Annotated in this window: 55 protein-coding genes and 1 pseudogene (1 of these 56 running past the window's edge); 27 read left to right on the top strand and 29 right to left on the bottom strand. The window is 64.0% G+C overall.

Annotation, left to right across the window (positions count from 1 at the left end; genetic code table 11):
* The 3 genes from phoU to B2790_RS02470 form a co-directional block, all read left to right on the top strand.
* On the top strand, positions 1-225 hold the 3' portion of the coding sequence (gene phoU / locus B2790_RS02480; protein ID WP_013974818.1) for a phosphate signaling complex protein PhoU. Its footprint begins 546 nt before the window's first position; only the last 225 of its 771 coding nucleotides appear in the window; the start codon falls outside the window, past its left edge; the stop codon is at positions 223-225.
* Between the two features lie 164 nt (positions 226-389).
* Positions 390-1286: a response regulator gene (locus B2790_RS02475; RefSeq protein ID WP_286918169.1), complete on the top strand. Its 897-nt coding sequence runs from the start codon at positions 390-392 to the stop codon at positions 1284-1286.
* Between the two features lie 198 nt (positions 1287-1484).
* Entirely contained in the window at positions 1485-2381 is an 897-nt protein-coding gene (locus B2790_RS02470; RefSeq protein WP_013974816.1) for a M23 family metallopeptidase, read from the top strand.
* Between the two features lie 100 nt (positions 2382-2481).
* Here the strand turns inward: B2790_RS02470 and B2790_RS02465 are convergent, their stop codons facing one another.
* The 3 genes from B2790_RS02465 to phoB all read right to left on the bottom strand — a co-directional run bounded on the left by B2790_RS02465 (position 2482) and on the right by phoB (position 6041).
* Complete coding sequence (locus tag B2790_RS02465) at positions 2482-3822, bottom strand: hemolysin family protein (RefSeq protein ID WP_013974815.1); 1341 nt, start codon at positions 3820-3822, stop codon at positions 2482-2484.
* 173 nt (positions 3823-3995) lie between these two features.
* Positions 3996-5303 carry a phosphate regulon sensor histidine kinase PhoR gene (gene phoR / locus B2790_RS02460; protein WP_025341127.1) on the bottom strand — a complete coding sequence of 436 codons (1308 nt, stop codon included), beginning with the start codon at positions 5301-5303 and terminating at the stop codon, positions 3996-3998.
* Between the two features lie 48 nt (positions 5304-5351).
* Positions 5352-6041 (bottom strand): phosphate regulon transcriptional regulator PhoB, encoded by a 690-nt coding sequence (gene phoB, locus B2790_RS02455; protein ID WP_003253341.1) that lies wholly within the window; start codon positions 6039-6041, stop codon positions 5352-5354.
* Between the two features lie 172 nt (positions 6042-6213).
* On the opposite strand from phoB, the gene B2790_RS02450 reads away from it, so the two are divergent.
* Positions 6214-6585, top strand: coding sequence for a hypothetical protein (locus tag B2790_RS02450; protein WP_085615970.1), 372 nt, complete (start codon positions 6214-6216; stop codon positions 6583-6585).
* Positions 6586-6704: 119 nt separating this feature from the next.
* Here B2790_RS02450 and ubiA read toward each other — a convergent pair whose 3' ends face one another.
* Both ubiA and B2790_RS02440 read right to left on the bottom strand, forming a co-directional pair.
* Positions 6705-7595, bottom strand: a complete 891-nt coding sequence (ubiA, locus tag B2790_RS02445) for a 4-hydroxybenzoate octaprenyltransferase (RefSeq protein ID WP_286918168.1) — start codon at positions 7593-7595, stop codon at positions 6705-6707.
* The gene (locus tag B2790_RS02440) at positions 7595-8152 is read right to left on the bottom strand and encodes a chorismate--pyruvate lyase family protein (protein WP_075046768.1); all 558 of its coding nucleotides are present in this window, start codon (positions 8150-8152) and stop codon (positions 7595-7597) included. The genes ubiA and B2790_RS02440 overlap by 1 nt, the downstream gene beginning before the upstream one ends.
* Before the next feature lie 231 nt (positions 8153-8383).
* On the opposite strand from B2790_RS02440, the gene B2790_RS02435 reads away from it, so the two are divergent.
* The 4 genes from B2790_RS02435 to B2790_RS02420 all read left to right on the top strand — a co-directional run bounded on the left by B2790_RS02435 (position 8384) and on the right by B2790_RS02420 (position 10725).
* Positions 8384-8551: a rubredoxin gene (locus B2790_RS02435; protein WP_003253349.1), complete on the top strand. Its 168-nt coding sequence runs from the start codon at positions 8384-8386 to the stop codon at positions 8549-8551.
* A gap of 16 nt (positions 8552-8567) precedes the next feature.
* On the top strand, positions 8568-9716 hold the full coding sequence (locus B2790_RS02430; RefSeq protein ID WP_085588827.1) for an NAD(P)/FAD-dependent oxidoreductase: 1149 nt from the start codon (positions 8568-8570) through the stop codon (positions 9714-9716).
* Positions 9717-9902: 186 nt separating this feature from the next.
* Positions 9903-10202: an HU family DNA-binding protein gene (locus B2790_RS02425; protein ID WP_013974808.1), complete on the top strand. Its 300-nt coding sequence runs from the start codon at positions 9903-9905 to the stop codon at positions 10200-10202.
* A 148-nt stretch (positions 10203-10350) separates the two neighbouring features.
* Complete coding sequence (locus B2790_RS02420; RefSeq protein ID WP_025341122.1) at positions 10351-10725, top strand: SCP2 sterol-binding domain-containing protein; 375 nt, start codon at positions 10351-10353, stop codon at positions 10723-10725.
* Between the two features lie 129 nt (positions 10726-10854).
* Here B2790_RS02420 and B2790_RS02415 read toward each other — a convergent pair whose 3' ends face one another.
* From B2790_RS02415 to exbB, 6 genes are all read right to left on the bottom strand, one after another.
* Positions 10855-12258, bottom strand: a complete 1404-nt coding sequence (locus tag B2790_RS02415; RefSeq protein ID WP_075046765.1) for an aminoacyl-tRNA deacylase and HDOD domain-containing protein — start codon at positions 12256-12258, stop codon at positions 10855-10857.
* A 78-nt stretch (positions 12259-12336) separates the two neighbouring features.
* Positions 12337-14415: an ATP-dependent DNA helicase RecG gene (recG, locus tag B2790_RS02410; protein ID WP_039612341.1), complete on the bottom strand. Its 2079-nt coding sequence runs from the start codon at positions 14413-14415 to the stop codon at positions 12337-12339.
* 3 nt (positions 14416-14418) lie between these two features.
* Positions 14419-15345 carry a hydrogen peroxide-inducible genes activator gene (locus B2790_RS02405; protein WP_013974805.1) on the bottom strand — a complete coding sequence of 309 codons (927 nt, stop codon included), beginning with the start codon at positions 15343-15345 and terminating at the stop codon, positions 14419-14421.
* A 94-nt stretch (positions 15346-15439) separates the two neighbouring features.
* Positions 15440-16171 (bottom strand): energy transducer TonB, encoded by a 732-nt coding sequence (locus B2790_RS02400; RefSeq protein ID WP_016489831.1) that lies wholly within the window; start codon positions 16169-16171, stop codon positions 15440-15442.
* Positions 16168-16596 (bottom strand): TonB system transport protein ExbD, encoded by a 429-nt coding sequence (gene exbD, locus B2790_RS02395; protein ID WP_013974803.1) that lies wholly within the window; start codon positions 16594-16596, stop codon positions 16168-16170. Before exbD ends, B2790_RS02400 begins: the two co-directional genes overlap by 4 nt.
* Before the next feature lie 3 nt (positions 16597-16599).
* Entirely contained in the window at positions 16600-17562 is a 963-nt protein-coding gene (gene exbB / locus B2790_RS02390) for a tonB-system energizer ExbB (RefSeq protein ID WP_286918167.1), read from the bottom strand.
* A gap of 190 nt (positions 17563-17752) precedes the next feature.
* Here exbB and B2790_RS02385 point away from each other — a divergent pair, with 190 nt between their 5' ends.
* A complete protein-coding gene (locus B2790_RS02385; RefSeq protein WP_286918166.1) occupies positions 17753-18610 on the top strand; it encodes an SDR family oxidoreductase in 858 nt (285 codons plus the stop codon).
* Positions 18611-18747: 137 nt separating this feature from the next.
* Here B2790_RS02385 and B2790_RS02380 read toward each other — a convergent pair whose 3' ends face one another.
* The 5 genes from B2790_RS02380 to B2790_RS02360 all read right to left on the bottom strand — a co-directional run bounded on the left by B2790_RS02380 (position 18748) and on the right by B2790_RS02360 (position 23496).
* Complete coding sequence (locus tag B2790_RS02380; RefSeq protein WP_137162665.1) at positions 18748-19479, bottom strand: hypothetical protein; 732 nt, start codon at positions 19477-19479, stop codon at positions 18748-18750.
* A gap of 58 nt (positions 19480-19537) precedes the next feature.
* Positions 19538-19918, bottom strand: a complete 381-nt coding sequence (locus B2790_RS02375; protein ID WP_003253379.1) for a RidA family protein — start codon at positions 19916-19918, stop codon at positions 19538-19540.
* A gap of 23 nt (positions 19919-19941) precedes the next feature.
* On the bottom strand, positions 19942-22050 hold the full coding sequence (gene spoT, locus B2790_RS02370; protein ID WP_013974799.1) for a bifunctional GTP diphosphokinase/guanosine-3',5'-bis pyrophosphate 3'-pyrophosphohydrolase: 2109 nt from the start codon (positions 22048-22050) through the stop codon (positions 19942-19944).
* Positions 22051-22109: 59 nt separating this feature from the next.
* Positions 22110-22373 carry a DNA-directed RNA polymerase subunit omega gene (gene rpoZ / locus B2790_RS02365; RefSeq protein WP_003253383.1) on the bottom strand — a complete coding sequence of 88 codons (264 nt, stop codon included), beginning with the start codon at positions 22371-22373 and terminating at the stop codon, positions 22110-22112.
* A gap of 250 nt (positions 22374-22623) precedes the next feature.
* Positions 22624-23496, bottom strand: a complete 873-nt coding sequence (locus B2790_RS02360; protein ID WP_013974798.1) for a LysR family transcriptional regulator — start codon at positions 23494-23496, stop codon at positions 22624-22626.
* Between the two features lie 207 nt (positions 23497-23703).
* Here B2790_RS02360 and B2790_RS02355 point away from each other — a divergent pair, with 207 nt between their 5' ends.
* The 3 genes from B2790_RS02355 (at position 23704) to B2790_RS02345 (ending at position 27519) form a co-directional block, all read left to right on the top strand.
* On the top strand, positions 23704-25086 hold the full coding sequence (locus tag B2790_RS02355; protein ID WP_015272334.1) for a glutamine synthetase family protein: 1383 nt from the start codon (positions 23704-23706) through the stop codon (positions 25084-25086).
* A 4-nt stretch (positions 25087-25090) separates the two neighbouring features.
* Positions 25091-25864, top strand: a complete 774-nt coding sequence (locus B2790_RS02350) for a gamma-glutamyl-gamma-aminobutyrate hydrolase family protein (protein ID WP_046613698.1) — start codon at positions 25091-25093, stop codon at positions 25862-25864.
* A gap of 113 nt (positions 25865-25977) precedes the next feature.
* Positions 25978-27519: an APC family permease gene (locus B2790_RS02345; RefSeq protein ID WP_013974795.1), complete on the top strand. Its 1542-nt coding sequence runs from the start codon at positions 25978-25980 to the stop codon at positions 27517-27519.
* 133 nt (positions 27520-27652) lie between these two features.
* Here the strand turns inward: B2790_RS02345 and gmk are convergent, their stop codons facing one another.
* Both gmk and B2790_RS02335 read right to left on the bottom strand, forming a co-directional pair.
* Complete coding sequence (gmk, locus tag B2790_RS02340) at positions 27653-28273, bottom strand: guanylate kinase (RefSeq protein WP_286918165.1); 621 nt, start codon at positions 28271-28273, stop codon at positions 27653-27655.
* Between the two features lie 13 nt (positions 28274-28286).
* A complete protein-coding gene (locus tag B2790_RS02335; RefSeq protein ID WP_025341114.1) occupies positions 28287-29150 on the bottom strand; it encodes a YicC/YloC family endoribonuclease in 864 nt (287 codons plus the stop codon).
* Between the two features lie 228 nt (positions 29151-29378).
* Between B2790_RS02335 and rph the strand changes: the two genes are divergently transcribed.
* Both rph and B2790_RS02325 read left to right on the top strand, forming a co-directional pair.
* Entirely contained in the window at positions 29379-30101 is a 723-nt protein-coding gene (rph, locus tag B2790_RS02330; protein WP_013974792.1) for a ribonuclease PH, read from the top strand.
* 23 nt (positions 30102-30124) lie between these two features.
* Complete coding sequence (locus tag B2790_RS02325) at positions 30125-30493, top strand: DUF4870 domain-containing protein (RefSeq protein ID WP_003258195.1); 369 nt, start codon at positions 30125-30127, stop codon at positions 30491-30493.
* Positions 30494-30625: 132 nt separating this feature from the next.
* Here B2790_RS02325 and B2790_RS02320 read toward each other — a convergent pair whose 3' ends face one another.
* Positions 30626-31405, bottom strand: coding sequence for an exodeoxyribonuclease III (locus B2790_RS02320; RefSeq protein ID WP_003253401.1), 780 nt, complete (start codon positions 31403-31405; stop codon positions 30626-30628).
* 80 nt (positions 31406-31485) lie between these two features.
* Here B2790_RS02320 and pyrE point away from each other — a divergent pair, with 80 nt between their 5' ends.
* Positions 31486-32127, top strand: a complete 642-nt coding sequence (gene pyrE / locus B2790_RS02315) for an orotate phosphoribosyltransferase (RefSeq protein ID WP_003253405.1) — start codon at positions 31486-31488, stop codon at positions 32125-32127.
* A 180-nt stretch (positions 32128-32307) separates the two neighbouring features.
* On the opposite strand, the gene argB is transcribed toward pyrE, so the two are convergent.
* The 4 genes and pseudogenes from argB to coaBC form a co-directional block, all read right to left on the bottom strand.
* Positions 32308-33213 (bottom strand): acetylglutamate kinase, encoded by a 906-nt coding sequence (gene argB / locus B2790_RS02310; RefSeq protein WP_003258198.1) that lies wholly within the window; start codon positions 33211-33213, stop codon positions 32308-32310.
* Positions 33214-33243: 30 nt separating this feature from the next.
* Positions 33244-34611 (bottom strand): annotated as a pseudogene (locus tag B2790_RS02305) (phosphomannomutase/phosphoglucomutase); the annotation flags it as partial.
* Positions 34612-34755: 144 nt separating this feature from the next.
* Positions 34756-35211, bottom strand: a complete 456-nt coding sequence (gene dut, locus B2790_RS02300; protein WP_015272329.1) for a dUTP diphosphatase — start codon at positions 35209-35211, stop codon at positions 34756-34758.
* 5 nt (positions 35212-35216) lie between these two features.
* Positions 35217-36428 carry a bifunctional phosphopantothenoylcysteine decarboxylase/phosphopantothenate--cysteine ligase CoaBC gene (coaBC, locus tag B2790_RS02295; protein ID WP_003253409.1) on the bottom strand — a complete coding sequence of 404 codons (1212 nt, stop codon included), beginning with the start codon at positions 36426-36428 and terminating at the stop codon, positions 35217-35219.
* Between the two features lie 128 nt (positions 36429-36556).
* On the opposite strand from coaBC, the gene radC reads away from it, so the two are divergent.
* Positions 36557-37237: a RadC family protein gene (radC, locus tag B2790_RS02290; RefSeq protein ID WP_025341108.1), complete on the top strand. Its 681-nt coding sequence runs from the start codon at positions 36557-36559 to the stop codon at positions 37235-37237.
* A gap of 123 nt (positions 37238-37360) precedes the next feature.
* Here radC and B2790_RS02285 read toward each other — a convergent pair whose 3' ends face one another.
* Positions 37361-38968, bottom strand: coding sequence for an ABC transporter substrate-binding protein (locus tag B2790_RS02285; protein WP_286918164.1), 1608 nt, complete (start codon positions 38966-38968; stop codon positions 37361-37363).
* A 361-nt stretch (positions 38969-39329) separates the two neighbouring features.
* Here B2790_RS02285 and rpmB point away from each other — a divergent pair, with 361 nt between their 5' ends.
* Together rpmB and rpmG are read left to right on the top strand one after the other, a co-directional pair.
* Positions 39330-39566 (top strand): 50S ribosomal protein L28, encoded by a 237-nt coding sequence (gene rpmB, locus B2790_RS02280; protein WP_003258972.1) that lies wholly within the window; start codon positions 39330-39332, stop codon positions 39564-39566.
* 10 nt (positions 39567-39576) lie between these two features.
* The gene (gene rpmG / locus B2790_RS02275; protein WP_003253507.1) at positions 39577-39732 is read left to right on the top strand and encodes a 50S ribosomal protein L33; all 156 of its coding nucleotides are present in this window, start codon (positions 39577-39579) and stop codon (positions 39730-39732) included.
* A gap of 170 nt (positions 39733-39902) precedes the next feature.
* Here rpmG and B2790_RS02270 read toward each other — a convergent pair whose 3' ends face one another.
* Entirely contained in the window at positions 39903-40262 is a 360-nt protein-coding gene (locus tag B2790_RS02270) for a cupin domain-containing protein (protein WP_085615957.1), read from the bottom strand.
* A 196-nt stretch (positions 40263-40458) separates the two neighbouring features.
* On the opposite strand from B2790_RS02270, the gene B2790_RS02265 reads away from it, so the two are divergent.
* Both B2790_RS02265 and B2790_RS02260 read left to right on the top strand, forming a co-directional pair.
* Positions 40459-41952 (top strand): aldehyde dehydrogenase, encoded by a 1494-nt coding sequence (locus B2790_RS02265; protein WP_013974786.1) that lies wholly within the window; start codon positions 40459-40461, stop codon positions 41950-41952.
* 201 nt (positions 41953-42153) lie between these two features.
* Positions 42154-43293: an MFS transporter gene (locus tag B2790_RS02260; RefSeq protein ID WP_286918163.1), complete on the top strand. Its 1140-nt coding sequence runs from the start codon at positions 42154-42156 to the stop codon at positions 43291-43293.
* Between the two features lie 120 nt (positions 43294-43413).
* Here the strand turns inward: B2790_RS02260 and B2790_RS02255 are convergent, their stop codons facing one another.
* Both B2790_RS02255 and B2790_RS02250 read right to left on the bottom strand, forming a co-directional pair.
* Positions 43414-44970 (bottom strand): phospholipase D family protein, encoded by a 1557-nt coding sequence (locus tag B2790_RS02255; protein WP_286918162.1) that lies wholly within the window; start codon positions 44968-44970, stop codon positions 43414-43416.
* A gap of 60 nt (positions 44971-45030) precedes the next feature.
* Complete coding sequence (locus B2790_RS02250; protein WP_286918161.1) at positions 45031-46461, bottom strand: PLP-dependent aminotransferase family protein; 1431 nt, start codon at positions 46459-46461, stop codon at positions 45031-45033.
* Positions 46462-46639: 178 nt separating this feature from the next.
* On the opposite strand from B2790_RS02250, the gene B2790_RS02245 reads away from it, so the two are divergent.
* Positions 46640-46870, top strand: coding sequence for a DUF1127 domain-containing protein (locus B2790_RS02245; protein ID WP_286918160.1), 231 nt, complete (start codon positions 46640-46642; stop codon positions 46868-46870).
* 150 nt (positions 46871-47020) lie between these two features.
* Here B2790_RS02245 and B2790_RS02240 read toward each other — a convergent pair whose 3' ends face one another.
* Positions 47021-48313, bottom strand: coding sequence for an NAD(P)/FAD-dependent oxidoreductase (locus B2790_RS02240; RefSeq protein ID WP_286918159.1), 1293 nt, complete (start codon positions 48311-48313; stop codon positions 47021-47023).
* A 210-nt stretch (positions 48314-48523) separates the two neighbouring features.
* Between B2790_RS02240 and B2790_RS02235 the strand changes: the two genes are divergently transcribed.
* On the top strand, positions 48524-48877 hold the full coding sequence (locus tag B2790_RS02235) for a YkgJ family cysteine cluster protein (RefSeq protein WP_013974780.1): 354 nt from the start codon (positions 48524-48526) through the stop codon (positions 48875-48877).
* Between the two features lie 2 nt (positions 48878-48879).
* Here the strand turns inward: B2790_RS02235 and dadR are convergent, their stop codons facing one another.
* Positions 48880-49368, bottom strand: coding sequence for a transcriptional regulator DadR (gene dadR, locus B2790_RS02230; RefSeq protein ID WP_003258963.1), 489 nt, complete (start codon positions 49366-49368; stop codon positions 48880-48882).
* 156 nt (positions 49369-49524) lie between these two features.
* On the opposite strand from dadR, the gene dadA reads away from it, so the two are divergent.
* The 5 genes from dadA to B2790_RS02205 all read left to right on the top strand — a co-directional run bounded on the left by dadA (position 49525) and on the right by B2790_RS02205 (position 55345).
* The gene (dadA, locus tag B2790_RS02225; RefSeq protein ID WP_013974779.1) at positions 49525-50829 is read left to right on the top strand and encodes a D-amino acid dehydrogenase; all 1305 of its coding nucleotides are present in this window, start codon (positions 49525-49527) and stop codon (positions 50827-50829) included.
* Positions 50830-50977: 148 nt separating this feature from the next.
* Positions 50978-52051, top strand: coding sequence for an alanine racemase (alr, locus tag B2790_RS02220; RefSeq protein ID WP_286918158.1), 1074 nt, complete (start codon positions 50978-50980; stop codon positions 52049-52051).
* A gap of 109 nt (positions 52052-52160) precedes the next feature.
* Positions 52161-52709, top strand: coding sequence for a cupin domain-containing protein (locus tag B2790_RS02215; RefSeq protein ID WP_013974777.1), 549 nt, complete (start codon positions 52161-52163; stop codon positions 52707-52709).
* Between the two features lie 154 nt (positions 52710-52863).
* Positions 52864-53268, top strand: coding sequence for a c-type cytochrome (locus tag B2790_RS02210; protein ID WP_038408395.1), 405 nt, complete (start codon positions 52864-52866; stop codon positions 53266-53268).
* 214 nt (positions 53269-53482) lie between these two features.
* Entirely contained in the window at positions 53483-55345 is a 1863-nt protein-coding gene (locus B2790_RS02205) for an acetyl-CoA hydrolase/transferase C-terminal domain-containing protein (protein WP_286918157.1), read from the top strand.
* Positions 55346-55375 lie beyond the last annotated feature (30 nt).

Below are 55375 nucleotides of genomic sequence, written 5' to 3'. Positions count from 1 at the left end.
GAAGACCCGCGCTCGATCTCGCGGGTACTGAGCGTTATCTGGGTCCTGCGTTCGCTGGAGCGTATCGGCGACCATGCGCGCAACATCTCCGAGCTGGTGATCTACCTGGTGCGCGGCACCGACGTGCGTCACATGGGCCTCAAGCGCATGACGGCAGAAGTGCAGGGCACTGCTGTTTCCGATGGCGAAAACGCTAATGTTCCGGCCGAACCTGACGATAAGTAAGGTTGCTCCCGAGCATCGACGCCCGGCCTTGGCCGGGCGTTTTCGTTTGCGGTCGAGGAGCCGGCAGGCACCCGCGAACGATGTGAAGAAGTCCCGGCGTGACCAGGTTGTAGCAAGTGGCCATTATTCGGCGGTAGGCTAGTCGGGATTCAGAAGGAGTATCGATGAGTAAAGTGAATGTGCTGGTCGTGGATGACGCCCCGTTTATCCGTGACCTGGTCCGCAAGTGCCTGCGTAATGCCTTCCCGGGCATGACCATCGACGACGCCGTCAACGGTCGCAAGGCCATGGCCATGCTGGGCAAGGAAGCGTTCGACCTGGTTCTGTGCGACTGGGAGATGCCGGAAATGTCCGGTCTGGAACTGCTCACCTGGTGCCGCCAGCAGCCTGAGTTGAAGAATCTGCAGTTCATCATGGTGACCAGCCGTGGCGACAAGGAAAACGTCATCCAGGCGATTCAGGCGGGCGTTTCCGATTTTGTCGGCAAGCCGTTCACCAACGAGCAATTGCTGACCAAGGTGAAAAAGGCCCTGACCAAGATCGGCAAGCTCGAGAGCCTGATGGCCAGCGGCCCGGCACGGGTCAACTCGGCGTTCGCCAATGACTCGCTGAATGCGCTGACAGCCGGCAAGCCTGAAGCGGTGAAGGTCACGGCGCCAGCGCCGGCGCCTGCACCCGCCAGGCCTGTGGCCAGTGCCCCCCGGCCCGCCGCTCCAACGCCGACCGGCCGTGGCCAGGGCCAGTTGCGCCTGGCCGGCGGCATGCAGCCATGCGTGATCAAGGCGCTGAGCCTGAAAGAGGCCTTGCTGGTGGTGCGCCGTGGCGAAGCGCTGCCCCAAGTGCTGGAAGGCGCAGTGCTGGACCTGGAGCAGGGCGAGAACGCCGAAGTCGCGCGCTTGAACGGCTACCTGCATGCCGTCGCGGCACTGGAACCCAAACCTGACAGTGACTGGTTGCAACTGACCTTCAAGTTCGTCGACCAGGATGCCCAGAAGCTCGACTACCTGTCGCGGCTGATTGCCCGCGGGACGGCGCAGAAGCATTTCACCCCGGGCGCCTGAGTAATCACTACTGGCCCCATCGCCGGCAAGCCAGCTCCCACAGGTACAGCGTCAACTTCTGGCCTTGTGCATTTCCTGTGGGAGCTGGCTTGCCGGCGATGGGGCCAGTCCTGTTGACGCCATCCGACCAACTGTCATACCCGCCGCAAAACCCCCTGCTAGGCTTCGACAAATCATAACTGTCAAAAAGCCACTATCATGCCCGCCCGCCTGCTGCTGTTCTGTGCATTGCTCATGGCCTCGGCGTCGAGCCTGGGCATGACTATCTACGAGATCACCGATGATGGCCGCGTGACCTCCTATTCCGACCGGCCCGGCCCCGGTGCCAAAACCTTTGTGCGGCGCGTACCCATGGTCGAAGTGCCCGAAGGCCAGGTGCTGCTGAACGCGATAACCTTCAACGGCGGCGTGAGCTTTTCGGCCCGCAACCAGCTGCATGTGCCGGTGGAGGTAGAGCTGCGCCTGGACAACCTGGTGAACGCACAGGGTGGCAATGCCCCGCGTACCGTGCGCCGGGTACTGCCGCCGCGCACCACGCAAATGCTCAGCGTGCTCAGGGGGCGGCCCGGGATGCTGCTGAACTACCGCTCGACCCTGCTGCAGGCCATGGGCGACCCGGGCAAGCGGCCCCAGGGCTTCCGCTATGCATTCCCCTGGATTGGCGGGCCGTTCCGCGTGACCCAGGGCCCCAATGGCCGGGTCAGCCATTTTGGGCCCAAGGGGCGTTATGCCATGGATATCGCCATGCCCGAAGGCACCACCATCATCGCGGCGCGGGAAGGGGTGGTGGTGAAGACGGAGAACAGCCAGAGCGGGCGGGGCCCCAACCCGTCGGGCAATTTCGTCAGGATCCTGCACCCGGACGGTACCATGGGCGTCTACCTGCACCTGATGCGCGGGTCGGTGGTAGTGGCGGAGGGGCAACGAGTGCGGCAGGGGCAGATGCTTGCCAAGTCGGGCAATACCGGCAACAGCACCGGGCCCCACCTGCATTTCGTGGTGCAGCGCAATGTGGGGTTGGCGCTGGAGTCGATACCTTATCGGTTCGACAGGCCGATCGGAGGGTTGCCTGACTTCACTGCGGGTAATCCATGATCCGTGTCGGCTTCTTCGCGGGCTCGCCCGCTCCCACAGGTAATCTGAAAGGCCTGGCCTTTGGTGATCCTGTGGGAGCGGGCGAGCCCGCGAATGGCCCTCAATCCAGCTTGAGCACCTTGGCCAGCACGATCTTCGGCCCTTTCATCTTCTTGATGATGATGCGCAGCCCTTCGACCTCCAGCACTTCCTCTTCTTCAGGCACGCGCTTGAGCGTCTCGTAGACCAGCCCGGCGAGGGTTTCTGCCTCGATATGGTCAAGGTCGACGCCCAGCAGGCGCTCGACCTTGAACAGCGGCGTGTCGCCACGCACCAGCAGCTTGCCCGGCTGGTAGGCGAGGATGCCGCGCTCGGTCTTGCGGTGCTCGTCCTGGATGTCGCCCACCAGCACTTCCAGCACGTCTTCCATGGTCAGGTAGCCAATCACCTTGCCATCGGCTTCCTCCACCAGCACGAAGTGCGCGCCGCCCTTGCGGAACTGCTCCAGCAACTGCGCCAGCGGCATGTGCCGCGACACGCGCTCCAGTGGCCGTGCCAGGTCGTCGAGGTCGATGGTTTCGGGCAGGTGCTCGAGTTCGGCCAGCTCCAGCAGCAGGTCCTTGATGTGCAGCAGGCCGGTGAATTCTTCACGCTCGGCGTCGTACACCGGGTAGCGGCTGAACTTGTGGCGGCGCACCAGGGCCAGGATCTGCTTCAACGGCGCATGGGCGTCGATGCTGACCATGTCCTCGCGCGAGTTGGCCCAGTCGACCACCTCCAGCTCGCCCATTTCTACGGCCGAGGCCAGCACGCGCATGCCTTGGTCGCTCGGGTCCTGGCCACGGCTGGAGTGCAGGATCAGCTTGAGCTCTTCACGGCTGTAGTGGTGCTCGTGGTGTGGGCCGGGCTCGCCCTGGCCGGCAATGCGCAGGATGGTGTTGGCGCTGGCATTGAGCAGGTAGATGGCCGGGTACATCACCCAGTAGAACAGGTACAGCGGCACGGCGGTCCACAGCGACAGCAGCTCGGGCTTGCGGATGGCCCAGGACTTGGGCGCCAGCTCGCCGACCACGATGTGCAGGTACGAGATGACGAAGAAGGCGACGAAGAACGAGATGGCCTTGATCAGCTCGGGCGTGTCCACGCCCAGGTAGGCCAGCAGCGGCTCGAGCAGGTGGGCGAACGCCGGTTCACCGACCCAGCCCAGGCCCAGCGAGGCGAGGGTGATGCCCAGTTGGCAGGCTGACAGGTAGGCGTCGAGCTGGTTGTGTACCTTGCGCAGGATGCTGCCACGCCAGCCATGCAGCTCGGCGATGGACTCGACGCGGGTGGCGCGCAGCTTGACCATGGCGAACTCGGCGGCAACGAAGAAGCCGTTGAGCAGCACCAGGAGCAATGCAAAGATGATCATGCCGAAATCGGCGAATAACGAGGTGAGGCTGATACCAGGGGAAGGGTCCATGATGGAGTTTTTACGGGGTCCGTCTTCGAGATAGAGAGAAAAAAAGTGCCAGCTCTTGCTGGCACAGGGGGTCCAATGTAGCGGCTGGTGCGGCAAAAGCAAAGGGCGGTGGACTTATTGCGGTCCCTGTGGGAGCGGGCGTGCCCGCGAAGGGCTGCGCAGCAGCCCCGATCTCAAGCCTTGCCGTTGGCCAATTGTGCCGGCGCGAAATGACAGGTAAAGGTACTGCCATGCCCCGGCACGCTGCTGATCTCCAGCTTGCCGCGGTGGCGCATCAGCACATGCTTGACGATCGCCAGCCCCAGCCCGGTGCCGCCGGTATTCGACGCACGGCTGGAATCGACCCGGTAGAAGCGCTCGGTCAGGCGTGGCAGGTGCTTGGCATCGATGCCCACCCCCGAGTCCTGCACCGACAGGTGCGCGCCCTGGGCATCGGCCCACCAGCGAATACGGATGCTGCCTTCGTCCTGGGTGTACTTGACCGCATTGAACACCAGGTTGGAAAAGGCACTGCGCAGCTCCGACTCGCTGCCCTTCAGCTGCACGCCAGGCGCGGCTTCCAGGGTGATGCGCTGGTTGCGGGGCCCGGACAGGGCCTGGGCGTCGTTCTTGATCGCGGCAAGCAAGGCATCGACCGCCACTGGCTGGTTGTCCGACGGGTAGTCGGTGGCCTCCAGCTTGGCCAACAGCAGCAGGTCGTTGAGCAGTGTCTGCATGCGCGAGCCTTGCTGGCTCATCTGCTGCAGGGCTCGGCCCCAGCGCGGGTTCACGTCTTCGACGTTGTCCAGCAGGGTTTCCAGGTAGCCGGTGATCACCGTCAGCGGCGTGCGCAGCTCGTGGGACACGTTGGCGACGAAGTCCTTGCGCATCTGCTCCAGCTGATGGATGCGGGTAACATCGCGCACCAGCATCAGGTGCTCGTTGTTGCCGTAGCGGGTGATGTGCAGCTGCACGCGCATGCGGTCGTTGATCGGCGAGGGGATTTCCAGCGGCTCGAGGTAGTTCTCCGCCTCGAAGTATTCCTTGAAGCGCGGGTGGCGCACCAGGTTGGTCACCTGCTGGCCGCCGTCCTGTGGGGTCTTGAAGCCCAGCAGAGTCTCGGCGGCGCGGTTCCACCATTCCAGGTTGCCGTCGCTGTCCAGCATGATCACCGCGTCACGCAGCGCGGCGGTAGACTCCTGCACCCGGTCGATCACCGCCTGCAGGCGGCCGCGCACGCGCTGGTCGCGGCGTTGCAGGTGATAGATGCTGTCGAACACTTCGCCCCAGAGGCCGTAGCCATCGGGCGGTGCTTCGTCGGGTTGGTGGTTGCGCAGCCAGTCATGCAGGCGCAGCAGTTGCTTGAGGGTCCAGCCCAGGTAGAGCGCCAGGCCGATGGCCAGGCTCCAGCCATAGTAGCCGCTGACCAGCCCGCCGATCAGGCAGACGGTAATCAGCAGCAGCAGGTGGCGAATCAGGGTCGCGTGCCAGTTCTGGTTCAATTGACGGTCCTTGTACAACGACGTGCAGCTTGGCGCTTTTCAGCTCGATCAGCTCTTGGTCGAGAAGCGGTAGCCGGTGCCCCGGACGGTTTGTACCAGATTTTCGTAGGCTTCACCCAGCGCCTTGCGCAGGCGGCGGATGTGTACGTCGACGGTGCGCTCTTCGACATAGACGTTACCGCCCCACACCTGGTCCAGCAGCTGGCCACGGGTGTAGGCGCGCTCCTGGTGGGTCATGAAGAACTGCAGCAGGCGGTATTCGGTAGGGCCCATCTCGGCCGGCTTGCCGTCGATGGTCACGCGGTGGCTGATCGGGTCGAGCAGCAGGCCGCCGACTTCGATCGGTGCCTCGCTATCGCTCGGGCCGGTGCGGCGCAGCACGGCTTTGAGGCGAGCGACCAGTTCACGCGGCGAGAACGGCTTGGTGATGTAGTCGTCGGCGCCCACTTCCAGGCCCTGGATCTTGTTGTCCTCTTCACCCTTGGCGGTGAGCATGATGATCGGGATGTCGCCGGTCAGCTCGTCGCGCTTGAGGCGGCGGGCCAGTTCGATGCCGGAGGTGCCCGGCAGCATCCAGTCGAGCAGGATCAGGTCCGGTTTGCGGTCGACGATGATCGCGTGGGCCTGTTGGGAGTTTTCCGCTTCCAGGCAGTCATAGCCGGCCATTTCCAGGGCAACGGCGATCATCTCGCGAATTGGTGCTTCGTCGTCGACGATCAGAATGTTCCTGCCAACCATGCTCAAAACCTCTCCTGGATACGGTGTCTTGGCCCGCATTAGATAACGGAATTATTGCAGCTGTGTGACAGGGTGTTGGCCGTTCTGGCGACATTCCATGACTGAACTAGGCTTGAAAGGGCCGTAGTTGTGGCAACCAGAACTCAATCCCCCCGAAACAATGGTGAATCCAATGACACGACAAACGCTGAGCTGGATGGCCCTTTTCACTGCGCTGGCGCTCCCGGGGGTGGCCTTGGCCGACCATGCGATGGAGAAGGGCGGGATGTTGGTCGATCATGCCGGCATGACCCTGTACACCTTCGACAAGGATGCGGGCGGCAAGTCGATGTGCAATGGCGAATGCGCCACCAACTGGCCGCCGCTGATGGTCAAGGCCAATGACGAACCGGCCAAGGACAAGTGGACAGTGGTGATGCGCGATGATGGCAGCAAGCAGTGGGCCTATGATGGCAAGCCGCTGTACACCTTCATCAAGGACAAGAAGGCCGGCGATATGACCGGTGACGGCATGAAGGACGTCTGGCACGTTGCCAAGCCTTGAGATTGCCGGGGCCGCTTTGCGGCCCATCGCCGGCAAGCCAGCTCCCACAGGTTATGCGCAAGCTGTAAAGGCAGCGCTGCACCTGTGGGGCTGGCTTGCCGGCGATAGGGCCCTCAGCTTCAACGCAGTGCGTAATCCAACACTACCCCGATAAACACCAGCAACCCCGCCCAGTGATTGTGCAGAAACGCCTTGAAGCACGACTCCCGGTCCAGCTTGCGCGTCGACCAGTACTCCCAGGCAAAGCACGCCGCCGCGCCCAGCAGCCCCAGGTGGAACCAGCCACCCAGCTCGAAGCGGCTGCCGGCCAGCAACAGGCAGCCCAGCGACAGCAGCTGCAAGGTCAGGATGATGGTGCGGTCTGCGTCGCCGAACAGGATAGCGGTCGATTTCACGCCTATCTTCAGGTCGTCATCACGGTCGACCATGGCGTAGTAGGTGTCGTAGCCCACCGTCCACAGCAGATTGGCGATATACAGCAGCCAGGCGCTGGCCGGCAGCTCGCCACCCGCTGCGGTGAAGGCCATGGGAATGCCCCAGGAATACGCCGCCCCCAGCACCACCTGCGGGTAATAGGTGTAGCGCTTCATGAACGGGTAGCAGAACGCCAGTGCCACCGCACCGAACGACAGCCAAACCGTGCGGCTGTTGGTACACAGCACCAGCAGGAAGCTCACTCCGACCAGGATGGCGAACAGCGCCAGTGCTTCGCGCGGGCGGACCCGGCCGCTGGCCAGGGGGCGGTCGGCGGTACGTTTGACGTGGCCGTCCACCTTGCGGTCGGCAAAGTCGTTGATGCAGCAACCTGCAGCGCGCATCAGCACCACACCTAGGCCGAAGATCAGCACGTTGGCAAGGGTTGGTGAACCGTTGCCGGCAATCCACACCGCCGACAAGGTCGGCCACAGCAGCAGGTAGATACCAATCGGCCGGTCCATGCGGCTGAGCTGGACGAAGTCCCAGGCCCGTGGGTGCAGACGGTTGAGCGACTTGAGCAGTTGCAGGTACATCAGCGGTTTTCCTCCTTGGCCGCTTGCCACAATGCTGGCAGAAACACCTCTGCCACCAGCAGGTCCAGGCCGCCACGTTCGAAGCGCGAACGGCGGCCCCACAACGCCGCGTGGGCGGCTTCGCCCGGCAGCCAGGCCTGTGGATAACTGCACACCTCGATGGGGTGGCGGATGAATGCCTGGTCACAGAACAGCAACTCGCCCAGCGAACGGCTGCCCAGGGTTTCCAGGTCCAGCCCGCCGCGCTCCAGGGCGCTGCGGCTGGCGACGCTGCGGGCGAAAACCCAGGGTTGGCCATGGCCGCGCAGGTACACCTCACGCACCCAGCCTTCGGCGCCAGCGGCGATGCCCAGTGCCTGGCATTCGTCATCGCGCAGCGGCTGCCAGCCCTCGAACAGCGGGGTGACGGAGAAATGATCGTTGGACAGGCGGGTCAGGCGGCGGGTCAGCGAGCCCTCGTCGAACAGCCAGTCAAGGGTGGGCTGGTCGATGTCGGTCGCCAGCCGTGAATACGGCAGCCACGCGACAGCGGCTGCTTGCGGGGATTCGTACGACACGTCGGTCTGCTTGTTACAACCAGAGAGGCGGCGAGCTTAGCATGATTGCCCCGACTGCTTGCATACTGCCGACAGGGCCGCTACAAAGCCCCACGAATTGCGCGCTGGCCTCGGCGGGGGCGAGTCCATCGATTACAGGTTATACACAACTCCTGTGGGAGCGGGCATGCCCGCGAAGAGGCCATCAGCAGCAACACAACGCTCCAGCCTGAACCGAGGAAACCCACCCCCATGAAAAAGTGGCAATGTATTGTCTGTGGCCTGATCTACGACGAAGCCGAAGGCTGGCCCGACGACGGCATCGCCCCCGGCACCCGCTGGGAAGACGTGCCTGAAGACTGGCTGTGCCCCGACTGCGGCGTGGGCAAGAGCGACTTTGAAATGATCTCCATCGGCTAATCGAGGAAAGCACGACATGACGTCCCCTGTGGTAATCATCGGTACCGGCCTTGCGGGCTACAACCTGGCCCGTGAATTTCGCAAGCTCGATGCGCAGACGCCGCTGCTGCTGATCACCGCCGATGACGGTCGTTCCTACTCCAAGCCCATGCTGTCCACCGGCTTTGCCAAGCAGAAGGACGCCGACGGCCTGTGCATGGCCGAGCCGGGCGCCATGGCCGAGCAACTGAATGCCGAGATTCGCACCCATACCCGCATCAGCGGCATCGACCCGGGCCACAAGCGTTTGTGGATAGGTGAAGAGGCGGTGGAATACCGCGACCTGGTGCTGGCTTGGGGCGCGCAGACGGTGCAGGTGCCGATCGAAGGTGATGGCGGCGATCGAGTGTTCCCGATCAACGACCTGGAAGACTACGCGCGCTTCCGTGCCGCCGCCGTCGGCAAACAGCGCGTGCTGATCCTCGGTGCCGGCCTGATCGGCTGCGAATTCGCCAACGACATGAGCCTGGGCGGCTTCCAGGTCGATGTGGTGGCGCCGTGCGAGCAAGTCATGCCGACCCTGCTGCACCCGGCCGCTGCCACTGCCGTGCAGGCCGGGCTGGAAGGCCTGGGCGTGCGTTTTCACCTCGGCCCGGTACTGACCCGCCTGCAGCAGGTGGCCCAGGGCCTGGAGGCGCACCTGTCCGACGGCAGCGTGATCGCCTGCGACCTGGTGGTTTCGGCCATCGGCCTGCGCCCGCGCACCGACCTGGCCGCCGCCGCTGGCCTGCAGACCAACCGTGGCGTTTGCGTGGACCGCCAGTTGCGCACGTCCCACGCCAACATATTCGCCCTTGGCGACTGTGCCGAAGTCGATGGCATCAACCTGCTCTATGTGATGCCGCTGATGAGCTGCGCCCGAGCCCTGGCGCAAACCCTGGCCGGCAAGCCGACAACGGTCGCCTACGGGCCGATGCCGATCACCGTGAAAACCCCGGCCTGCCCGCTGGTGGTCTCGCCGCCGCCCCAGGGCCACGAAGGCACCTGGCAGGTAGAAGGGCAGGGCAGTGACCTCAAGGTGCTCTGCCTTGATGCAGAGGGCAAGCTGCTGGGCTACGCCCTCACCGGGGCGGCCGTGATGGAAAAGCTGGCCCTGAATCGCCAGCTGCCGGCCGTAATGGCGTAAATAGCTGGCGTTCTGTCGGATTTATCCTGTTGTTGCTTGCACAATGGCCGCCCAGATACTGGCGCGGCCCCTGTGCACGTGCCATCCTCACTTCCGTCTGCCGCAGATTAGAGCCTGCGGTGCCTTGAGCGCTGCTCCCAGGGCAGCACGGCATAACAACAAGAATTCCGTCAAAGAGGCTTCACTATGCGCAAACCAGAACTCGCCGCCGTCATCGCCGAAAAGGCCGATCTGACCAAGGAAAAGGCCAATCAGGTTTTGAACGCGATTCTCGACAGCATCACGGGTGCCCTGGACAAGGACACCGTGACCCTGGTCGGTTTCGGCACCTTCGAAAAACGTCATCGCGGTGCGCGTACCGGCAAGAACCCGCAAACCGGTGAACCGGTCAAGATCAAGGCCAGCAATACCGTGGCTTTCAAGCCAGGCAAGAACCTGCGCGACAGCGTCAACGCCCCCGTCAAGCCGGCCAAGAAAGGCAAGTGATCGCTCCCTGACAACCCCAGTGTCAGCCAAGCGGGCGCCCCAGGGCGCCCGTTGTGCTTTCTGCAGGCAAAATGTTTCGAACTTGCATAAATAGTTCCGGAAAAGGATAGACTGCGCGCCTTAGTCACTTTTAATTCGAGGCGCGTTGATGAAGTTCCGCTTTCTTCTCTGGGCCATGGGGCTGTTGATGGCCAGGGCCAGCCGCAACAACCCGGCATTCCAGCAGCAGCTCAAGGGCAAGGACCTGGTGTTCCAGATGCAGACCCTGGACGGCAAGGTCGCCCGGCACTTCATCGTCAACAATGAACGCGTCAGCAGCAAGGGCGGCGCGCACCCGCAGCCGGCGTTCGCCATTGCCTTCAAGGACGCCGCCTATGGCTTCGCCACCATGCAGGCAGGTAACAAGCAGTTGGCGTTCATGCAGGGGATTCAGGACAAGCACATCCAGATCAAGGGCAACCCGGCGCTGGTGATGTGGTTCCAGGGGTTGATGAAGTACCTGAAGCCGAAGAAGAAGGGCTGAAACCCAACGGGGATGTCGACGCTTTACCTGTGGGAGCGGGCATGCCCGCGAAACAAACGACGCGGTGCATGGCACCGGCTTCGCCGGTGTTCGCGGGCACGCCCGCTCCCACAGGTTACGCGTTAATGCTTAATGCGGTGTGTGGAACTGCGAAGCCAGTTCACGCAGCAGGCTCTCTGCCTCGAGCACCTTGTTCACCACATCCTCGGCCTTGTCCCGGGTAATCCCCAGCCGCTCCAGCAACTCGTCTGGAATCTCCTGCTGCGGCCCCGAGCCAATCCCCCGCGAGCGCAGCAGGCGGGTGGCCAGGCACACCAGGTTGGGGAACGCCGAAAACTCGCCTTCATAGGCCGGGTCGTGCTGGAAGCGCAGCGCGGTGGACAGCTCTTCCGGCATGTCCCACAGCTTCATCAACCAGGCACCGATCTGCTCGCGGCTGATGCCCAGCAGGTGTTGTTCCACGTAGGTGTGGCACAAGTGCGGGTTGACCTCCAGGTGGCGGCAGATCAGCGAGAAGTGCGGCGGGAAAACGTGCGCCAACAGCAGGTAGCCAAAGTTGTGCAGCAGCCCGGCCAGGTAGGTCAGGCCGGCCTCGGGGCGCTCGGCCCGTGGCATGGCGCGGGTCAGGCCTTCGATGATCGCGGCGGTGTAGATCGACTGCTGCCAGTACGGCGTGGCTTGCTGCGGGTGGTCTTTCGGCAGGCTCAGGGTCTTGCCCAGCGCCAGGCCCAGGGCCAGGTTGATCACCAGGTCGAAGCCCAGCACACGCACGATGGCATCTTCTACCGAGCGGATCTTGCCAGGTGAGGCGTAGTAGGGCGATGCCGCCCAGCTCACCACCTGTGCTGCCAGCGCCGGGTCGGTTTCAACCACGCCGGTGATATCGTCGATGCTGGCGTTGGGGTCTACCCGCAGCTTGATGATCTTTTGCGCGGTGTCGGCCAGCGGCGGGATTTCGATGGTTTCTTCCAGACGCTTCTGAATGCGCCGGGCAGTGAAGGCCTGGACGGCGTTGGTGATTTCCCGGGTGTCATCATCGGGGCGGTCGAGGTTGGGGCTGATGGCCTCGACTTCCTGCCCGAAGCTGCTGGCGCTGGCCTTGACCAGCATGCGCTTGAAGTGCGCGCGTTCGATTTCCAGCAGCAGGCCGGCTTCGCCAGACTGGATAAACACTTTATCGGCGTCGAGCAGGCTCTTTTCGTACTGGCACGGCGAGCTGGTCAGCGCCGGGATGCCCGGCAGGGCCTTGAGCTGGTGCTTGTCCAGCATCTGCTTCAGGCGCGGCACCGACACCGCGGTGAGCTTGCGCCCGGTCAGTTCGGCCAGGCGGTTGAGGTCCAGCAGCTGGCTCTGCGGGAACAGCACCATCAGGGCACCGACCTCGTCGTCGAGCAGCACGGCCTGTACCCGCGACGCTGCCGGCAGGTGCGGATGTTCGACCACCTCGCGGTAGGCCACGCCGAGTTTGTCGAGCAGCAGCCGGATGACCGAGGGAGCGTGTGGGGTTGCGGTGTCCAGGGCAACTTCAGTCATGGTCCGTATCCACTGATTCTTTTAAACGCGAAGTATAACCAGCCTGGGGGCAAAACTGGATCCATTATGGGACCAGCGTCACACTTGGCCATATTGCTGGCCATGGCGCAGCCAGCGATCGAGCAGTGGGCTGACGTGCTCCGGCCACCGTGCGATCAGGGCCTGGGCGGCGTCGCGCACGGCCGGCAGCAGGTCGGCGTCGCGCATCAGGTCGGCGACCTTGAACTGCAACAGGCCGGTCTGGCGGGTGCCGAGCATCTCGCCTGGGCCACGCAGTTCCAGGTCTTTCTCGGCGATGATGAAGCCGTCGTTGGTTTCCCGCATGATCCCTAGGCGCTCGCGGCCGATCTGCGACAGTGGCGGGTGGTACAGCAGCACGCAATGGCTGACGGCGCTGCCCCGGCCAACCCGGCCGCGCAGCTGGTGCAACTGGGCCAGGCCCAGGCGCTCGGGGTTCTCGATGATCATCAGGCTGGCGTTGGGCACGTCCACGCCCACCTCGATGACCGTGGTGGCGACCAGCAGCTGCAGGTTGCCGGCCTTGAACTCGGCCATGATCTCAGCCTTTTCCGCCGGCTTCATGCGCCCGTGGATCAGCCCCACCCGCAGCTCGCCCAGGGCGCTGCCCAGCTCCTCGTAGGTGCTTTCGGCGGCTTGGCAGGTCAGCTCTTCGGATTCTTCGATCAGGGTGCACACCCAATAGGCCTGGCGCCCTTCGGCGCAGGCGGCGCGCACCCGCTCGACCACTTCGAAGCGGCGGCTGTCGGCCACCAGCACGGTGTTCACCGGGGTGCGCCCGGGCGGCAGCTCGTCGAGCACCGAGGTGTCCAGGTCGGCGTAGGCGCTCATGGCCAGGGTGCGCGGAATGGGCGTGGCGGTCATGATCAGCTGGTGCGGGCACAATTCCCCGGCCACGCCCTTCTTGCGCAGGGCCAGGCGTTGCTGCACGCCAAAACGGTGTTGTTCATCGATGATCGCCAGGGCCAAGTGCTTGAACTTCACCTCTTCCTGGAACAGCGCGTGGGTACCGACCACCATTGGCGCACCGTTGGCGATCTGCTCCAGGGCGGCTGCCCGAGCCTTGCCCTTGAGCTTGCCGGCCAGCCAGGCCACTTCGATGCCCAGCGGTTCGAGCCAGCGCTTGAAGGTGATGTAGTGCTGTTCGGCGAGGATCTCGGTGGGCGCCATCAAGGCCACCTGGTAGCCGGCCTCCAGGGCCTGCAGCGCGGCCAGGGCGGCGACCACGGTCTTGCCGGCACCCACATCGCCCTGCACCAGGCGCATCATCGGCTCGTGCTGGCTGAGGTCGTAGGCAATTTCATTGGCCACCCGCTGCTGCGCGCCGGTCGGCTGGAAGCCCAGGTTGGCCAGGTACTGCGCCTGCAGGCGCTGGGCCTTGGGCAGCACCGGCGCGCGCAGGCTGCGCAGGCTTTCGCGCAGGCGTTGCTGCGACAGCTGGTGGGTCAGCAGTTCTTCGAAGGCCAGGCGGTGCTGGGCCCAGTGCTGGCCTTCGGCAAGCTCGTCGAGGTCGGCGTCGGCCGGCGGGTTGTGCAGGTAGCGGATGGCATCGTCCAGCGGCGCCAGCTGGTAGTCCCGGGCCAGTTCGTCGGGCAGCCAGTCCGGCAGGCTGCGCGGGCCGAGCAGGCCCAGGCTCTGCTGGCACAGCAGGCGCAGGCGTTGCTGGGTGAGGCCTTCGGTGGACGGATAGATCGGCGTCAGGGTCTGCTCGACCGGTGGCGGCGGCTCGTCGCCGTTCAGTGCGCGGTATTCTGGGTGGTAGATTTCCAGGCCCGAGGCGCCGGGGCGGGCTTCGCCGTAGCAGCGCAGGTGAGTACCACGCTTGAGGCCTTCCTTCTGCGCGTTGCTGAAGTGGTAGAAGCGCAGGCTCAGCACGCCGCTGCCGTCACCCAGGCGCACCACCAGGCTGCGGCGCTTGCCCATGGTCACGTCGGCGCCGCTGACCACGCCCTCGATCACCGCGTCCTGGCCAGGGCGCAGCTGGCCTATCGGCACCACGCGAGTGCGGTCCTGGTAGCGCAGGGGCAGGTGGAACAGCACGTCCTGCAGGTTCTCCAGGCCGACCTTGGCGAGTTTCTCCGCCATGGCCTCGCCAACCCCCTTGAGTACCGTGACCGGGACCTTCGACAGCTCACTCATGACTCAGGCCGGTTGTTCCGCAGGGGCTTTGGCGACCGAGCACAGGCGGATCGAGTCGGCGAGAATCTCGATGGCCTTCGGCCGCGGGAAGCTGGCGCGCCAAGCGATGGCCACGGTGCGGAATGGTGCCGGTGCGGTCAGTGGGCGAACCTCGATGACGCCGGGGGCGTAGTGGTGGCTGTGCACCGCCGACAGCGGCAGGATCGACACGCCAAGGCCGGAGGCCACCATGTGGCGGATGGTTTCCAGCGAGCTGGACTCGACCGTGGTGTGCTTGGAGCCTTCACCGCCCTTGTTCAGCGTTGGGCAGGCTTCCAGCACCTGGTCGCGGAAGCAGTGGCCTTCACCGAGCAGCAACAGGCTCTTGTCGTTGAGCATGGCGGTGTCGATGGTCTTTTTCGCCGTCCACGGGTGGTCGGCCGGCATCAGGGCGCAGAACGGTTCATCGTACAGCGGCAGGGTCAGCACGTCGGCTTCGTTGAACGGCAGGGCGATGATCACCGCATCCAGTTCGCCGTTGCGCAGCTTTTCGCGCAGTACATGGGTGAAGTTCTCTTCGATGTACAGCGGCATTTGTGGCGCCACGCGGTGCAACTGAGGGATCAGGTGCGGGAACAGGTATGGGCCGACGGTGTAGATGGCACCGACCTTGAGCGGGGCGGTCAGCTGGTTCTTGCCGGCCTGGGCCAGCTCGCGAATGCCCTGGGCCTGCTCCAGTACCTTCTGCGCCTGGGCGACGATGCTTTCGCCGACCGGGGTAAGGCGGACCGCGCTCTTGCTGCGCTCGAAGATCAGCACGCCAAGCTCATCCTCGAGCTTCTTCACACCGACCGACAGGGTCGGCTGGCTCACGTGACAGCGTTCGGCGGCATGGCCGAAGTGCTGTTCCTGGGCGAGTGTGACGATGTAGCGTAATTCTGTGAGGGTCATAACGTGCGTCCATGAAGTTGCGAGCCCAGCATAGCGGCTGCAATCGATAGACGCACGTTATCAGACTTGCCGATTTGTGACAGAAACAAAAGTCTCAGCGGCGGTCCAGCGAGTAGACGAACGGTGCCACGACTTCGATCGTGCCATTGTTCAGCAACTCGGGTGGCGGCTTGGGTACCGTGCCGGCCCGACGGATCATTTCCAGGGTCGCCCGGTCCAGGGCGGCACTACCCGAGCCACCGGCCATGGAGTACGACACCACCTTGCCTTCGGCGTCGACCACGAAGCGCAGGCGGTTGATGCCCTGCAGACCGCGACGGCGCGCGTCTTCCGGGTAACGCTTGTACTTGGCCAGGTGACGCAGCAGGTCGCTCTGCCAGGTCGGCAGGGCGTTGCTGTTGGACGCAATGCTCGGCGCCGGTGCCGCGGACTTCTGCGGCGGCGTGTTGCTGGGCGGTGCGTCTACCGTTTGTTCGGTCGGCGGTGCTTCCTTCGGCGGCTCAGGCTTTTTCTCGGGCTTGGGCGGCTGTGGCTTGGCCTTTGGCTTGGGCGGCTTGGGAATGGCGATCTTGGGCTTGGGTGCCTCGGCCAGCTTCGGCAGCGGCGGTTCCTCGACCGGCGCCGGTGGCTGCGGCGCCGCTTTCGGGGGCGGTGGTGGCGCAGGCTCCGGCAATGGCGCCAGCTCGACCATCATGGCTGCCGGTGGCAGTTCGATGGCCTGGGGCACCGACCAGTTGAGCGTCAGCAGCACGGCGACCACGTGCACGCCCAGCACGATCGCCAGGCTGCCACCGTAGCGCGCCATGTTAGAGCGCGTTTTTGTCATTTCTTGGCTGCCGTCTCGAGACCTACCAGACCGACTTTCAGGTAGCCGGCCGCGCGCATGTTGTTCATCACTTCCATCAGGTCACCGTAATCCACGCCTTTGTCAGCCTGGAAGAAGATGGTGGTTTCCTTGTCGCCCTTGGTCTTGGCATCGAGCATCGGGCCAAGCTGGTCGGGGGCAGGGACCTGATCGTCACCGACGTACAGCTTCTGGTCGGCCTTGACGCTGACGAACACCGGTTTCTCGGGCCTCGGCGCCGGCTTGGCGGTCGAGGCCGGCAGGTCGACCTTGATGTCGACCGTGGCCAAGGGGGCTGCGACCATGAAGATGATCAGCAGCACCAGCATCACGTCGATGAACGGCGTAACGTTGATTTCGTGGTTTTCGGCGAGGTCGTCGCCACCTTCGTTGAGATGCAGGCCCATGGCTTACCCCACTTTCACCATGTGCGGGGCGGCGCGTTCGCTGCCCTGGTGGTCCAGGTCACGGCTGACCAGCAGCAGCACCTGGGCGGAGGCGTCGGACACCTGGGCCTTGTAGCCGGCGATGGAGCGGGCGAAGACGTTGTAGATGACCACGGCCGGGATTGCGGCGACCAGGCCCAGGGCGGTGGCCAGCAGGGCCTCGGCGATACCCGGGGCAACCACGGCCAGGTTGGTGGTCTGGGTCTTGGCGATGCCGATGAAGCTGTTCATGATGCCCCATACGGTACCGAACAGGCCGACGAATGGCGCAGTGGAGCCGATGGTGGCGAGTACGCCGGTGCCGCTGCTCATGGTGCGGCCGCTGGCGTGTACCAGGCGCTCCAGGCGGAAGCTGACGCGCTCCTTGATGCCTTCTTTTTCGCGGGCGTTGGCCGACAGGCGCATCTCTTCGAGGGCGTCGTGGACCAGGGTGTGGGCCAGGGTGCCTTCCTTGTTGGAAACGTCGCTGGCTTCCTTGAGGCTGGCGGATTTCTTCAGCAGGGCGATTTCACCACGCAGACGACGCTTGGCGCCCATCAGCTCGAAGCCTTTGGCGATCCAGATGGTCCAGGTGATGATGGAGGCGATGGCCAGGCCGATCATCACCGCCTTGACCACCACGTCGGCGTTCTTGTACATGCCCCATGGGGACAGGTCGTGGGCCATGCCCAGCGAGGTGTCTTCAACCAGGGCTTCGACGCTTGGGTCTACCGCGACCGGGGCATCAACCGGGGTGGCGGCAACTGCGTCGGCAACTGGTGCTGCGGCTGGGGCAGCTGGTGCAGTAGCGGCAGCAGGCGTGGCAGCATTGGCGGTTGGCTCATCGGCCATGGCCACCGGGGCCAGCACCAGGCTGAGCGTCAGCGCGGCGATGGCGCGCCAGGCGCGCGACGGGGTTGGCGAAGCGGAAGGTTGAGTACGTGTCATGCTGGCCGGACCTGATGAAGAATAAAGTGAACGTTCTCCAAGGCCTCGAGGTAGGCCGAGAACAATTTGGCGGCCATTATTGCAAGTAATTCTTGTTAACAAAAGTAATCTTGTTGCTTTTTTCGCCTATGGTCTAGCCATCCATCGTGTAGCGTGGTCGGGCTGATCAATTGGTCTAGGGAGTTTAGAGATGTCAGACCTTTCCGTGATGGTGGTGGGATGTGGTGATGTAGGCGGGCGTCTTGCCCGGCAGATGCTTGCGCGCGGCTGGCAGGTGAGCGGCCTGCGTCGCTCGGTCGGGCAGTTGCCTGCGGGGGTCGTGCCGGTGGCGGCGGACTTGTCCGAGCCATCGATCCCCGACGCCTGGCCGCAGCGCGCGCCGGACTACCTGGTGTATTGCGTGGCGGCCAGCCAGCACGACGAGGCGGGTTACCAGGCAGCCTATGTCGACGGTTTGCGCCATGTGCTGGGTTGGCTGGCCGAGCGCGGCCAACGCCCACGGCGCCTGCTGTTCGTGTCCAGCAGCAGCGTGTATGCACAGAAGGACGGCGAGTGGATCGAAGAAGGCGCGGCCACCGAGCCTGAAAGTTATTCCGGGCGGTTGATGCTGGAGGCTGAGCGGCTGGCGCTGGCCAGCGGCATCCCGGCCAGTGTGGTGCGCCTGACCGGCATCTATGGCCCCGGCCGCGAGTGGCTGCTCAGTCAGGTGCGCCAGGGCTACCGCGTGGCCGAGGAGCCACCGCTGTATGGCAACCGCATCCATGCCGAGGATGCCGCCAGCCTGTTGGCGTTCCTGTTGCAGGCCGATGCTGATGGCAAGGTGCTCGACGATTGCTACATCGGCGTCGACGACGAGCCGGCGCCGCTGGCCGACGTGGTGGCCTGGCTGCGGGCGTACATGGGGGTAACCGAGTGGTCGGATGAGCAGCGAGTGCGGCGCACCGGCAGCAAGCGCTGCAGTAATGCCCGGGCGCGGGCGTTGGGCTGGGCGCCGGTGTATCCGAGCTACAGGGAAGGCTATGCGGCCATCCTGAAAGGGAAAAATTAACTCCAGGTTTGATGCGGCTCCTTGTGGGAGCGGGCGTGCCCGCGAATCAGGCTACGTGGTGTACGGCACCGGCTTCGCCGGTGTTCGCGGGCATGCCCGCTCCCACAAAGGGGCGGCGCTCGGCTCGAAATAAGGCTTCAGTCCAGTTCCAGCACCCACTGGCGTTTGCCGGCCGCCAACACGGGCATTTCATCCGGCTGTGCGCGGTTCACCGCCTGGAAGATCTCCAGCTTGTCGCCATCGCGCTTGAGGATGAACGGCGCGCCACGCTGGTTGCGCTCCAGCCACAGGCTGTCATTGCTGCCACCCATGGTCGCGCAATCACCCGCCAGGCACAGGGCGAAACGGTCTGGCCCTGGCAGGCCGGTGACGTTGCCGGTGTCGCCGAAGCGCACGCTGGCACCTTTGCCCTGGCCTTCGATGATCTTCCAGTTACCGCCCAGATAGGCCTGGTACAGGGCTTTCTCGAAGCTGCTGCCCAGTGGCGCATTGGTCGCCGCCGGTGCTTTGGCGCGCACGAAGGTCTGCTTGCCGCCGCTTTGATCGACCGCCTGCAGTTCGTCGCCATCGAGCGACAGCTGTTCGGTCTGGCCACCCTGGAAGCTGGCCCGCCATTGCTTGTCGGTGGCGCTCAGCTGGCCGTCGGCCGCTTCGAAACCATTGCTGTAGCTGGCCTGTTGGCTGGCGACGTCGAGCTTCCACTCGAACACCGGCCCGTGCTCATTGAGCGCCTGACGCAGGCTGCCGCCCTTGACGGCCGCATTGATGGCGTCCTGGTTGATCCAGGTGCCGTTGAAATCTTCGGGTTTGTGGCTGGCGCAGCCGCCCAGAAGCAGGGCTGCCAGCGCGAGGGGCAGTGCTTGACGCATGACGGGGTAACCTTGCAGAGAAGGGAAGGTGACGGGCAGGGCGCCCGTCACCGGGGCATCATTCGATGACCAGGATGGCGTCCATTTCGACCTGGGAGCCTTTCGGCAGCGCGGCAACGCCGATGGCGGCGCGGGCTGGGTAAGGCTGCTCGAAGTAGCGGCCCATCACCTCGTTGACCTTGGCGAAGTGGCTCAGGTCGGTGAGGAAGATGTTCAGCTTGACGATGTCCTTGAACGAACCGCCAGCGGCTTCAGCCACGGCCTTGAGGTTCTCGAACACCTGTACGGTCTGGGCTTCGAAGCCTTCGACCAGTTCCATGGTCTTCGGGTCCAGCGGGATCTGGCCCGACATGTACACGGTGTTGCCGGCCTTGATCGCCTGCGAGTAGGTGCCGATGGCGGCAGGGGCCTTGTCGCTGTTGATGACGGTCTTGCTCATGATGACTCCTTGCGGTTGGCGGACTACGTACGCATGCGGGTGATGCGGACCACACCGGTCAGGGTACGCAGCTTCTTGATCACACGCGCCAGGTGCACGCGGTCGTGCACGCTGACCACCAGTTGGACCACGCTGATACGGCCGTCGCGTTCGTCCATGCTGATCTTCTCGATGTTGCCGTCGGCGGCGTTGACACTGCTGGCCAGCAGGGCAATCAGGCCGCGCTGGTGCTCCAGTTCGACACGCAACTCGACATTGAATTCACCAGTGATGTCCTTGGCCCAGGAGAGCTGTACGCACTTCTCCGGGTTGTGGCGGATTTCACTGATGTTGCGGCAGTTTTCCAGGTGCACGACCATGCCCTTGCCGGCTGACAGGTGGCCGACGATCGGGTCGCCCGGGATCGGCGTGCAGCACTTGGCGTAGCTCAGCACCAGGCCTTCGGTGCCGCGGATCGCCAGCGGGCCTTCCGGTGCCGGCAACTGCTCGCCCTCGGCCGACAGCAGGCGGCGCGCGACCACGTAGGCCATGCGGTTGCCCAGGCCGATGTCTTCGAGCAGGTCTTCGATCAGCTCCAGGCGGTACTCGGCGAGAATCGCCTGTATACGCTCCTGGGGGATCATCTCAAGGCTGCTGTCGAAGCCGGTGAGCACCTTGTTCAGCAGGCGTTCGCCCAGGCTGATGGACTCGGAGCGGCGCTGTTGCTTGAGCGCGTGGCGGATGTGCGTGCGCGCTTTGCCGGTAACCACGAAGTTGAGCCAGGCCGGGTTCGGCCGTGCGCCCGGGGCGCTGACGATTTCCACCGTCGAGCCGCTTTGCAGCGGTTCGGACAGCGGCGCCAGTCGGCGGTTGATGCGGCAGGCGATGCAGCTGTTGCCGACGTCGGTGTGCACCGCATAGGCGAAGTCGACCGCCGTGGAGCCTTTGGGCAGCTCCATGATGCGGCCTTTGGGCGTGAACACGTAGACCTCGTCCGGGAACAGGTCGATCTTCACGCTTTCGATGAATTCCAGCGAGTTGCCGGCACGTTGCTGCAGCTCGAGGATGCCCTTGACCCACTGGCGGGCGCGGGCGTGGCTGCCCTTGGGCTGCTCGTCGTCGTTGGATTTGTACAGCCAGTGCGCGGCGATGCCGTTGTTGGCCATCTCTTCCATCTCGCGGGTGCGGATCTGGATTTCGATGGGCACGCCGTGCATGCCGAACAGCGTGGTGTGCAAAGACTGGTAGCCGTTGGCCTTGGGAATCGCGATGTAATCCTTGAAGCGACCGGGCAGCGGCTTGTACAGGTTGTGCACCGCACCGAGTACGCGGTAGCAGGTGTCGACCTTGTCGACGACGATGCGGAAGGCGTACACGTCCATGATCTCGTTGAAGGCGCGGCGCTTGCCGCGCATCTTCTTGTAGATGCCATAGAGGTGTTTCTGCCGGCCGCTGACCTCGCCCTCGATGCCGTCGGCGGCCAGGCAGTTGGCCAGCGAATGCTCGATCTTGGCGACGATCTCCTTGCGGTTGCCGCGAGCGCTTTTCACCGCACGGTGGATCAGCGACGAACGCATCGGGTGCATGGCCTTGAAGCCGAGGTCCTCGAACTCCACGCGCACGGTGTGCATACCCAGGCGGTTGGCGATGGGGGCGTAGATCTCGAGGGTTTCCTTGGCGATGCGCCGGCGTTTTTCGCCGGACAGCACTTCCAGGGTGCGCATGTTGTGCAGGCGGTCGGCCAGCTTGACCAGGATCACGCGGATGTCGCGGGCCATGGCCATGGCCATTTTCTGGAAGTTTTCGGCCTGCGCCTCGGCCTTGGTCTCGAAGTTCATCTGGGTCAGCTTGCTGACCCCATCGACCAGTTCGGCCACGGTCTCGCCAAACTGCTGGCTGAGGGCTTCCTTGGCGATGCCGGTATCTTCGATCACGTCGTGCAGCATGGCCGCCATCAGGCTCTGATGGTCCATGTGCATGTCGGCGAGGATGCTGGCCACGGCCAGCGGGTGGGTCACGTAGGGCTCGCCACTGCGGCGGCGCTGCCCATCGTGGGCCTGTTCGGCGTAGAAATAGGCGCGCCGGACCAGGTTGACCTGTTCGGGGCCAAGATAGGTCGACAGCCGTTCGGCCAAGGCTTCTATACCCGGCATGGGTTCACCTCCTGCCGAGGAAGGGGGCCTTGCGCCGTGCGACGTCGACCTGGCATCAATCAGACAGCCTCGTTGTTCTCGTCCTCGAACGCGGCGAACACCGGATCCTCGGTGACGATCTCTTCAGCGGCGATGAACTCGTTGGTGACGATGCCTTCGGCGATTTCACGCAGGGCAACAACGGTCGGCTTGTCGTTTTCCCACGCAACGCGTGGCTCTTTGCCGCCGGTCGCCAGCTGGCGAGCGCGCTTGGTCGAGAGCATGACCAGCTCAAAGCGGTTATCCACGTGTTCCAGGCAGTCTTCAACAGTTACGCGGGCCATGGTCTTCCTCAGTAGCAATTGCGGTGGGCGTGCAGCCCAATAATGGGCAGGCGGACTCGATAGTTTAAAAAATCACCAGCCAATAGGGAAGCGCTGTTTTGTCGGGTAGATCGGTGTGGAGTTCTTCGCGGGCACGCCCGCTCCCACAAGTCCTGCACAATTCTCACCGCCGCCGCTTTACCTGTGGGAGCGGGCGTGCCCGCGAAAGGGCCGGAACAGACACCCTCTATACATGAACCTGACGATAACCTCAGAGCATCGCGTCACGCAACCGCGGGGTCAGCTCCTCGAACAGGGTCTGCACCGAGCGCAACGCCCGGCAGTCCGGCCGGGTCAGCAGCCACAGCTGGGTGTCGCAACCCGGCAGCGGTCCGCTCAGCGCATCCACCCCGGGCAGCGCGTGCACCATGTAGTCCGGCAACGCTGCCACGCCGAGCCCGGCCGTGACCAGCTGGGCGATGGTCGACATGCCGCTGCACTGGTAGCGCGGGCTCAAACCCGGGTGCTGCTGGTTGCGCCAGACCACCGTGGGGTGGTCCTGCATCGAGTCGTCGGGGGCGATCCACGGCACGCTGGCAGGTGACTCGGCCAGGCGCTCGCGCCACTGCGGCTGTCCGCAGACCACGTAGGAGGTGGACCCCAGGTTGCGGCCCACCAGGTGCTCCGGCGGCGTGTTGGTCAGGCGCAGGGCAATGTCGGCATCGCGCCGGCTGAGGTTGGCGAAGGTATTGGAGGTGCCCATCTCCAGCGACAAGGCCGGGTAGTTGGGCATGAACTCGGCCAGCGCCGGCAGCAGCAGGCTGTGCATCACCGCCTCGGTACAGGTCAGGCGCACGGTGCCGCTGACCACCTGCTCGCCACTGGTCATGGCGATGCGCGCCGCCTCCAGCGCCTGCTCGGCGCGTTCGGCCTGCTCGGCCAGGGCCTGGGCGGTGTCGGTCGGCAGGTAGCCTTTGCGGCTCTTGACGAACAAGGCTGTGCCCAGCGCCGACTCCAGCCGGCGGATCGAGCGGAACACCGTCGAAACATCGACCTTGAGCAACTCGGCAGCCTTGGCCAGCGAGCGGCCACGTTCCAGGGCCAGGACCAGGGAGAGGTCGGCATGGGTAATCTGATATTGCATTGGTGCACGCTCTGCTTGCCGAATTGCCAATGTCTGTTGCGTTTTGGCCATTTTATAGTGAAACGGCCCCCGGGAATCAATGCGCCCGGTCGGGTAACCAATCCCCACGATGGGAAAGTGAAAAGAACAACAGCTGCAACCATCGTCGCCCGTGAGGCGCCAGCCGTATCCCCCACATCGCCGCAGCAAATCAAAGGATGTACAGCCATGACGTCGGTAACCCCGTGCGCCAGTTCTTCCAGCGAGATGAATGACTTCCTCCAGGCCCATCCGGACACGCAGTACGTCGACCTGCTGATCTCCGACATGAACGGCGTGGTACGTGGCAAGCGCATCGAGCGGGCCAGCCTGCACAAGGTGTACGAGAAGGGCATCAACCTGCCGGCATCGCTGTTCGCCCTGGACATCAACGGGTCCACCGTCGAGAGCACCGGCCTTGGCCTGGACATCGGCGATGCCGACCGCATCTGCTTCCCGATCCCCGGCACGCTGTCGGACGAGCCGTGGCAGAAGCGCCCCACCGCCCAGCTGCTGATGACCATGCACGAACTGGATGGCCAGCCGTTCTTCGCCGACCCGCGCGAAGTACTGCGCCAGGTGGTGAGCAAGTTCGATGACCTGGGCCTGGATATCTGCGCCGCGTTCGAGCTGGAGTTCTACCTGATCGACCAGGACAACCTCAACGGTCGCCCGCAGCCGCCGCGCTCGCCGATTTCCGGCAAGCGCCCGCAGTCGACCCAGGTGTACCTGATCGACGACCTAGATGAATATGCCGACTGCCTGCAGGACATGCTCGAAGCGGCCAAGGAACAAGGCCTGCCCGCCGACGCCATCGTCAAGGAAAGCGCCCCGGCGCAGTTCGAGGTCAACCTGCATCATGTTGCCGACCCGCTGAAGGCCTGCGACTACGCGATCCTGCTCAAGCGCCTGATCAAGAACGTTGCCTACGACCATGAAATGGACACCACCTTCATGGCCAAGCCCTACCCAGGCCAGGCAGGCAATGGCCTGCACGTGCACATTTCGTTGCTGGACAAGAAAACCGGCAAGAACATCTTCGCCAGCGACGACCCGCTGCAAAGCGACGCGCTGCGCCATGCCATCGGTGGTGTGCTGGAGACCATGCCGGCGTCGATGGCCTTCCTCTGCCCGAACATCAACTCCTACCGCCGCTTCGGCGCGCAGTTCTACGTGCCCAATGCGCCAAGTTGGGGCCTGGACAACCGTACCGTGGCAGTGCGCGTGCCCACCGACAGCAGCGACAACGTGCGCCTCGAGCACCGCGTGGCCGGTGCCGACGCCAACCCCTACCTGATGCTCGCGGCGATCCTCGCCGGTGTTCACCACGGCCTGACCAACCAGGTCGAGCCGCAGGCACCGATCGAAGGCAACTCCTACGAACAGCTGGAGCAGAGCCTGCCGAACAACCTCCGCGATGCCCTGCGCGCGCTGGACGACAGCGAAGTCCTCAACCAATACATCAGCCCGGACTACATCGATATCTTCGTGGCCTGCAAGGAAAGCGAACTGGCCGAGTTCGAAGTGTCGATTTCCGACCTCGAGTACAACTGGTACCTGCACACGGTGTAAGCCCATGAGCGCAAATGCGGTCCCCTTGATCGGTGTCAGCGCCTGCCGCCAGCAGGTGGGGAAAAACTCGTCGCATACGGTAGGCGACAAGTATGTCGAGGCGGCCGGCTTTGCCGGCTTGCCATTGATCTTGCCGGCCCGTGACGGGGGCAGCGACACGCAGGCGCTGCTGGCCCGTCTGCACGGCATTGTTTTTACCGGCTCACCTTCAAATATCGAACCGCATCATTACAATGGCGCCCCCAGCGCGGCGGGTACCCGGCACGATCTGGCACGCGATCGCCTGACCCTGCCGTTGTTGCAGGCGGCCATTGCCGCCGGTGTGCCGGTGTTCTGTATCTGCCGTGGCTACCAGGAATTGAATGTGGCCCTGGGCGGCAGCCTGCACCAGCGCGTGCAGGAACTGCCCGGCTACCTTGACCACCGTGAACCTGAGGACGCACCCCTGGAGGTGCAATACGGCCCTCGTCACCTTGTCGGCATCGAGCCTGGCGGGTTGTTCGAGCGCCTGGGCCTGGCGGCGCAGTTCGAGGTCAACTCGCTGCACAGCCAGGGCATCGACCGCTTGGCCCCGGGCCTGCGCGTCGAGGCACGGGCCCCGGATGGCCTGATCGAAGCAGTGTCCATGCCTGCGGCGCCGGGTTTTGTGCTCGGCGTGCAGTGGCACCCGGAGTGGCGATTTACCGAAAACCCGGTCTCGCTGCGCCTGTTCCAGGCGTTTCGCGAGGCCTGCATTGCTTACGCTACACGGGAGGGCGCACGGCAGGAGGCATTCTGACGTCACCCGAAGGTCTCGGATGACTTGTTCCCGACAGCAAGCTTTCAATGAGTGAAAGCGGGTCTTGTACGCAAGGCCTGTGAAAACAATTCCAAAATTTACGGCAAATACTCATGAGCAATTACACAGAAGCCGGCCGCCCACCCGACGTGGCGGCCGACGCGGGCAACACCCAGCGCAGCAAGGGCCTGGCCACCGGCCGGCTGGGCTTGCTGGCCAGCGTGGTGCTGGGCATTTCCACCATCGCCCCGGTCTACACCCTTACCGGCGCCCTTGGCCCGACCGTGCGTGAAGTGGGCGCGCACCTGCCGGCGGTGTTCATCGTCGGCTTCCTGCCGATGCTGCTGGTGGCCTTGGGCTACCGCGAACTGAACTCGGCGGAGCCGGACAGCGGTACTTCGTTTACCTGGTCGGCGCGTGCCTTTGGCCCGATGATCGGCTGGATCGGTGGCTGGGGCCTGGTGGTCGCCACCACCATCGTGTTGTCGAACCTGGCAGGGGTGGCGGTCGACTTCTTCTACCTGTTCCTTGGCCAGATCACCGGCAAGCATGAACTGGCGGCCTTGGCCGACAACCTGCTCATCAACATAACCACCTGTTGCGTGTTCATCGCCCTGGCGGTGTGGATCTGCTGCCGCGGCATGACCACCACCATGACCGTGCAATACGGCCTGGTGGCACTGCAGTTGCTGGTGCTGATCGGCTTTGCCTTTGCCGCTTTCGGCGAAACCACCGCGCCGCCACCGCTGGAATTCGATTTCGCCTGGTTCAACCCGTTCGGCGTCGAATCGTTCTCGGCCTTTGCCGCCGGGCTGTCGCTGTCGATCTTCATCTTCTGGGGCTGGGACGTGTGCCTGACTGTCAGCGAGGAATCGGTCGGCAGTGACGAGGTGCCGGGCAAGGCGGCCACCTGGACCGTGCTGCTGATCCTCGGCCTGTACCTGTTCACCGCGATTGCCACCCTGCAGTTTGCCGGTATCAGCGAACAAGGCCTGGGCCTGAACAACCCGCGCATCCAGGAAAACGTCTTCGCCCACCTGGCCGGTCCGGTCATGGGGCCGCTGGCGATCCTGATGTCCATCGCCGTGCTGGCCAGCACCGCGGCGTCGCTGCAGTCGACCTTCGTGTCGCCGGCGCGCACCCTGTTGGCCATGGGTTACTACGGTGCGGTGCCGCAGAAGTTCGCCAGCGTCTGCCCTCGTTCGCAGACCCCGCGTTACGCCACCATCTGCGCTGGTGTGGCTGCGGGCCTGTTCTACGTGACCATGCGCACCCTGAGCGAGAACGTGTTGGCAGATACCATCACTGCACTGGGCATGATGATCTGCTTCTACTATTCGCTGACGGCCTTCGCCTGTGTCTGGTACTTCCGCCACAGCCTGTTCGACAGCCTGCGCCACTTCCTGATGCGCGGCCTGTGCCCGCTGGTGGGTGGGGTGATCTTGTCGGTGATCTTCGTGCGTACCGCCATCGACAGCGCCTCGCCGGACTTCGGCAGCGGCTCGCATGTGGGCGGGCTGGGGCTGGTGTTCGTGATCGCCGCGATCATCTCGGTGCTGGGGATTGTGCTGATGATGCTGTCGCGCCTGCGCGCGCCGGCGTACTTCCTGGGGGCTACCCTGCGTCAGCAGGCTACCTTGCCACTGCAGGAATAAATGATTGGGGCCGCTTTGCGGCCCTTCGCGGGCACGCCCGCTCCCACAGGTACAGCACAGGCCTCAAGGCAGTGATCAACCTGTGGGAGCGGGCGTGCCCGCGAAGGGCTGCAAAGCAGCCCCAAATCGTTCTTCAGCCGATCAACTGATTCAGCAGCGCACCGTGCCGCTGTTGCTGTTTCTTCAGTTGCAGCCGGTTCGAGCGGAACACTGCCTTCAAGTCTTCCAGCGCCACGTCGAAGTCATCGTTGATGATCACGTAGTCGTACTCGTCGTAGTGCACCATCTCGCTGACCGCTTCCTTCATGCGCCCGGCGATGATCTCTTCGCTGTCCTGCCCGCGGCCATCTAGGCGCTCGCGCAGGGCCTGCTGGCTTGGCGGCAGGATGAACACCGACAAAGCCTCGGGCATCAGCTTGCGTACCTGCTGGGCGCCTTGCCAGTCGATTTCCAGGATCAGGTCATTGCCCTGGTCGAGTACCTCTTGCAGCGCGCTGCGCGAAGTCCCGTAGAAATTGCCGAACACTTCGGCGTGCTCGAGGAAGTCACCCTTGGCGATCAGCCCCTTGAAGTCGTCATGGCTGACGAAGTGGTAGTTCACGCCGTGCTGCTCGCCCGGGCGCATGGCGCGGGTGGTGTGCGAGACCGAGACGCTTACGCGCTTGTCGGCCTTGATCAGGGCGGTGACCAGGCTGGTCTTGCCGGCGCCCGAAGGGGCCGAAACGATGTAGAGGGTGCCGCTGCTGTGGTTCATGGTCGGGGTGGCCTTACTCGATGTTCTGTACTTGTTCACGCATCTGTTCGATCAATACCTTCAGGTTGACCGCCGCTTGCGTGCTGCGTGGGTCGAAGGCCTTGGAGCCGAGGGTGTTGGCCTCGCGGTTGAGTTCCTGCATCAGGAAGTCCAGGCGCCGGCCGGCGGCGCCGCCACCCTTGAGCACTCGGCGCACTTCGGTGACATGGGTGCTGAGGCGGTCGAGTTCCTCGGCCACGTCGCTCTTCTGGGCCAGCAGCACCATCTCCTGCTCCAGGCGCTGCGGGTCGAGTTCGGCCTGCATGTCGCCGAAGCGGTCGAGGATCTTCTGCCGCTGAGCTGCCAGCATTTGCGGCACCAGGGCGCGCAGGGTGGTGACTTCGCTGGCCATGTTGTCCAGGCGTTCGTTGATCAGCCGGGCCAGTTCCTGGCCTTCACGCTGGCGCCCGGCCTTGAGCTCGGCCAGTGCTTCATCGAACAGCGCCATGGCTTCGGTATTCAGTGCCTGCGGGTCGCTGGCGTCGGCCACCAGCACGCCTGGCCACGACAGCACCTCCAGCGGGTTCAGTGGTGCCGGCTGCTTGATCAGGCCAGCCACCTCCTCGGCGGCGGCAACCAGCTGCGCGGCGCGCTCGCGGTCCACCTTCAGCGGTTTGCCGTTGCTGTCTTCGTTGAGGCGCAAGGTGCATTCCACCTTGCCCCGCGACAGGCCCTGGCGCAGGCCTTCACGCACGGCGCCTTCGAGGTCGCGCAGGGCCTCGGGCAGGCGCAGGTGCGGCTCCAGGTAACGGTGGTTGACCGAACGCAGCTCCCAGACCAGGGTGCCTTGGCTGCCGGCGCGCTCGACACGAGCAAAAGCGGTCATGCTGTGCACCATGGGGAGTACCTCGCGTATATGAATGAACGGTGGGAGCCTCTCGGCTGCAAGGCGCAGGATTGTAGCGCAGTGGGGCCTTGGCGCCCAATCCACCCATGTTACCGACGGGTGGCCTGGCCGGCAGGAAAAGGCGACGGGCTGTGTCGGGCGCGACAATAGGCATGTCTTCCCCGGGCCGTGGGCTCTATAATGCTCGGCAGATTCAAAGTCCCAGTACAGGTATCCCAGATGAAACGTCCAAGTGGTCGCGCCGCCGATCAGCTCCGCTCGATCCGCATCACCCGCAACTACACCAAGCACGCCGAAGGGTCGGTACTGGTCGAGTTCGGTGACACCAAGGTCATCTGCACGGTCAGCGTGGAAAACGGTGTGCCGCGCTTCCTCAAAGGCCAGGGCCAAGGCTGGCTGACCGCCGAATACGGCATGCTGCCGCGTTCCACCGGCGAGCGTAACCAGCGCGAAGCCAGCCGTGGCAAGCAGGGTGGCCGCACCCTGGAAATCCAGCGCCTGATCGGCCGTTCGCTGCGCGCCGCGCTGGACATGAGCAAGCTCGGTGACATCACCCTGTACGTCGACTGCGACGTGATCCAGGCCGATGGTGGCACCCGTACCGCGTCCATCACCGGTGCCATGGTCGCCCTGTGCGACGCCCTGGCGGTGATCAAGAAGCGCGGTGGCCTGAAGGCCGGCAACCCGCTCAAGCACATGATCGCCGCAGTGTCGGTGGGCATGTACCAGGGCGAAGCGGTGCTCGACCTGGACTACCTGGAAGACTCCGCCGCCGAAACCGACCTGAACGTGGTCATGACCAGCGCCGGTGGTTTCATCGAAGTGCAGGGTACTGCCGAAGGTGCGCCGTTCCAGCCTGAAGACTTCAACGCCATGCTCGCCCTGGCACAGAAGGGCATGAGCGAGATCTTCGAACTGCAGCAGGCGGCACTGGCCGACTGAACCCAGCCAGGGAGGTGCGGGGCATGAGCGAATCGAACCTGTCGATCACCCCGCCCAATGCCGAAATCCGGCAGTGGGCGATGTTCTGCCACCTCTCCGCGCTGCTGGGCCTGGTGGTGCCGCTCGGGCACTTGCTGGGCCCGCTGGTGCTGTGGCACCTCAAGCGCGAGCAAGACCCTTTCATCGACGCCCAGGGCAAAGAGGCGCTGAACTTTCAGATCAGCGTGACCATTGCCGGGTTCATCTGCTTCCTGCTGATGTTCGTGTTCATCGGGCTGGTGCTGTTCGCCATGCTGATGGTTGCGGTGATGATCCTGATCATCATTGCGGCTGTGCGGGCGAATGAGGGCAAGCCGTATCGTTACCCGATGATCTGGCGGCCGATCAAATAGCAGTTAGGGCCGCTCTGCGGCCCATCGCCGGCAAGCCAGCTCCCACAAGGATCACCACAGTTTTTGAAACCTGTGGTGTACCTGTGGGAGCTGGCTTGCCGGCGATGGGCTGCAAAGCAGCCCCAATCGCATTCAAATGGTCAACGTCCAGTCATAGTCGACAATCAGCGGCGCATGCTGGGAGAAGCGCGGCTGACGCGGCAGGCGGGCATTGCGCACGAAGCGGCGCAGGCCCGGGGTGAGGATCTGGTAGTCGAACCGGTAGCCCAGGTTGAGCATCTCGGCCTGCTCGTTGTCCGGCCACCAGCTGTACTGGTCGCCCTCACGGCTGACTTCGCGCAGGGCATCGACGTAACCCATCTCGCCAGTGATCGCGTCCATCCAGGCACGCTCCGGCGCCAGGAAGCCCGGCGACTGCTGGCTGTCACGCCAGTTCTTGATGTCGAGCTTCTGCTGCGCCACGTAGAACGAGCCGCAGTAGATGTATTCGCGACGCTTGCGACGCTGTTTGTCCAGGTACTTGGCGAAGTCGTCCATCAACTTGAACTTCTGGTTCAAGTCTTCGTCGCCGTTCATGCCCGAAGGCAGCAGCAGGCTGGCAATACTGACTTTGTCGAAATCTGCTTGCAGGTAACGCCCATAGCGGTCGGCTGTCTCGAAGCCCAGGCCGGTGATGACTGCCTTGGGCTGCATGCGCGAATACAGGGCCACACCACCTTGGGCAGGCACCTCCGCGTCGCAGGCATAAAGGAAATAGCCATCGAGCTGGAAAGCTGGGTCATCGAGTTCAAAGGCCGAGGCGCGGGTATCCTGAAGGCAGATGACGTCGGCATTCTGGGCTTGCAGCCAGCTGAGCAAACCACGCTCGGCCGCAGCCTGAATGCCATTTACGTTCACACTGATGATCCGCATAAATGGCCCCAAAAATCTCGTGCGTGTATGATACCCGAGCTCAACCCATTTAGCTAAATCCGTGGTGTCCGGGACTATCCATGCAGCCGTATCAGCGCGACTTCATCCGTTTTGCCATCGATCGCGGGGTACTGCGTTTCGGTGAATTCACCCTGAAATCGGGGCGTACCAGCCCGTATTTCTTCAATGCCGGCCTGTTCAACACCGGTTCCGCCCTGGCCGAACTGGGCCGTTGCTATGCCGCAGCCATCGTCGACAGCAAGATCCCGTTCGATGTGCTGTTCGGCCCGGCTTACAAAGGTATCCCGCTGGCAGCGACTACTGCGGTGGCCCTTGCCGATCAGCATCAGCTCGACGTGCCATGGTGCTTCAACCGCAAGGAAGCCAAGGACCACGGTGAAGGTGGCAGCCTGGTCGGTGCACCGCTGGCCGGTGATGTGCTGATCATCGACGACGTGATCACCGCCGGTACCGCCATTCGTGAGGTCATGCAGATCATCAATGCCCAGCAGGCCAAGGCCGCTGGCGTGCTGATCGCGCTGAACCGCGAAGAGCGCGGCAATGGCGAGCTGTCGGCTATCCAGGAAGTGGAGCGTGACTTCGGTATCCCTGTGGTCAGCATCGTTTCGCTGACCCAGGTGCTGGAGTTCCTGGCCGATGATCCACAGCTGAAGCAGCATCTGCCGGCTGTCGAGGCTTACCGGGCGCAGTACGGTATCTGATCCGGGCCCGGAAATGAAAAAGGCGACCTTCTTGTGAAGGTCGCCTTTTTTGTTTCTGTCTGCACCGGCCTCATCGCCGGCAAGCCAGCTCCCACAAATACCCCACAGGTTTCAAATCTTGTGGGATCTCTGTGGGAGCTGGCTTGCCGGCGATAGGGCCAGTGCAGGCTAACCAACCAATCAGCGCTGCTTGCGGTTGGTAATCAGGGTACCCACGCCGCTGTCGGTGAAGATCTCCAGCAGCACCGCATTCGGCACACGGCCGTCGATGATGTGCGAGCTGTTGACACCGCCCTGCACCGCATCCAGCGCGCACTTGATCTTCGGCAGCATGCCGCCGTAGATGGTGCCGTCGGCGATCAGTTCATTGACCTGCTCGGTGGTCAGGCCGGTCAGTACCTCGCCCTGCTTGTCCATCAGGCCGGCGATGTTGGTCAGCAGCATCAGCTTCTCGGCCTTCAGCGCCTCGGCTACCTTGCCCGCCACCAGGTCGGCGTTGATGTTGTACGACTCACCGTTGGCACCCACGCCGATCGGCGCGATCACCGGGATGAAGTCGCCCTTCACCAGCATGTTCAGCAGGTCGGTGTTCACACTCACCACTTCGCCAACGTGGCCGATGTCGATGATTTCCGGGGTGGTCATCTCGGGCGTCTGGCGGCTGACGGTCAGCTTGCGGGCGCGGATCAGCTCCGCGTCCTTGCCGGTCAGGCCGATTGCGCTGCCGCCGTGGCGGTTGATCAGGTTGACGATGTCCTTGTTGACCTGGCCACCCAGCACCATCTCCACCACGTCCATGGTCGCCGAGTCGGTGACGCGCATGCCGTCGATGAAGTGGCTTTCGATCGACAGGCGCTTGAGCAGGTCGCCGATCTGCGGGCCACCACCGTGGACCACCACCGGGTTGATGCCCACAGCCTTCATCAGCACGATGTCACGGGCGAAGCCGGTCTTGAGCTCCTCGCTCTCCATCGCGTTGCCGCCGTACTTGATCACCAGGGTCTTGCCGACAAAGCGGCGGATGTAAGGCAGTGCTTCGGACAAAACCTCGGCTACATGGGAAGCGGCATCGCGATCGAGGGTCATGCAGGGCTCCTGTAAGGAACAGATAGTCGGTCAGAACGGCAGTTGCAGCTCAGGCTCAACCCGCAGCAACTGAGTACGGAAAACATCCTTGATACGTTGCAATTCGGCGTCGCTGTCGGCCTCGAAGCGCAGCACCAGCACCGGGGTGGTGTTGGAGGCGCGAACCAGGCCCCAGCCGTGCGCGTAATCCACCCGCACACCGTCGATGGTGGTCAGGTTGGCTTCGCCCCAGTCGGCGTCGCGTTGCAGTGCATCAATGATGCTGAATTTACCCTCGTCGGTCACATCAATATTGATTTCCGGCGTGGAAATATCGTTCGGGAACGCGGCGAACAGGTTTTCGGCGCTCTGCCCGGCCTTGCTGAGGATCTCCAGCAGGCGCACGGCGCTATAGATGCCGTCGTCGAAACCGTACCAGCGTTCCTTGATGAAGATGTGACCGCTCATCTCGCCGGCCAGCAGCGAGCCGGTCTGCTTCATCTTCTTCTTGATCAGCGAGTGACCGGTCTTCCACATCAGAGCGCGGCCGCCGTGCTGCTCGATCAGCGGGGTCAGGCGACGGGTGCATTTGACGTCGAAGATGATCTCGGCGCCCGGGTTGCGCGACAGCACGTCCTGGGCAAACAGCATCAGCAGGCGGTCGGGGTAGACGATGCTGCCGGTGTTGGTCACCACGCCGACGCGGTCGCCGTCACCGTCGAAGGCCAGGCCGATATCGGCGCCGGTTTCCTTGACCTTGGCGATCAGGTCTTCGAGGTTTTCCGGCTTGCCCGGGTCCGGATGGTGGTTGGGGAAGTTGCCGTCGACTTCGCAGAACAGCGGGATCACTTCGCAGCCCAGGGCTTCGATCAGTTGCGGCGCGACCACGCCGGCGGCACCGTTGCCGCAGTCCACGACCACCTTGAGCTTCCTGGCCAGCTTCACGTCCTCGACGATCTGCTGGAAGTAGCGGTCAAGGATCTCGACCTTTTCCACGCGGCCTTCGGCGCGGGTCAGGTCGTTGGTTTTCAGGCGCGTCAGCAGGGCCTGGATCTGTTCGTTGGCCAGGGTATCGCCAGCGATGACGATCTTGAAGCCGTTGTAGTCCGACGGGTTGTGGCTGCCGGTCAGCATCACACCGGACTTGCCGGCCAGCACGTTGGCTGCGTAGTACAGCGCCGGGGTGGGTACCAGGCCGACGTCGCTGACTTGGCAGCCGGCATCGACCAGGCCCTTGATCAGCTGTTCGACCAGCATCGGGCCGGACAGGCGGCCATCGCGGCCGACCGAAACCTGCGGTTCGCCCTGGGCCAGGCTCTGCGCGCCGATGGCGCGGCCGATCCAGTAGGCGGTTTCGGCGTGAAGGGTTTTGCCGACCACGCCGCGAATGTCATACGCGCGGAAAATGCTGTCTGGCAGTGCGGCGGGTACCAGGTGGGCCATGTCGTTCATCTCTGGAAGCTCCATTAGTCAAAGGCTTTCTGGGCAGGCGCAAACTGAACGCTTGGACGGTGGTTTCGCCAGAGAGTTCGCCATCCTTGGCCTGAACGGTCATTTCTCGGCTCAGTGGCTGCCGGAATGGCCGAAGCCGCCAGCACCGCGCTGGCTTTCATCGAACGCTTCGACGATATCGAAATGGGCCTGTACCACCGGTACCAGCACCAGCTGGGCAATGCGCTCGCCAACGGCGATGGTGAACGGGGTGTTGCCGCGGTTCCAGCACGACACCATCAACTCGCCCTGGTAGTCCGAGTCGATCAGCCCGACCAGGTTGCCCAGCACGATGCCGTGCTTATGGCCCAGGCCCGAGCGCGGCAGGATTACCGCCGCCAGGCCCGGGTCGCCGATGTAGATCGACAGGCCGGTGGGGATCAGCAGGGTCTGGCCTGGTTCGAGGACGGTGTCTTCCTTGAGCAGGGCGCGCAGGTCCAGGCCGGCGGAGCCGGGGGTGGCGTACTGCGGCAGGGGGAATTCGGTACCCAGGCGTGGGTCGAGGATCTTGGCTTGAAGAGCGTGCATGTAACTTATTGAACCTGATTGAGCCGTTCGGCGATGAAGGCGACCAGTTGCCGGGCAATCTTGCCCTTGCTGGTCTGCGCGAAGAGGGTCTGGTGCTGCTGGCGGTCGATCACGGTCAAGGCGTTTTCCTCGCTGTTGAAGCCGATGCTGGGGTTGGCCACATCATTGGCGACGATCAGGTCGAGGTTCTTGTCCTTGAGCTTGCGCGTGGCGTAATCGAGCAAGTGTTCGGTCTCGGCGGCGAAACCGACGCTGAACGGGCGGTCGGCGCGGCCAGCGATGGTGGCAAGGATATCGGGATTGCGCACCATCTGCAGCAGCATGCCGTCGCCGGTCGTAGGATCTTTCTTCAATTTTTGCGTGGCAACGACTTCCGGGCGGTAGTCCGCAACCGCCGCAGAGGCGATGAACAGGTCGCACGGCATGGCCGCTTCACAGGCCGCGAGCATGTCCCGCGCGCTGACCACGTCGATACGGCTGACCCGATCGGGGGTCGGCAGGTGCACCGGGCCAGTGACGAGGGTGACCCGAGCCCCGGCTTCGGCGGCCGCTTCAGCCAGGGCGAAGCCCATCTTGCCGGAGCTATGATTGGTGATGTAGCGCACCGGGTCGATGTTTTCCTGGGTCGGGCCGGCGGTGATCAGTACGTGCTTGCCGGTCAGTGCCTGGCGCTTGAAGCTTTCCGCGGCACACCAGGCCAGGTCGGTGGCTTCGAGCATGCGGCCCAGGCCGACATCGCCACAGGCCTGGCTGCCGGACGCCGGGCCGAACACCTGGATGCCACGGCTCTTGAGCAGTTCGAGGTTGGCCTGGGTGGCCGGGTCGCGCCACATGGCCTGGTTCATGGCCGGGGCCACGGCAACGGTGGCATCGGTAGCCAGCACCAGGGTGGTCAGCAGGTCGTCGGCCATGCCTTGGGCCATGCGCGCCATGAGGTCGGCGGTGGCCGGGGCGATCAGCACCAGGTCGGCCCATTTGGCCAGTTCGATGTGGCCCATGGCCGCTTCGGCGGCAGGGTCGAGCAGGTCCATGTGCACCGGGTGGCCCGACAGCGCCTGTAGGGTCAGCGGGGTGATGAACTCTGCACCACCACGGGTCATGACGACGCGCACCTGCGCGCCGTGCTCCAGGAGTCGGCGAATCAGTTCGGCGCTTTTGTAGGCGGCAATGCCGCCACCCACGCCGAGAACGATGCGCTTGCGATACAGCCGCTGCATAGGCTTGCCTTTTTCCAGTGAGAGCGGGCGACGACGTTTGAAAATGCCTGCGGCAGAACGTCGCATGTACGAGGCGAAATAGATTAACACAGGGCCGAAATGGGCCGCAGCAAGGGCAGAGGGACGGGATGAATATCAGGGAGTGGCCGGCTGAAGAGCGGCCGAGGGAGAAGTTGCTGCAGCGTGGGGCTGGAAGCCTGACGGACGCGGAATTGCTGGCTGTATTTCTCGGCTCAGGTGTGCGTGGGCGCAATGTCGTGGAGCTGGCGCGAGGTCTGCTCGTGAAGTTCGGGGGTTTGCGCCAGTTGCTGGAGGCCGACCGTGAGGCTTTCGTCGGCGAGCTTGGGTTGGGCCCGGTGAGGTTCAGCCAGCTGCAGGCGCTGCTGGAGATCGGGCGCAGGCACCTTGCAACTTCGATTGAGCGTGAATCCGCGATGGACAGCCCGGCAACGGTGAGGCGCTATTTGAAAGCGATGCTGCGACATGAAGTCAGCGAGGTGTTCGGATGCCTCTTTCTCGATACCAAGCACAGGCCGTTGGCGTTTGAGATTCTCTTCCGAGGCACGATAGATCGGGCCAGCGTCTACCCGCGGGAAGTGGTGCGGCGGGCATTGCTGCATAACGCAGCGGCCTTGATCCTGTGCCACAACCACCCCTCGGGCAACAGTGAGCCCAGCCAGGACGATGTGCACTTGACCCTGTCGTTGAAGCGGGGGCTGGCGTTGATCGATGTGCGGGTGCTGGATCACATCATCATCGGTGACGGGGAGCCGCTGTCGATGGTCGAGCATGGGTGGATTGTGGCTTAGGCACTTGTGCTGCCTGTCCCGGCCCTTTCGCGGGCTCGCCCGCTCCCACAGGTATCGTGCCAACCTTGAGTGTTGTGCTGTCCCTGTGGGAGCGGGCAAGCCCGCGAAGAGGCCGGTGCAGGCTTACTTGTTCACTGACACCTTGCTGAAATCCAACCGCCCGAACGGGCTCACCTGGTACCCCTCGACCCCTTGGCGCAGCAGGGTCGCCGCCGTCGGGTGCGCCAGCGGCACCCACAGCGCCTGCTGCTGGATCAGCGTCTGTGCCTGCTGGTAAAGCCGGCTGCGCACGCTCTGGTCGTTGGTGGTGCGTCCGGCGCTGATCAGCTGGTCCAGGCGGCTGTCGCAGAAGCGTGCGAAGTTGGTCCCCGACTGCACCGCCGCGCAGGAAAACTGCGGGCTGAGGAAGTTGTCCGGGTCGCCGTTGTCACCCGCCCAACCCATGAACAGCAGGTCATGCTCGCCCGCCTTGGCGCGGCGGATCAGCTCGCCCCACTCGATCACGCGGATCTCGGCCTTGATGCCAATCTTGGCTAGGTCGGCCTGCAGCATCTGCGCACCGAGGCTGGGGTTGGGGTTGAGCAGGCTGCCCGACGGGCGGGTCCAGATCGTGGTGCTGAAGCCCTCGGCCAGGCCGGCCTTGGTCAGCAGGGACTTGGCTTTCTTCAGGTCCAGCGGGTAGCCGGGCAGGTCCTTGGCGTAGCTCCAGGTGTTGGGCGGGTAGGGGCCGTTGGCGGCCACCGCGGAGTCTTCGAACACGGCCTTGAGGTAGGCCTGCTTGTCGAAGGCCAGGTTGATGGCCTGGCGCACTTCCGGCTTGTCCAGCGGCGGGTGCTGGCTGTTGATGGCGACGAAGGCGGTCATGAACGCCGGGGTGGTGACCACCTTGAGGTTGCCGTCCTTGCCGGCTTCGGCGATGTCCAGCGGCTTGGGCGACAACGCGACTTGGCACTCGCCGCGCTTGAGCTTCTGCAGGCGCACGTTGGCATCGGTGGTGATGGCGAAGATCAGCGGGTCGACCGCCGGCTTGCCGGCGAAGTAGTCGGGGTTGGCGCGGTAGCGCACCACGGCGTCCTTCTGGAAACGCTGGAAGATGAATGGCCCGGTGCCGATCGGCTGACTATTGAGCTTCTCCGGCGTGCCGGCCTTGAGCAGTTTGTCGGCGTACTCGGCGGAGTAGATCGAGGCGAAGCCCATGCTCAGGGTGGCCAGGAAGGTGGCGTCCGGGTGGCTGAGGGTGAAGCGCACGGTGTTCGGTGCCGGCGCCTCGATCGCCTTGATCAGGCTGCCCAGTTGCAGCGACTGGGCATGCGGGTAGCCGCCCGGCGCGGTCTTGTGCCAGGCATGGGCGGGGTAGAGCATGCGCTGGAAGCTGAACAGCACATCGTCGGCGTTCAGTGCGCGGCTTGGCTTGAAGTAGGCGGTGGTGTGGAATTTCACGTCATCGCGCAAGGTGAAGTCGTAGATCAGGCCGTCGGCCGATACCGTCCAGCTGGCCGCCAGGCTCGGCACCACCTTGCCTTGCGCCGCGTCGAACTCCACCAGGCGGTTCATCAGCACATCGGCCGTGGCGTTGGTGGTGGTCAGCGAGTTGTACTGCACCACGTCGAAGCCTTCGGGGCTGGCCTCGCTGCAGACGCTCAGCGGGGCGGCCTGGGCAACGCCGGCGGCGAACAGGGTGCCTGCGGCGAACAAGGAGTTGAACAATAAGGAAAGGGCGGCAGCACGCATAGTGGCTCCTTGGCTGTCAGTGGCCCATCTGCCAGTGCAGTCTGGAAAAGGCCTACCCTAGTGTGCCCGTCGGGAAATGACCACACCCTTTTTTACAAAATTGGCGACGGGCGGTCGACGGCTGGCGGGGCCTGCCGCTATGCTGGCCCGGCGCGTTCCGGCTCGCGACAATGTGCATCTAATGTTGTTGCGGCCAAGTCTTTCTGGTATAAAGCAGCGCTCTTTTCTAGGGGCTCGGCCTGTCGCATCAGCGGATCCGGTCGATAAGACCTCCAGAATCACGGCGCCTAGGCGCCAAAGACTGAGAGATTAAGCGGCCAACCCATGCCGGGTTGGGCATGTGGTTTTAGAGGGCTGAGTCATGTCGAGAGTCTGTCAAGTTACTGGTAAGGGTCCAGTAACCGGGAACAACATTTCCCACGCAAACAACAAAACCCGTCGTCGTTTCCTGCCGAACCTGCAGCACCACCGTTTCTGGGTTGAATCCGAGAAGCGTTTCGTGCGTCTGCGCGTATCTGCCAAAGGCATGCGCGTTATTGACAAGCGTGGTATCGACGTAGTGCTGGCCGAGCTGCGCGCTCGCGGCGAAAAGTTCTAAGGAGAACGTCATGCGTGAATTGATCCGTCTGGTTTCGAGTGCTGGCACTGGCCACTTCTACACCACCGACAAGAACAAGCGCACCACTCCGGACAAAATCGAGATCAAGAAATACGATCCGGTTGTTCGCAAGCACGTGGTGTACAAGGAAGCCAAGATCAAGTAATTGATCGGCGACCTGAAAAAAACCCGCGTCCGAAAGGACGCGGGTTTTTTTATGCCTGTTCGGGCCTCTTCGCGGGCTTGCCCGCTCCCACAGGGATTTCACTGCTCTCAGGGGCTGTGATGTACCTGTGGGAGCGGGCAAGCCCGCGAAGAGGCCGGCACAGCCTCAAATCATTTCTGCTCGAACATCACATAGATCTTGCGGCAAGGCTCCAGCACCTCCCAGGTGCCCTTGAAGCCGGCCGGGATGACAAACCGATCACCGGCACGCAGGGTCTTGGCTCCGCCATCCTGGTCACGCAGCACCGAAACGCCCTGGACGATCTCGCAGTACTCATGCTCGGTGTAGTTCACCGTCCACTGCCCCACCTCGCCTTCCCACACGCCCGCGGCAAACTGCCCGCAGGGGCTGGAATAATGGTTGTAGACCGCCTGGTCGGGCTCGCCCTTGAGGATTTTTTCCGCCGCCGGGCGGTAGCGTTCGGCCTCGGTAATGACCTGCGCGAAGTCGATGATGCTTTCGATGCTCATGGTTCGGCTCCTGTTGTTGTTTAATAAAATGCACATGAGTAGGCTTTTGAGCCATTCGTGTCAAATATATTGATAGTTTACACGGGCTGGTTTAGGGTGTCGGTAGCTAAAATGCCCTCGACGCTTGGGCAGAATTCTGACAACGCCTGTGAGTCCTCAGTGCGGCGTTGCACCTATACAAGAGGAGGAGTTTCGTATGACCACCCTGACTCGTGCGGACTGGGAACAACGTGCCCAGCAACTGAAGATCGAAGGCCGTGCCTTCATCAACGGCGAATACACCGATGCCGCATCCGGTGAAACCTTCGAGTGCCTGAGCCCGGTCGACGGACGCTTCCTGGCCAAGGTTGCCAGCTGCGACCTGGCCGATGCCAACCGCGCTGTGGAAAACGCCCGTGCCACCTTCAACTCCGGCGTGTGGTCGCAGCTGGCCCCGGCCAAGCGCAAGGCCAAGCTGATCCGCTTCGCCGACCTGCTGCGCAAGAACGTCGAAGAGCTGGCGCTGCTGGAAACCCTGGACATGGGCAAGCCGATCGGCGACTCCTCCAGCATCGACGTACCTGGCGCGGCCAATGCCATTCACTGGACTGCCGAAGCCATCGACAAGGTCTACGACGAAGTCGCCCCGACCCCGCATGACCAGCTCGGCCTGGTCACCCGCGAAGCGGTGGGTGTGGTCGGTGCCATCGTACCGTGGAACTTCCCGCTGCTGATGGCTTGCTGGAAGCTCGGCCCGGCCCTGGCCACCGGTAACTCGGTAGTGCTCAAGCCGTCCGAAAAATCGCCGCTGACTGCCATTCGTATTGCCCAGTTGGCCATCGAAGCCGGTATCCCGGCTGGCGTGCTGAACGTGCTGCCAGGCTACGGCCACACCGTGGGCAAGGCCCTGGCCCTGCACATGGACGTCGACACCCTGGTATTCACCGGTTCGACCAAGATCGCCAAGCAGCTGATGGTTTACGCGGGCGAATCGAACATGAAGCGCATCTGGCTGGAAGCCGGTGGCAAGAGCCCGAACATCGTCTTCGCTGACGCTCCGGACCTGCAAGCTGCCGCCGAAGCTGCCGCCAGCGCCATCGCCTTCAACCAGGGCGAAGTGTGCACCGCCGGCTCGCGCCTGCTGGTCGAGCGTTCGATCAAGGACAAGTTCCTGCCGATGGTGGTCGAGGCCCTGAAAGGCTGGAAGCCAGGCAACCCGCTGGACCCACAGACCACTGTCGGTGCCCTGGTCGACACCCAGCAGATGAACACCGTGCTGTCGTACATCGAGGCTGGCCACAAGGACGGCGCCAAGCTGCTGGCCGGCGGCAAGCGCACCCTGGAAGAAACCGGTGGCACCTATGTCGAGCCGACCATCTTCGACGGCGTGACCAACGCCATGAAGATCGCCCAGGAAGAAATCTTCGGCCCGGTGCTGTCGGTGATCGCCTTCGATACCGCCGAAGAAGCCGTCGCCATTGCCAACGACACGCCGTATGGCCTGGCCGCTGGCATCTGGACCTCGGACATCTCCAAGGCCCACAAGACCGCCCGTGCCGTGCGCGCTGGCAGCGTCTGGGTCAACCAGTACGACGGCGGCGACATGACCGCGCCGTTCGGTGGCTTCAAGCAGTCGGGCAACGGCCGTGACAAGTCGCTGCATGCGCTGGAGAAGTACACCGAGCTGAAGGCGACCTGGATCAAGTTGTAATCCCAGGGGGCCGCGTTGCGGCCCAATCGCCGGCAAGCCAGCTCCCACAAGTTACTCGCAGCCCTTGAGGCCAGTGCCGTACCTGTGGGAGCTGGCTTGCCGGCGATGGGCTGCACAGCAGCCCCAAAAATAGCCGGGTCGGCTCACGCTGCCCCGGCTTCGTCGTTTTTGCTGTTCAAGAATTCTGCCTGGGAGGCTGCAATGCGTTGGGGTACCTACTTCGCCGTACTGGCATCGGTGCTAAGCGTCGGGCTGGCACTCGGCGTGAGCATGCCGCTGGTATCCCTGCGCCTGGAGGCCTGGGGCTACGGCAGCTTCGCCATCGGCGTGATGGCCGCGATGCCGGCGCTGGGCGTGCTGGTAGGTGCCAGCCTGGCCAGCCGCCTGGCCGGCTGGGTCGGCGTGCCCTCGGCCATGCGCCTGTGCCTGTGGGGCGGGGCGCTGTCGATTGGCCTGGTCGCACTGCTGCCCAGCTACCCGCTGTGGCTGCTGTTGCGATTGCTGATCGGTATGTCGCTGACCGTGGTGTTCATACTCGGCGAAAGCTGGATCAACCAGCTGGTGGTCGAGCAATGGCGCGGCCGCCTGGTGGCGCTGTATGGCAGCAGCTATGCCCTCAGCCAGCTGGCCGGGCCGCTGGTGCTGGGCTTTCTCGGCTCGGATGACGACTTCGGCTTCTTGGCCGCCACCGGCCTGCTGCTGGTGGCGCCGCTGATTCTTCTGGGCCGTGGCGGGGCACCCAGCACAGAGGCCTGCAGCGTCACCTTCGGCGATCTGTTTGCCTTCTGCCGGCGCTTGCCGGTGATCGCCTGGGCCATTGCCCTGTTTGCCTCGTTCGAAGCAATGATCCTGACCTTGTTGCCGGTGTATTGCCTGCAACAGGGCTTCAGCACCGAAATCGCCCTGTTCATGGTCAGTACCGTGGTGGTGGGCGATGCGGTGCTGCAACTGCCCATCGGTGCGCTGGCCGACCATATGTCGCGGCGCGCCCTGTTCACCGGCTGTGCGGTGACCCTGCTGGTATCCAGCCTGGCGATTCCGTTGCTGCTGCATACACCGGCGATCTGGCCGCTGTGGGTGCTGTTCGGGGCCAGTGCGGGGGGCTTGTTCACCTTGTCGCTGGTGCTGATTGGTGAGCGCTACCGGGATGATGCGCTGGTACGGGCCAACGCCCATGTGGCGCAGCTGTGGGGTATTGGCTGCCTGCTTGGGCCGCTGCTGGCCGGGGCAGGCAGCCAGTGGATCAGCGGGCATGCGTTGCCGTTGCTGATGGCGGCGGGGGCTGCGGGGTTGGTGGTGTTGACCCGGCGGCGCGGGGCCTTCGAGCCTGCCTCTGCCTGATGGTTCTTTGGGGCCGCTTTGCGGCCCATCGCCGGCAAGCCAGCTCCCACAGGTTCTCCATAGGCCTTGAATGCTGTGCGGTGCCTGTGGGAGCTGGCTTGCCGGCGATGAGGCCATCAGCTACAACATCTTCTCCAGCCCTACCGCCTTGCTGATCCAGGCATTGAACCGCCGCCACATCCCGCCCGGTTCGGATGTAAGCATGCGCCGCCTGCCATTTTCCTCGGTCACCCACACCATCTGGTTACCCACCAGCGTCGGCTGATAGCTCAAGGCCGGGGCCATGCCCTGTACCGCTAGCGCGCGGGTGTACTCGGCCAGCTCCGGGCTGTCCACCAGTACCCCGACCTCGGTATTCCACAACACCGAACGCGGGTCGAAATTGAACGAGCCGATGAAGGTCTTGCGCCGGTCGAACACGATCGCCTTGCTGTGCAGGCTCGAGTCCGAACTGCCATGGAAGCTCAAGCTGTGCCGGGCGCTGGGGTCGCCGGGTTGGCGGCGCAGCTCGTACAGCTGCACGCCATGCTCCAGCAGCGCCCGCCGATACGGCGCATAGCCGCCATGCACTGCCGGCACGTCGGTGGCTTCCAGCGAGTTGGTCAGCAGTTTGACCGAAATACCCGCGTCGGCGCTGTGGGTCAGGTACAGCAGGCCGGACTCGCCGGGTACGAAGTACGCCGATACCAAGATCAGCTCGTGTTGCACCTTGCTCAAGTCAGGGGCCAGTTGCTGGGTCAGCAGCAGTTGCGGGTCCGGTTCGTCATCGGCCAGCACCTTGCTCGGCGCATCCCATAGCGCCTGGGCATGGGCCCAGATAAGCTCGTTGCGCCACACATCCAGGCGCGGCTGCGACTGGTAGGCCATCAAGCGGTCATACAGGGCTTTGCGCTGGGTCCTGGCTTCGGCGAGTGAAATTTCCAGGCGGTGGCGGCTGGCGCGCAGGTCGCTGGCATCCGGGTCGCGCCAGAGAAAGTCGGTAATCGGCCGGCTCAGGGCGCTGTTCCAGTACTGGTCGAAGCTGTGGCCGAGCTGTTCGGCCACCGGGCCGACGCCCAGCAAGTCGATGTCGGTGAAGTTGAGGTTGGGTTCGGCATCGAAATACTCATCGCCCAGGTTGCGCCCGCCGACGATGGCCATGCTGTTGTCCACCAGGAACAGCTTGTTGTGCATGCGTCGGTGCTGGCGCGACAGGTTGAACAGGCGGCCCACTGCGCGCGTCACGCCGGTGCTGCGGCCCAGGTGCAGCGGGTTGAACACGCGTATCTGAATGTTCGGGTGGGCATCGAGGGTGCCCATGATGACGTCCAGGCCGTCAATGGTAGTGTCGTCGAGCAGGATGCGCACGCGCACGCCACGGTCGGCGGCGCGCAGCAGTTCATGCACCAGGGCGCGGGTGCTGAGGCCATCGTGGACGATGTAGTACTGCAGGTCGATGCTCGCCTGGGCGTTGCGGATCAGTTCGGCACGGGCGCGGAACGCCTCGTTGCTGTTGGGCAGCAGGCGAAAGCCCGAGCGGCCGTCGTACGGCGCGGCCTGGCGCAGAACCGAGCGGCCGAAGGCCGAGTCGTTGGCGGGTAACGCCTGGCTGGTTTCGCGGGGCGTGCCGACGCTGGCGCAGCCGGCAAGGCCGAGCAGTAGCACCAGCAGCAGAGGCAGGGCTCGCTGGAGTCTCAAGGGTGGATCGTCCTGTGCAGCAAAGGCTTGATAGGTTGGACCGTGGCGGGCGGCGCAAAGTTACGCGCCGGCGCTTTCTTCATCCAGTAGACGAAGGGCGGTTTCACCAACCTTGCGCACGGCGGCTTCGATCTGCGGCGTCGGCCGCGCGGCGAAGTTCATGCGCAGGCAGTGGCGGAACTTGCCCGAGGCCGAGAAGATGCTGCCCACGGCAACCTGTACGTCCTGCTCCAGTAAAGACCGGTTCAGGCGCAGCGTATCGAAATGTTCGGGTAATTCCACCCACAGCATGAAGCCACCTTGCGGCCGGCTGACCCGGGTGCCCGCCGGGAAGTAGCGGGTTACCCAGTCGCTCATCAGGTCGCGGCCACGCTGGTACTGGCTGCGCATGCGCCGCACGTGGGGTTGGTAGTGCCCGCCGGCGATGAAGTCGGCAATGGCCAACTGCGGCTGGCTGGCCGTGCTGCCGGTGCTGATGTACTTCATGTGCAGCACCCGCTCCAGGTAACGACCGGGTGCCACCCAGCCTATCCGCAGGCCGGGGGCGAGGGTCTTGGAGAACGAACTGCAAAGCAGCACGCGGCCGTCGTCGTCAAACGACTTGAGGGTGCGTGGGCGCGGGTAGGTGTAGGCCAGGTCGCCGTACACATCATCTTCGAGGATCGCCACGTCGTAGCGCTGTGCCAGGCTCAGCAGGGCTTTCTTGCGGGCCTCGGGCATGATGTAGCCGAGCGGGTTGTTGCAGCTGGGGGTGATCTGGATGAGCTTGATCGGCCACTGCTCCAGGGCCAGCTCCAGCGCCTCCAGACTGATACCAGTGACCGGGTCGGTGGGGATTTCCAGGGCTTTCATGCCCAGGCCCTTGAGGGTCTGCATGGCGCCGTGGAAGCTTGGGGAGTCGACCGCGACGATATCGCCCGGCTCGCACACCGCGCGAATGCTGCATGACAGCGCCTCATGGCAGCCGGTGGTTATCACCAGGTCGCCCGGGCCCAGGCGGCAGCCGGAGTCGAGCGTCAGCCGGGCCACCTGTTCGCGCAGGGCCAGGTTGCCGTGGATGTTGTCGTAGTAGAGGCCGGGCATGTCCTGCCGCCGGCTCAGCTGGGCGAGGCTGCGCAGCAGTGGCTTGAGGGTTGGGCTGTCGATGTCGGGCATGCCGCGGCCGAGCTGGATCACGCCTTGGCGTGGGGTGCTGCGCACCAGTTCCAGCACCTGCTCCCATTGCGAGATGTCTACCGGGCGCTGGGCCGGGCGGCTGACGGCGGGCAGGGCTGGCAGGTGGCGGTGGTCGTTGACGAAGTAGCCAGACTTGGGCCGGGGCGAAACCATGCCGCTGTCTTCCAGCATGCGGTAGGCCTGCTGCACGGTGCTCAGGCTGACCCCGTGCTCCACACTCAGGGCGCGCACTGACGGCAGGCGCTGGCCGGGGCGGTAGAGGCCCTGTTCAATGCGCGCACCGAGCAGCTCGGCGAGGTTCAGGTAAAGGGTCACGGCATACTCCTTCGCTGCAATAGCGTGGTGACCGGTACAGTTGCGCTGAAAATACAGCATTCAGTCGGCCTGCGGCCAATTCTGTATGGGAATAATAAGGCTGTATTGGATCTGTATTGCCGGTGCTGTCGACGCGCATGCTTTCTCCACGGTATCAACTGAACGAGAGGATGCGGTGATGGGTGGCATGAGCGATGTGCGCTTGCAACTGTTGGCCAAGGAACTGGAGGCCGGGCAGCAAGCCAAGGTGTTCAGCGCGCCGGAAGGGTTGGGGCGTTGGGGGCTGATGCTGCATCGCTGGCACACCCGCAGGGCGCTGCTGCAGTTGACCGATGACGAGTTGCGCGATGTCGGGCTGAGCTGGGAGCAGGCCCGGACCGAGGGGCGTAAGCCCTTCTGGAAGGACTGAAGCTCATACCGGTTTTTGAAGCCTGTACAGTCCCTGTGGGAGCGGGCGTGTCGAGGCGTCGAACCGCCGCGAAACAGGCGACGCGGTGGCTGGCACCGGCTTCGCCGGTGTTCGCGGGCATGCCCGCTCCCACAGGGCAGGTGCGGTGGCTCAGATCAGCTCTTTCAGGCGATGCCACAGCATCCCCAACGCCAGCAGCGGCGAGCGCAGGTGCTTGCCGCCGGGGAAGGTGATGTGTGGCACCTTGGCAAACAGGTCGAAACGCCCGCTTTCCTGGCCGCTGATGGCCTCGCCGAGCAGGCGTGCAGCCAGGTGGGTGGCGTTGAGCCCATGGCCGGAGTAGGCCTGGGCGTAATACACGTTCGGCTGGCTGGCCAGGCGGCCAACCTGTGGCAGACGGTTGGCGCCGATGCCGATCATGCCGCCCCACTGGTAGTCGATGCGCACGTCGGCCAGCTGCGGGAAAACCTTGAGCATCTTTGGCCGCATGTAGGCGGCGATGTCCTTCGGGTCGCGGCCTGAATAGTGGCAGGCACCGCCGAACAACAGGCGCTGGTCGGCGGACAGGCGGTAATAGTCCAGCGCCACCCGCTGGTCACACACCGCCATGTTCTGCGGCAGCAGCGAACGGGCACGTTCCTCGCCCAGCGGCTCGGTGGCGATGATGTAGCTGCCGGCTGGCAGCACCTTGCCGCCCAGTTCGCGGTTGAGGTCGTTGTGGTAGGCGTTGCAGCACAGCACCAGGGTTTTGGCGCGTACCCGGCCCTGGGCGGTGTGTACCTGTACTTCCGGGCCGTAGTCGATGCGTGTGACCTCGGACTGCTCGAACAGCTTCACGCCCAGGCGGCTGGCCACTGCAGCCTCACCCAGGGCCAGGTTGAGCGGGTGCAGGTGCCCGGAGCCCATGTCGACCAGCCCGCCGACATAGCAGTCGGCACCGACCACGCTGTGGATATCGTCCTTGCCGACCAGGCGCAGTTCATGTGCGTAGCCAAGGCTGCGCAGTTCTTCAGCATCCTCCGCAAAGCCCAGCAGCTCGGCGGGTTTGTTGGCCAGGTCGCAGTAACCCCAGGTCAGGTCGCAGGCGATGGCATGCCTTTCGACGCGCTCGCGGACGATCTGCACCGCTTCCAGGCCCATCAGTTTCAGGCTGAGCACGCCTTCCTCACCGATGACCGGGAGGAATTGTTCCAGGCCGTGGCCGACGCCACGGATCAGTTGCCCACCATTGCGCCCGCTGGCGCCCCAACCGAGCTTGCGCGCTTCCAGCAGGATGACCGAGAAGCCGCGTTCGGCCAGTTCGATGGCGGTGTTCAGGCCCGAGTAGCCGCCGCCGACGATGCACACGTCGGCGCTGTGCTCGCCTTGCAGGAAGGAGTGGTCGGGGTGTGGCGCGCTGCTGGCGGCGTAGTAGGAGGCGGCGTGCTGCGCGCTGTGGATCATTGGGCAGGTCCTGAGGCTGGTGGGCTGAGGGGGAGGAGGATAAGCCGGGGTAGGGTGGTGGGCAACAAGGCGAGGGCTGCGCCCTCGTTCGCGGGCTTGCCCGCTCCCACAGGTGCTCCACAATTTTGAGATGGGTGGGTTACCTGTGGGAGCGGGCAAGCCCGCGAATGGGCCTATAATCTGGCCAATTTCCTAGTTTTGAACCCAGCCATGTCCTGCAACCGCCACAAGATCCACTTCCTGCGCGAACTCATTCCTTCCTTCGAGTGCGAGCCCGGCTGCCACGACTGCTGCGGCCCGGTCACCACTTCGGCGGAAGAAATGGCCCGCCTGCCGCGCAAGTCCCAAGCCGAGCAGGACGCCGCCCTGGAGCGCCTGGACTGTGTGCACCTGGGCCCCAACGGCTGCACGGTGTATGAAGAGCGCCCGATGATCTGCCGCCTGTTCGGCACCACCCCGCGCCTGGCCTGCCCGCGTGGCCGTGGCCCTGAACAGATGATCGAGCCCGCTGCCGAGCAGTTGGTCCACCAGTTCATTGCCACCACCCGCCAGGTGCTGGTCTGACTTCAGTCCGGGATCGGCAGGCAAAGGCTCTCCTTCACCTCTTCCATCACGATGTAGCTCTTCGATTCGCGCACGTGCGGCAGCTTCAACAGGATGTCGCCGAGCAGCTTGCGGTACGAGGCCATCTCGGAAATACGCGCCTTCACCAGGTAGTCGAAGTCGCCTGAAACCAGGTGGCATTCCAGTACGTGGGGCAGTTTCAGCACCGCGCGGCGGAACTCCTCGAAGGTGTCGCCCGATTTGTAGTCCAGGCTGATTTCCACGAACACCAGCAGGCTGCCCTTGAGGTGCTGCGGGTTCAGGCGGGCGTTGTAGCCCATGATGATGCCCTCGCGCTCCAGGCGGCGGACCCGCTCGGTGCAAGGGGTGGTGGAAAGCCCAACTTTCTCGCCCAGTTCGGTGAAGGAAATACGCCCGTCATTCTGCAGGATACGCAGGATGTTACGGTCGATCTTGTCCAGTTCACGCTTGCTCTGGTGCTGGGTTCTCATAGGGGATGCCCCTCCGTGAAAGGCGATTTTGCCGAGAATTCTCGCCAATAATAGGCTTTTATATAGTGAATTGCACTGCCTTCAAATTCCTATACTGCGCGCATTCATGCCATTTCAATAAAAGTCTGCGGCGCGCCGCGTGCGAGGGATAAAACGATGCGAGTTCTGGTACTTGGTAGCGGTGTGATCGGAACCGCCAGTGCCTACTATCTGGCCCGGCAAGGTTTCGAAGTAACGGTGGTCGATCGCCAGCCGGCGGTGGCCATGGAAACCAGCTTTGCCAACGCAGGCCAGATCTCGCCCGGCTATGCCTCGCCCTGGGCCGCCCCAGGCGTGCCGCTGAAGGCCATCAAATGGCTGCTGGAGCGCCACGCGCCCCTGGCCATCAAGCTCACCGGCGACGTCGACCAGTACCTGTGGATGGCACAGATGCTGCGCAACTGCACCGCCAGCCGTTACGCGGTGAACAAGGAGCGCATGGTGCGCCTGTCCGAGTACAGCCGTGACTGCCTCGACGAATTGCGCGCCGAAACCGGCATCGCCTACGAAAACCGCAGCCTGGGCACCACCCAGCTGTTCCGTACCCAGGCCCAGGTGGATGCCGCGGCCAAGGACATTGCCGTGCTGGAGCAGTCCGGTGTGCCTTACGAGTTGCTCGACCGCGACGGCATTGCCCGCGTCGAACCGGCCCTGGCTGGCGTCAAGGACATCCTGGCCGGCGCCCTGCGCCTGCCAAACGACCAGACTGGCGACTGCCAGCTGTTCACCACCAAGCTTGCCGAAATGGCCGTGAAGCTGGGCGTGGAGTTCCGCTTCGGCCAGGACATCCAGCGCCTGGACTTCGCGGGTGACCGCATCAATGGCGTATGGATCGACGGCAAGCTGGAAACCGCCGACCGTTACGTGCTGGCGCTGGGCAGCTACTCGCCGCAGATGCTCAAGCCGCTGGGCATCAAGGCCCCGGTGTACCCGCTGAAGGGCTACTCGCTGACCGTGCCGATCACCAACGCCGACATGGCCCCGACCTCGACCATTCTCGACGAGACCTACAAGGTCGCCATTACCCGTTTCGACAACCGTATCCGCGTCGGCGGTATGGCTGAAATTGCCGGTTTTGACCTGTCGCTGAACCCGCGTCGGCGCGAAACGCTGGAGATGATCGTCAACGACCTTTATCCTCGCGGCGGTGATCTGAGCCAGGCCAGCTTCTGGACCGGCCTGCGCCCGGCGACCCCGGACGGCACGCCGATCGTCGGTGCCACGGCGTTCCGCAACCTGTTCCTGAACACCGGTCACGGTACTTTGGGCTGGACCATGGCGTGCGGCTCCGGTCGCCTGCTGGCCGACCTGATTGCGCGCAAGAAGCCGCAGATCAGTGCCGAAGGCCTGGACATTTCCCGTTATGGCAACAGCCCGGAAGTGGCCAAGCACGGGCAGACTGCGCCGGCTCACCAGCAGTAAGTTCGCCTGTACCGGCCTCTTCGCGGGCTCGCCCGCTCCCACAGGAACACCACAGATGTTGAAAACTGTGCAGTACCTGTGGGAGCGGGCGAGCCCGCGAAGAACCCAACACCGTTTTCAACCTGTGAACCACCATAAGGCAGCCGCCATGCGTCCCGCCCGCGCCCTGATCGACCTCCAGGCCCTGCGCCACAACTACCGTCTGGCCCGTGAACTGACCGGTGCCAAAGCCCTCGCCGTGATCAAGGCCGACGCCTACGGCCACGGCGCCGTGCGCTGTGCCCTGGCCCTGGAGGCCGAAGCCGACGGCTTTGCCGTGGCCTGCATCGAAGAAGCGCTGGAGCTGCGCGCCGCCGGTATCAAGGCCCCGGTGCTGCTGCTGGAAGGCTTCTTCGAAGCCAGCGAACTGGCCCTGATCGCCGAGCACGACCTGTGGTGCGTGGTGCACTCGCTGTGGCAACTGGAAGCGATCGAAAAGACCCAGCTGCACAAGCCGCTAAACGTCTGGCTCAAGCTCGACAGCGGCATGCACCGCGTCGGCCTGCACCCCAAGGACTACCACGAGGCCTACCAGCGCCTGCTGGCCAGCGGCAAGGTCGCGCGCATCGTGCTGATGAGCCACTTCGCTCGCGCCGACGAACTGGATGCCGACGCTACCGCCCAGCAGATCGCCGTGTTCGAGGCCGCTCGCCAGGGGCTGGCCGCCGAGTGCAGCCTGCGCAACTCCCCCGGTGTGCTGGGCTGGCCGCAGGCCCCCAGCGACTGGGTGCGCCCGGGCCTGATGCTGTACGGTGCCACACCGTTCGAAGTGGCCCAGGCCGAGGCCGAGCGCCTGCAACCGGTGATGACCCTGCAATCGCGGGTGATCAGCGTACGCGAACTGCCCGCCGGCGAGCCGGTGGGTTATGGCGCCAAGTTCGTCAGCCCACGGCCAACCCGCGTTGGTGTGGTTGCCATGGGCTATGCCGATGGCTATCCGCGCCAGGCGCCCAACGGTACCCCGGTGCTGGTCGCCGGCAAGCGCACCCAACTGATCGGCCGGGTGTCGATGGACATGCTCAGCATCGACTTGACCGATGTGCCGGAAGCCACCGTCGGCAGCCCCGTCGAACTGTGGGGCAAGCATGTGCTGGCCAGTGAAGTGGCTGCGCACGCGGGTACCATTCCGTACCAGATTTTCTGCAACCTGAAGCGGGTACCTCGGGACTACGTCGGCGAATGACACGCTGAAGCGGACAGGTTGAGGGGCGGTGTGTTGTAAATACTGAACGGCATTGCCATGATATCGTTCACATCCACCCCCCTTTCCACCGTTTCAGGAGGCTCCAGCTTTGGACGTCGGCGAACGACTGCAAGCCATCCGCAAGCTCAAGGGCCTGTCCCAGCGTGAACTCGCCAAGCGTGCCGGCGTGACCAACAGCACCATCTCGATGATCGAGAAGAACAGCGTGAGCCCGTCGATCAGCTCGCTGCGCAAGGTGCTGAGCGGCATTCCCATGTCCATGGTCGAGTTCTTCTCGGTCGAACTGGAACCTGAAAGCCCCACGCAGATCGTCTACAAGGCTCATGAGCTGATCGATATCTCCGACGGTGCGGTGACCATGAAGCTGGTCGGCAAGTCGCACCCCAACCGTGCCATCGCCTTTCTCACCGAGGTGTATCCACCGGGTGCCGACACGGGGGCCGAAATGCTTACCCACGACGGCGAAGAAACCGGCATCCTGCTCGAAGGCCGCCTGGAGCTGGTGGTCGGCAACGAGATCTTCATCCTTGAAGAGGGCGACAGCTACTACTTCGAAAGCACCCGCCCGCACCGCTTTCGCAACCCGTTCGACCGCCCGGCACGGCTGATCAGTGCGGCGACGCCTTCAAACTTTTGATCCAGCGCAGTGCATTGATTCGGCAATACCCCTTTCCTGTGTGGGGTCGTTTCACGGCCTCTGGGTTCCCGCTATACTTTTCAACGCTCGCCAATCCGTGGCCGCGAGCGTGATTAGCCACCATGAGGGTGTTCGCGTGAACCAAATCAAGAAGATGCTGGCCGTACCAGCAGCCGTATTCGCCCTCTGGGCAATGAGCGCAACCGCTGCGACCAATGATGACATCGCCAAGCGCCTGGAGCCGGTTGGCCAGGTGTGCGTCCAGGGCCAAGAGTGCAAAGGCATGGAAGTGGCCGCCGCCGCAGGTGGCGGTGGTGCCAAGACGCCGGACGAGATCATCGCCAAGCACTGCAATGCCTGCCATGGCTCCGGCCTGCTCGGCGCACCGAAGATTGGCGATACCGCGGCGTGGAAGGAACGCGCCGACCACCAGGGCGGCCTGGACGGCATCCTGGCCAAGGCCATTACCGGCATCAACGCCATGCCACCGAAGGGCACCTGCGCGGACTGCTCGGATGACGACCTGAAAGGGGCGATCAAGAAAATGTCCGGGCTGTGAGAAACAGCTGAATTGCATGAGGCCCGCCATTGATGGCGGGCTTTGTTTTTATGGTGCCTGTGCGGGCTTGCCCGCTCCCACAGGTTGTCACGGGACCTGTCGGCAGCGGTGTTCCTGTGGGAGCGGGCAAGCCCGCGAAGAGGCCGGCACAGGCAACCAAATACTTCAGGCCCATGTCCAACCCCTGAACCCATGGATGTCTCAGGAGGCCCCGATGCACCTCTGCTCCATCGACCAGGCCGTCGAGCAAGTCCTGTCGCGCCTGCCAGCCCACATCCACATGGGCCTGCCGCTGGGCCTGGGCAAGCCCAACGCCTTCGTCAATGCGCTTTACGCCCGCATCCGCGAGCTGCCCGAACGGCAGCTGACCATCTACACGGCCCTGTCCCTCGGCCGCCCACCACTGGGAGATGGCCTGCAGCGGCGCTTTCTCGAGCCCTTCGTCGAGCGCGTCTTCGCCGACCATGAAGAACTCACGTACCTCGCCGACCTGCGCAACGACAGCCTGCCGCCGAACATCCGCGTCGAGCAGTTCTTCATGCAGCCCGGCAGCCTGCTGCACAGCGCGTCGGCCCAGCAGAGCTACATCAGCAGCAACTACAGCCACGCCGCACGCGACATCAACGCCAAGGGCCTGAACCTGATCGCGCAGCTGGTGGCCGCCACCCCCGAGAGGCCGGTGCACCTGAGCCTGGCCTGCAACCCCGACATCACCCTCGACCTGCTGCCGATGATCGCCAAGCGCCGCGCCGCCGGCGAGACCATCCTCATGCTCGGCCAGGTGCATGCCGAGCTGCCTTACATGCCGGGTGACGCCGAGCTACCCATCGATACGTTCGACCTGCTGATCGATACAGCCGAGCAACGCCGCCTGTTCTCCACGCCGAACATGCCGGTCAACACCCAGGACCACTGCATCGGCCTGCACGCCAGCAGCCTGGTTCGCGACGGCGGCACGCTACAGATCGGCATTGGTGCCATGGGCGATGCGGTAGCTGCCGCATTGCTGGCGCGCCAGGGTGACAACGCCGGTTATCGTGCCGTGCTCGACGCGCTGGGTGCCGGCTCGTGGCAAGCGCTGATCGAACGGGAAGGGGGCCTGGATACCTTCGCCCAAGGCCTGTACGGCTGCAGCGAGATGTTCGTCAACGGCTTGCTGGCGCTGGCCGAAGCGGGCCTGTTGCGGCGCCCGGCGGACGAGCAGGTGGCGGCAGTGCTGCATGGCGGTTTCTTCCTCGGCCCCCAGGCGTTCTACCAGCGCTTGCGCGACATGCCGCTGGAACAGCGCGCACGGTTTGCCATGACCCGTATCAGCTTCATCAACGAGCTGTACGGGCAGGAGGAGCTCAAGCGCCGCCAACGCCGTGATGCGCGCTTCATCAATACCGTATTCGGCATGACCCTGCTCGGCGCCGGGGTGGCCGACCAGCTGGAGGATGGCCGGGTACTCAGTGGCGTGGGCGGGCAGTACAACTTCGTCGCCCAGGGCCATGCGCTGGAGGGCGGGCGTTCGATCCTGCTGCTGCGCAGCTGGCGTGAGGCGGGCGGGGAGGTGACCTCGAACCTGTTCTGGAACTATGGTCATTGCACCATCCCCCGGCACCTGCGCGATATCGTGGTGACCGAGTACGGCATCGCCGACCTGCGTGGGCAGACCGACAGCGAGGTGATTGCGCGGTTGCTGGCGGTATGTGATTCGCGGTTCCAGCAGGGGCTGATCGAGCAGGCAAAGGATGCCGGCAAGCTGGCCAGGGATTTTCAACTCGAGGCGTGCTTTACCGACAATACGCCGCAGCGGCTGGAGGCGATCAGGGCGCGGCACTCGCGGTTGTTCCCGGAGTATCCGCTGGGCACGGACTTTACGGCTGAAGAGCGGGATTTGCTGCGGGCACTGAACTGGTTGAAGAGCAAGTTCAAGCTGAGCGAGGTGCTGGAGCTGGGCAAGGCAGCGCTGGATGCGCCGGGGCCGGAGGGGTATGCGAGGCATCTTGCGCGGATGCAACTGGATCAGCCGCAGGGGCTGAAGGAAGAGCTTTACCAGCGGTTGTTGCTGGCGGGGTTGGCGGCTGCCAGGTAGAGAGGGTTGAGGCCATTCGCGGGCATGCCC

The sequence above is a fragment of the Pseudomonas sp. UBA6753 genome (assembly GCF_002453565.1).
GTDB classification, from domain to species: domain Bacteria; phylum Pseudomonadota; class Gammaproteobacteria; order Pseudomonadales; family Pseudomonadaceae; genus Aquipseudomonas; species Aquipseudomonas putida_Z.
This window is presented reverse-complemented; position numbering and strand designations above follow the sequence as displayed.

Excerpts from the sequence above, each read along its gene's own strand:
- B2790_RS02475 (WP_286918169.1), top strand. The coding sequence starts at position 390 with ATGAGTAAAGTGAATGTGCTGGTCGTGGATGACGCCCCGTTTATCCGT.
- B2790_RS02470 (WP_013974816.1), top strand. The coding sequence starts at position 1,485 with ATGCCCGCCCGCCTGCTGCTGTTCTGTGCATTGCTCATGGCCTCGGCG.
- B2790_RS02465 (WP_013974815.1), bottom strand. The coding sequence starts at position 3,822 with ATGGACCCTTCCCCTGGTATCAGCCTCACCTCGTTATTCGCCGATTTC.
- phoB (WP_003253341.1), bottom strand. The coding sequence starts at position 6,041 with ATGGTTGGCAGGAACATTCTGATCGTCGACGACGAAGCACCAATTCGC.
- B2790_RS02450 (WP_085615970.1), top strand. The coding sequence starts at position 6,214 with ATGACACGACAAACGCTGAGCTGGATGGCCCTTTTCACTGCGCTGGCG.
- ubiA (WP_286918168.1), bottom strand. The coding sequence starts at position 7,595 with ATGTACCTGCAACTGCTCAAGTCGCTCAACCGTCTGCACCCACGGGCC.
- B2790_RS02435 (WP_003253349.1), top strand. The coding sequence starts at position 8,384 with ATGAAAAAGTGGCAATGTATTGTCTGTGGCCTGATCTACGACGAAGCC.
- B2790_RS02430 (WP_085588827.1), top strand. The coding sequence starts at position 8,568 with ATGACGTCCCCTGTGGTAATCATCGGTACCGGCCTTGCGGGCTACAAC.
- B2790_RS02425 (WP_013974808.1), top strand. The coding sequence starts at position 9,903 with ATGCGCAAACCAGAACTCGCCGCCGTCATCGCCGAAAAGGCCGATCTG.
- B2790_RS02420 (WP_025341122.1), top strand. The coding sequence starts at position 10,351 with ATGAAGTTCCGCTTTCTTCTCTGGGCCATGGGGCTGTTGATGGCCAGG.
- B2790_RS02415 (WP_075046765.1), bottom strand. The coding sequence starts at position 12,258 with ATGACTGAAGTTGCCCTGGACACCGCAACCCCACACGCTCCCTCGGTC.
- recG (WP_039612341.1), bottom strand. The coding sequence starts at position 14,415 with ATGAGTGAGCTGTCGAAGGTCCCGGTCACGGTACTCAAGGGGGTTGGC.
- B2790_RS02405 (WP_013974805.1), bottom strand. The coding sequence starts at position 15,345 with ATGACCCTCACAGAATTACGCTACATCGTCACACTCGCCCAGGAACAG.
- B2790_RS02400 (WP_016489831.1), bottom strand. The coding sequence starts at position 16,171 with ATGACAAAAACGCGCTCTAACATGGCGCGCTACGGTGGCAGCCTGGCG.
- exbD (WP_013974803.1), bottom strand. The coding sequence starts at position 16,596 with ATGGGCCTGCATCTCAACGAAGGTGGCGACGACCTCGCCGAAAACCAC.
- exbB (WP_286918167.1), bottom strand. The coding sequence starts at position 17,562 with ATGACACGTACTCAACCTTCCGCTTCGCCAACCCCGTCGCGCGCCTGG.
- B2790_RS02385 (WP_286918166.1), top strand. The coding sequence starts at position 17,753 with ATGTCAGACCTTTCCGTGATGGTGGTGGGATGTGGTGATGTAGGCGGG.
- B2790_RS02380 (WP_137162665.1), bottom strand. The coding sequence starts at position 19,479 with ATGCGTCAAGCACTGCCCCTCGCGCTGGCAGCCCTGCTTCTGGGCGGC.
- B2790_RS02375 (WP_003253379.1), bottom strand. The coding sequence starts at position 19,918 with ATGAGCAAGACCGTCATCAACAGCGACAAGGCCCCTGCCGCCATCGGC.
- spoT (WP_013974799.1), bottom strand. The coding sequence starts at position 22,050 with ATGCCGGGTATAGAAGCCTTGGCCGAACGGCTGTCGACCTATCTTGGC.
- rpoZ (WP_003253383.1), bottom strand. The coding sequence starts at position 22,373 with ATGGCCCGCGTAACTGTTGAAGACTGCCTGGAACACGTGGATAACCGC.
- B2790_RS02360 (WP_013974798.1), bottom strand. The coding sequence starts at position 23,496 with ATGCAATATCAGATTACCCATGCCGACCTCTCCCTGGTCCTGGCCCTG.
- B2790_RS02355 (WP_015272334.1), top strand. The coding sequence starts at position 23,704 with ATGACGTCGGTAACCCCGTGCGCCAGTTCTTCCAGCGAGATGAATGAC.
- B2790_RS02350 (WP_046613698.1), top strand. The coding sequence starts at position 25,091 with ATGAGCGCAAATGCGGTCCCCTTGATCGGTGTCAGCGCCTGCCGCCAG.
- B2790_RS02345 (WP_013974795.1), top strand. The coding sequence starts at position 25,978 with ATGAGCAATTACACAGAAGCCGGCCGCCCACCCGACGTGGCGGCCGAC.
- gmk (WP_286918165.1), bottom strand. The coding sequence starts at position 28,273 with ATGAACCACAGCAGCGGCACCCTCTACATCGTTTCGGCCCCTTCGGGC.
- B2790_RS02335 (WP_025341114.1), bottom strand. The coding sequence starts at position 29,150 with ATGGTGCACAGCATGACCGCTTTTGCTCGTGTCGAGCGCGCCGGCAGC.
- rph (WP_013974792.1), top strand. The coding sequence starts at position 29,379 with ATGAAACGTCCAAGTGGTCGCGCCGCCGATCAGCTCCGCTCGATCCGC.
- B2790_RS02325 (WP_003258195.1), top strand. The coding sequence starts at position 30,125 with ATGAGCGAATCGAACCTGTCGATCACCCCGCCCAATGCCGAAATCCGG.
- B2790_RS02320 (WP_003253401.1), bottom strand. The coding sequence starts at position 31,405 with ATGCGGATCATCAGTGTGAACGTAAATGGCATTCAGGCTGCGGCCGAG.
- pyrE (WP_003253405.1), top strand. The coding sequence starts at position 31,486 with ATGCAGCCGTATCAGCGCGACTTCATCCGTTTTGCCATCGATCGCGGG.
- argB (WP_003258198.1), bottom strand. The coding sequence starts at position 33,213 with ATGACCCTCGATCGCGATGCCGCTTCCCATGTAGCCGAGGTTTTGTCC.
- dut (WP_015272329.1), bottom strand. The coding sequence starts at position 35,211 with ATGCACGCTCTTCAAGCCAAGATCCTCGACCCACGCCTGGGTACCGAA.
- coaBC (WP_003253409.1), bottom strand. The coding sequence starts at position 36,428 with ATGCAGCGGCTGTATCGCAAGCGCATCGTTCTCGGCGTGGGTGGCGGC.
- radC (WP_025341108.1), top strand. The coding sequence starts at position 36,557 with ATGAATATCAGGGAGTGGCCGGCTGAAGAGCGGCCGAGGGAGAAGTTG.
- B2790_RS02285 (WP_286918164.1), bottom strand. The coding sequence starts at position 38,968 with ATGCGTGCTGCCGCCCTTTCCTTATTGTTCAACTCCTTGTTCGCCGCA.
- rpmB (WP_003258972.1), top strand. The coding sequence starts at position 39,330 with ATGTCGAGAGTCTGTCAAGTTACTGGTAAGGGTCCAGTAACCGGGAAC.
- rpmG (WP_003253507.1), top strand. The coding sequence starts at position 39,577 with ATGCGTGAATTGATCCGTCTGGTTTCGAGTGCTGGCACTGGCCACTTC.
- B2790_RS02270 (WP_085615957.1), bottom strand. The coding sequence starts at position 40,262 with ATGAGCATCGAAAGCATCATCGACTTCGCGCAGGTCATTACCGAGGCC.
- B2790_RS02265 (WP_013974786.1), top strand. The coding sequence starts at position 40,459 with ATGACCACCCTGACTCGTGCGGACTGGGAACAACGTGCCCAGCAACTG.
- B2790_RS02260 (WP_286918163.1), top strand. The coding sequence starts at position 42,154 with ATGCGTTGGGGTACCTACTTCGCCGTACTGGCATCGGTGCTAAGCGTC.
- B2790_RS02245 (WP_286918160.1), top strand. The coding sequence starts at position 46,640 with ATGGGTGGCATGAGCGATGTGCGCTTGCAACTGTTGGCCAAGGAACTG.
- B2790_RS02240 (WP_286918159.1), bottom strand. The coding sequence starts at position 48,313 with ATGATCCACAGCGCGCAGCACGCCGCCTCCTACTACGCCGCCAGCAGC.
- B2790_RS02235 (WP_013974780.1), top strand. The coding sequence starts at position 48,524 with ATGTCCTGCAACCGCCACAAGATCCACTTCCTGCGCGAACTCATTCCT.
- dadR (WP_003258963.1), bottom strand. The coding sequence starts at position 49,368 with ATGAGAACCCAGCACCAGAGCAAGCGTGAACTGGACAAGATCGACCGT.
- dadA (WP_013974779.1), top strand. The coding sequence starts at position 49,525 with ATGCGAGTTCTGGTACTTGGTAGCGGTGTGATCGGAACCGCCAGTGCC.
- alr (WP_286918158.1), top strand. The coding sequence starts at position 50,978 with ATGCGTCCCGCCCGCGCCCTGATCGACCTCCAGGCCCTGCGCCACAAC.
- B2790_RS02210 (WP_038408395.1), top strand. The coding sequence starts at position 52,864 with ATGCTGGCCGTACCAGCAGCCGTATTCGCCCTCTGGGCAATGAGCGCA.
- B2790_RS02205 (WP_286918157.1), top strand. The coding sequence starts at position 53,483 with ATGCACCTCTGCTCCATCGACCAGGCCGTCGAGCAAGTCCTGTCGCGC.